Origin of the sequence: Halobacillus trueperi (assembly GCF_003386945.1) — a bacterium.
Lineage (GTDB): Bacteria > Bacillota > Bacilli > Bacillales > Halobacillaceae > Halobacillus > Halobacillus aidingensis.
The window spans coordinates 286777-344447 of the sequence record NZ_QUAE01000002.1; the positions used below are offsets into that span (position 1 = coordinate 286777).

The following is a 57671-nucleotide window of genomic DNA, read 5'->3' on the forward strand; positions in this document are numbered from 1 at the left end:
TGTGTACCCTGAGATATCCTGTCTTATTTTTGTCAGAGACCGTTGCCTTAGCTTTTTGAGGGTGACCTCTATTACTTACATCCCAATAAATGATATTGTCCTCAGAAAGGCCGACAGCGCTTCTGATCGCTTGTTTCAACTCGTTATAGTCCTGAGTACCTGATTGATAAGTGATCCCGTGTTCACCATTCGTTTCCATTTCTGTCGGAATAACCGGCCAATCCTTTGTGATGACACGTTCTACATTAGGGTCATCACTTTTTTCTATTTTCAGCCCTTTTTCGTCTTCGATCGGCTTCAGCTCTTCGAATTTTTCAATGGAAACCTGTTGTTTATCTGATTCTTCCTCTGTATCTTCACCACTTTTATCTTTTTCGTCCTTATCGTTTTTTTCAGTGTTCTCATCGGCTTCCGCCTGAGAATTCTCATTCTGACCTTGATCTTCCTTTGTGACCTCTTGACTTTCTGTATCTTGTGCTTGTCCTTTTTGATCCTCTCCACCGAAGACCAACAATCCAATGAGCAACACCATGAAAACACTGCCTGCCCCTACAAGCCAAGTCAACATCTTCGTACCACGACGCTTTTTCTCATAACGGCCTGAGCGAGAATACGGGGATTGTTTGTTTGACATGATTTTCTGCCTCCTTTTTACTCGCCGTTTATTATACATGAAGTTTTGACTGTTACCAATGCTTTCTTTTTCCTATCTCATTTCCCGGGCTATATTCCAAATCTCACTATAGCTCCCCTTTCTTGAATACTCAGTTTCGAGACACTAATTAGGCAAAGGGGCGGAGGGGAATGGGGAGACTCCTGCGGGAAAAGAGTGCTAGGTGAGACCCCGCAGGACGAAGTCCGAGGAGGCTCACCGCGCTCCCGCGGAAAGCGATCCATTCCCCGCAGCCCCCATCCACTCAACAAAAGTCTCGAAACTGAGTCTTCCACAATCCTGCTATACTCTTTAAGAAGATCCGTATGTAGGCATAAAAAAAGACAGGGCAGGACCCTGTCTTTTTTATTATTCGACTGTGATGATTTTTACGTCGATTTCTCCGCCTGGTGTCGCGACTTTGACCTTGTCACCAACAACATGTCCAATTAAGCTTTGAGCCATTGGAGAGTCATTGGAAATTTTGCCTTCAAATGGGTCGGCTTCAGCACTTCCGACAATCGTGTACGTCTCTTCGTCTCCATCCGGAAGCTCTTGGAACGTTACAGATTTACCCATCGTCACTGTGTCAGGGTTTTCATTATCATTTTCGATGATGACTGCATTTCGAATCATGTTTTCCACTTGTGTGATTCGTGCTTCTACAAATGCTTGTTCATCTTTAGCTGCATCGTACTCAGAATTCTCTGATAGATCTCCGAAACCGCGAGCGATTTTAATCCGTTCGACTACTTCTTTGCGTCGCTCTGTTTTTAAATGATGCAATTCTTCTTCTAACTTTTGTTTACCTTCTTCCGTCATATAATAACTTTTGTCTTCTGCCATGGTCCAAATACACTCCTTTAAATACAAGAAAAAATGATGTCCTTAATATAGGAAATGAGCAGTACGACTGTACGCTCATTAAAGAAGATTTACTATACTTTACCCGAGGACATTATGATTTAGAACTACTAGTGAAAACTATGCCAGATTTTTGGTAGTATTTCAACTATTTTCTTTCGTCACTGTTTGTCCTTTTTCGTAAAGAACCGTTTGAATCTTCGTTGCCATAAGATCAATAGCCACGTGGTTTTGCCCACCTTCTGGGATGATAATATCCGAGTATCGTTTGGTCGGTTCTACGAATTGCAAGTGCATGGGACGAACGACATTGATATATTGTTCAATCACAGAGTCGAGTGAACGGCCTCTCTCATTAATATCTCTCATTAATCTACGGATAATTCTTACATCTGCATCTGTATCTACAAAAACTTTAATATCCATGAGATCTCTGAGGCGTTCATCTTCCAGGACTAGAATCCCTTCAACGATAATCACTTCTTTCGGTTCGACATGAATGGTTTCATCTGAGCGGGTATGCATCTTATAATCATAGACCGGTTTTTCTACAGGCTTTTGATCAAGCAATTGTTCCAAGTGCTCAATGAGAAGATCATTATCAAAAGCTAGAGGGTGATCATAGTTTGTTTGTAACCTTTCCTCAAACGGAACATCACTTTGATCCTTATAATAATAATCTTGTTCTAGCATTAATAACGTCTTATCTGTAAAGCGCTGGATGATCGAACGAGTCACACTCGTTTTCCCTGATCCTGATCCTCCCGCTACTCCAATCACTACTGGTTTATCACTCATGCTCCTGGGTGCTCCTTTCATCCATTCCATTCTTATCTATAATAGCTCTTATGTTTCCTTCTTTTTCGTAATAGCAACCCCGTCCCCGATCGGGACAATGGTTGTATAGTAATCAGGATGTTGAACAAGCCATTCATTAAAACTCCTGATTTTATCAGCGATTTTCGCCATTCTTGGACTTGCTTCTGAATCGTCAGCAACAAAACCTTTAAATAGTACGTTATCAGAAATAATGACGCCTGTATCGGATACCATCGGGGAATACATATGGAAAAATTCTTCATACTTTCCTTTGGCTGCATCGATAAATAATAAATCAAACGGACCTTCTTTTTCAATGGTAGATGCTACCTCTAGGGCATCTCCGTGAATGACATGGATCTGTTCCTCGGCGTTCATATCCTTTATATTTTTCAAAGCATCCTTGTACCGCTGTTCATCACGTTCGACCGTTATGATTTGACTACCTGGACAAGCTTCCAGCATCCGAAGGGCTGAATAACCAATGGCTGTACCGATCTCCAGGATTCTTTTTGGTTGTTGGATCCTGAGAAGCTGCATGAGAAAATCTATACCCAACGGTTCCATGATTGGTACTCGTTGTTCTTCTGCTTCGGATTCCATTTTCTTAACAGCTGTGGAAGGCTTTGAAAGCAATGACTGTAAATATTCTTCTTGATTCATCCTGTTTCACCCTTCCCATCAATTTTACATCCGATTTACAACCCCATTATTTTAACATAAAAAAAAGAAGGAATGCGAGTATCTTTTTGCATTCCTTCTAAAAACATGTTAATTGATATACTCATTTTTCAGTTGGTTATGTTCTTCTAGTGAACTTGCGTAATGAATCTCCCCACTACTATCAGCTAGGAAATAGAAATACTCATGATCCTTCGGTTTAGCAGCTGCCTGTAAAGAGTTCTCATTAAAGTTTGAAATCGGTCCAACCGGGAGCCCGGTTATATAATAAGTATTGTATGGGGATTCAATTTCAAGGTCTTCATACAGAACTCGATCTTTATGCTTACCATGGGCGTAAAGCACGGTCGGATCTGTTTGAAGCTTCATATCTTTAACGAGACGGTTTTGAAATACGCCGGAAATCATTTGACGACTTTCTGATGTTCGAGCTTCGTTTTCCAGAAGGGATGCCATCGTGACGAGATCGTGAACATTTTCAATTCCTTCAAGGTTCCCCATTTGATTGACATAAGGAAGGACCACCGCCTGGGTTTTATCCAGCATTTTCTTCACAAGCTGATCGATAGTTGGATCCTCGACATAAACGTCATAGGTCGCAGCAAACAAATACCCTTCGAGGGGATGGCGGATTTCTTCTTTCAATATATCTTCTGTTAATAGTTGAGGATATTCAGACATCAGTTCTTTTACATAGGTTTCATCATCCACTTTTTCCATGAATTCTTCTTTAGTAAATGGTAAGTCTTCTGCGTACACCTCTGCAATCTGCTCCAGGTTACGTCCTTCAGGAACAGTCACTTTGTAAACAGGTTCTTTCACGAGCTTACCTGTTTTTAACGTTTCAATAATTTCATTTAAAGTCATGGAAGATGTAAATTGATAATTTCCTGCTTGGAATCCAGATTCGTTCTTAAATTTTGTATAAAAACGGAAGATCAAATCGTTTTTGATGATATCATTCTCTTCAAGAATGCTTGCTATTGAAGATGTAGAAGATCCCAAAGGTATATCCACATTGATCTGTTTATCATTCCCTGGCTCTACAGGCTCTAAAGCAGACTTCACGTAAAAATAACCAGTAAGTCCTCCGATCACAAGGGCAAGAACCAAAACTGTAAGAATGATTGAGACAATTTTTCTCACTTTACTTGCTTCCTCTATTCTCGTTTTCAATCTTTTTTTATATTGATTTTTAAAGTCAGAATTAGACAAACGGACTTCCCCCTTTCATCCGGTTCATTATACTATAAAATGAAAGAATCTTTCTACATATTCCCTTAATTTTCTACAAGGAGAAGAGACTCTTCGGTTTTATATAGCATGAAATAAGTGTGGCACCTCAGAGAATAATAAAAGCCTGCAGCTGATCGCTGCAGGCGGTAGGAATTACGTCAAATCTTCATCTGTCAACGTATTCAACATTTCTTCAACCATTTCCCATTCATCGTCGGATTCGATCTGGAAAAGAGCAAGGTCATCTTCTTCATTCCCTTTTTCTTCATAACGGAAGGCAAAGACTTCTACTTCCTCCCCATCCTTTTGTTCAGCAGGGACGACTGCGATGTAAGAATGTCCTGTTTGTTCAACATCAAAGGTGAACAAAACTTCAAATAAATGCTCTTCCCCATTTTCATCAGGAATGATGATGCGTTCTTCTTTTTCTAGTGCCATATCAAACGTCCTCCTTATTGTTTCGAATCCAAGTAACTTTGCAAAATCATGACAGCAGCCATTTTATCAATGACTTTTTTCCGTTTTTTCCTGCTGACATCTGCATCCAGCAGCACGCGTTCGGCTGCCATAGTGGTTAAGCGTTCATCCCAAAGATGTGTTTGGAGATGAAATTCTTCTTCTAGCCATGAGGCGAAAGTCTGGCTCGCTTCTCCTCGCGGGCCGACAGTACCATTCATATTCTTCGGAAAGCCTACGACCGCTTCCGTCACATCATGGTCACGTATGACTTCTCTTAGCGGATCTTTAGCCGTATTGTAGTCCTGCTCGTCCCAACGGAGTGTGGTGAGGCCCTGGGCCGTCCAGCCCAGAGCATCCGATATGGCGATGCCTATCGTTTTTTCGCCCACATCCAATCCTATTTTTTTCATTCAATGCCCTCTTTATTCTCTTTGATGTAAGATTTAACCAGCTCTTCAATCAACTCATCACGCTCAATTTTGCGGATCAAGTTTCTGGCATCCTGATGACGAGGAATGTATGCAGGGTCGCCTGAAAGCAAATATCCGACAATCTGGTTGATCGGATTGTACCCTTTCTCTTGTAATGCTCCGTAAACAGATAGAAGTACGGATTGGACATCTTGATCAAACGGTTCTTCAGAGAAGTTGAACCTCATCGTTTTATCCATTGAACTCATTACAGTCACCTCGCACTTTTGTAGTATTTACTCTATTATATACCTAATTCTTCTATAGGAAAAACTAGGCGTTTTGACTTGCATATTCCTTGGCATATTCAAGTGCTTCTGGAATTTTAGAAGCATCCTTACCACCCGCTTGTGCCATGTCTGGACGGCCACCGCCGCCACCACCGCACCGGGTCGCTGCTTCTTTGATTAATTGACCTGCATGATATCCTTTTTCTACTAAGTCCTTCGATACTCCTGCAATTAATTGAACTTTATCTCCATTCGGAGCTGCAAGAAGGATCATTCCGGAGTCAAGTTTCTGCTTCAGATCATCAACCATTTTCCTTAGAGCATTCATATCTTTCACATCTACTTGCTTGGCAAGAATCTTCACTCCATTGACTTCCTCCACTTCATCCAAAATATTGGAGGCTTCCATGTTTGATAATTTTGCACTTAGTGATTCATTTTCTTTTTGAAGATCTTTCATTTCTTTATGAAGGACTTCAATTCGCTCTGGAACCTGCTCAGGCTTGGTCTTCAACTGCTCCCCAGCTTTTTTCAGCAATGCTTCTTTGCCATTCATATACAAATAAGCATCCTTAGCTGTGACAGCCTCGATTCTTCTGGTGCCAGCACCAATTCCAGACTCTGAAATAATCTTGAATAAGCCGATTTCGGCTGTGTTCATGACATGACAACCTCCACAAAGCTCAAGACTGTAATCGCCGACCTGAACGACTCTAACCGTGTCGCCATATTTCTCACCGAATAAGGCCATCGCGCCCTTAGCTTTTGCTTCTTCAATAGAATTGAGCTCGATGGAGACCGGAATAGACTGCCATACTTTTTCATTCACGATGGACTCAATTTTCTCCATTTCTTCGTTCGTTACAGAACCGAAGTGGGAAAAGTCAAAGCGCAGGCGATCTGGAGCTACAAGAGAACCGGCTTGATTGACATGTTCGCCAAGGACATCTTTCAAAGCTTGATGCAGAAGGTGTGTCGCCGTATGGTTTTTAACAATAAAGGAACGTCCACTTTGATCGACTTCTGCCTTCACTGTGGCTCCTTTTTCTATAGAACCTTGTTTAACGATCGCTTCATGCATGTGCTGACCATTCGGCGCTTTTTGAACATTGGTGACTTCAACTACAGCAGATTCCGTTCTCAGGAAACCTCGATCGGCGATCTGACCACCACTCTCGGCGTAGAAAGGTGTTTGGGATAGGAACAGGTAAATGGTGTCGCCCTCTTCTGCATATCCACTGAACTCTTTTCCTTTAATCAGTTCTACAATTTCCGTTTCAACTTGAAGTGTGTCATAGCCAATGAATTCACTTTCTACGTGAACATCACCTAGTACTCCATCTTGGACTTGCATGGAATCGGTCTTTTGACGAGCACTCCGTGCGCGCTCCCGCTGCTTTTGCATTTCGTTTTGGAAACCTTCTTCATCAATGGTGAAGCCAGCTTCTGCTACGTACTCTTCTGTCAGTTCTTTCGGGAAGCCATACGTGTCATATAAACGGAAGACTTCCGTTCCAGGGAACACGTTGCTTCCTTTCTCGGTCTCCTGTTTGATGATGGTGGAAAGAATTTGTAACCCATCATTCAAGGTTTCGTGGAAACGTGCTTCTTCTGTTTGAATGACGTTTTGAATAAAGGATTCTTTCTCCTTCACTTCAGGATAGAAGTCGACCATGATTTTAGAGACTTCAGGAACTAGTTTATACATGAATGGTTTGTCAATACCGATCTGCTTTGCAAAACGTACAGCTCTTCGCAACAGACGACGCAGGACGTAACCACGTCCTTCATTCGAAGGCAGGGCTCCATCACTGACAGCGAATGTCACGGTTCTCATATGGTCTGCAATCACTTTGAAGGAAGCATCTGTATCGAAGCTGTCTCCATAGTTTTTATCACCCATTTTTTCTGTTGCTTCAATAATCGGAAGGAATAAATCTGTCTCAAAGTTCGTTTCTGTTTCTTGAATGACACAAACAATACGCTCAAGACCCATCCCTGTATCAATGTTTTTCTTAGGAAGTGGTGTATAAGTATCATCAGGGTTGTGGTTGAATTGGGAGAAAACAAGATTCCAGATTTCCAAATAGCGTTCATTTTCTCCGCCAGGGTAAAGTTCTGGATCACTCGAGTCACTTCCGTATTTTTCTCCACGGTCATAAAAGATTTCTGTATTCGGGCCACTAGGTCCTTCTCCAATATCCCAGAAATTCTCTTCGATGCGGATAATGCGCTCTTCATCTAGTCCGATTTTATCTTTCCAGATTTGGTAAGCTTCATCATCTTCCGGGTGTACAGTTACAGAAAGCCTTTCTTGGTCGAACCCAATCCATTGATCACTCGTAAGGAACTCCCAGGCCCATTCCATGGCTTCTTCCTTGAAGTAATCTCCAATAGAAAAATTACCCAGCATCTCAAAGAAGGTGTGGTGTCTGGCCGTGAATCCTACATTTTCGATATCGTTCGTACGAATCGATTTTTGAGCATTTACAATCCGCGGGTTTTCAGGAATGACGCGGCCATCGAAATATTTTTTCAATGTTGCCACACCACTATTGATCCATAGAAGTGTAGGATCTTCGTGAGGGACGAGTGACGCGCTAGGTTCTACGCTATGCCCTTTCTCTTTAAAGAAGTCAAGAAACATTTGACGGACTTCCGCTGATGTTAATGATTTCATTTTCAACAACCTCCTCAGTTTCATCGATAGTATAGAGACCGTTCCGGACGAAGAAGGTACAAAAAAACCCCGTCCCTGCCTTTAGATCGGCAGGGACGGGGTTTTGTTTCCGCGGTACCACCCTGGTTATAGACATACACGTCTATCAGCTTGAATGCCTGTAACGTGGCATGACCCCGGCGGGAATTAACCGCACTCCGGAATAGCTTTCAACAACCTCCATGCAATGCGTTTTTCAGCCTGGAACGCACCTCTCTGATCATGAATGAATCGCCTACTTTTTTCCTTCATCGTTTTCTTTCGTCCTTATAGTCTTTGCTAAGCGTAATTATAGATAACTGTCGTTCATCTGTCAATGTTCAACCTTCCTGTACGGATCTCCGAGGCCACTACTTTTAAGCATGTCAATACAGGAACGGCCAAAATCAGTCCAGGAATTCCAGCCACTTCTCCGCCGACCAGTAAGGCTAAGATGATGAACAAGGGGTGGATATGAATACTCTTCCCCATGATATACGGGGAAAGGAGATTTCCTTCGACCAGTTGAATGATCAGAATAACAGCTAATGTGAAAAGGAGTGTATTCACACTCACGGTAAGAGCCACAACGACCGCAGGACCCGCTCCAAGAAGAGGGCCGAAGTAGGGGATAATATTGGTCAACCCTGCAATTAACCCTAAGACTAAAGGGTAAGGAAGGTCAATCAACCAAAACCCTGCGGTAGCTAATACGCCTACAAATAAACTGATCAATAGCTGCCCTCGAATATAGCCTCCCAGAGAGTGATTCAACTCTCTGACCAACCTGTTGGATTCCTCATGCCATTGAGAAGGGAGCAGGTAAACTAGAGCTTTCCCTATGCTCTTATAGTCTTTAAGAAAATAAAACGTCATGACAGGCACAACAGCTAGAAGCACAATCATGTTAAATATCCCGCTAAGACCAGCTAGTAGAGCCAGTACTCTTCCACTCACCCATTCTTCAAAGCTTGCAAAACGCGCATCGACTTCATGGTGAAGACCGTCCGGCAATTTCTCTGTTTGGGCATAAAGCTGCTTTGTCCAATCCTGATAGGACTCAACCAAATAAGGCAAATGCTCGTTTAAAAGCTTCAATTGATCAAGCAATCGTGGAATTCCTTTATATAATCCAAAGGCCGTCAGCGAAAAGAACAGCACAAAAATTACAAGTATGCTAATCGTACGAGACAGGCCGAGATCCTCGATCACGTGCACGAGTGGATGCAGCAAAAAGGATAACACAAGAGCCAGTAAAAACGGCAACAGCACTTTCCCCATGACGATGAGTACACCGTCATAATAAGGGAACAACCAAGCTAGCAATAAGAGAGAAAGTAGGATGATAAAAAAGATGGTGAATCTCCGCAACCATTTAGAGGAGCGATCACTCATGAATCATCAAGATCCTTGCTGATAAAAAATATCATTCAAAGAACTTAAGCTGCCATCTTCCTCAATTTGGTTGATATTCATTTTTCCATCTTCAATCGTTAACTCAAGACAACAATTCCAACAATAGTATTGTTCGTTACCGATTTTCCCAAGGTTCTTATTATTGCAGTTCGGACATCTCATCGGACATACTCCTTTTTTACCAAATAGTATGTCCACGAAAATGAGATTCATACATTACTTGAGTTGTTCCATCACCCATTCAATCCCCTCATCCACCTCTTCCTCGGAAGGGCTGGTGTGTGGCGTGTGCTCAAGGATAAAATATTTGCCCCTGCCTTTTGCAAGCAGTTCTATGCAAGGAGTCATGTCAAAAGCTGTGTCCTGCTTTTCAAAGTCCGGGTGAATCGGTGTCCAAATATATCCTTTATTAGTGAACCGAACATTATGCATATGTACGACTTTGGTAAATGGAAGAAGTGGCTCTATATACTCTCTCCAATTGTTTCCCACCGCAATCCTATAATCACCGATATCAATACAAATACTCAGACCATATTTTTCCCAGAGATTCATAGGAAAATCATACAAGTATTGAATGCCTGCAGAAGATTTATTATGACCAAGCTTTGGTTCACATACGATTGGAACCCCATACGATTCCTGTAAGTGTTGTAAAAACTGCAAGCCTTCCTTTATCTTTTCAAGAGCAGACTCCGCCTCACCTTTGAAATAAGGAAAGTGAACAAGGATATAGGATGCCCCTGATCGTGCCGCTTCCTGCACTTCCTCTACAAACAATTTCCTGGCGAGGGAGGGATGCATTTTCACTTCTTCCAGAAGATCATACTTGCTGTTTTCTCTGAAGTGAGGAACATGAATACCAAAACTAACCTTGTTCTCTCTGGCTAAATTCAAAAAGGAGAGATAGGAATCCCTGTCCCCAAACTCTCCTATTTCCACATGAGGCAATCCTTTATCAAATAGCTCCGGAAGACGGTCACGATCAGACAAGATGGTACTTCCAGACATCCCAATAGAATGTGCCAAAACGTTCCCTCCTACATAAAATCATATGGTGACAACTGTTCTTCCTCTTCTTCTGTATCTACTTCAGGTACGGATTCTTCTTGCAGTTTCTCTTTTAACCTTGTATATCTTGTATTCGTATCTGTTGTACCCACACCGTCAAGGAAAGCTTCCCGGTCACCGCAAATAATGAGAGACTGTTTTGATCTTGTAATGGCCGTATAGATTAGATTCTTTCTTAACATTCGGCGATAGCTTCTTACGATTGGCAGAATAACTATGGAAAACTCACTGCCCTGGGATTTATGAATGGAGGTACAATAGGCATGCATGATGCTGTTCAAGTCTTTTTTCTGATAGACGACTTCTTTTCCTTCAAAATCGACTACCACCTGCTCAACGCCATCGACGTTTTCTTCCGCACGGAAAATCGCTACGATTTCGCCGATATCTCCATTATAAACACCATCTTCAGGCTGATTCACCAATTGGATGACCTTATCCCCTTTTCGATAAGTAACCTCAAAGTGCCTCAAATCGCGTTTTTGTTTACTTTTCGGATTAACCGTTTGCTGGATGCTTTCATTCAACTTATGGATTCCTACGTCTGTTCGATACATCGGAGCAAGTACTTGAATATCTTTCAAATCATTCCCCTTGTCCAACGCTTTTTGAACAATGTTTGTCACGAGATCACTTAACTGGTGTTCTCTTGCCGGGATGAAGTTGAAGTCATGGTCTTTTTCAAGGGAGGCTGTCGTACAAGCATCCTTCTTTATCTCATGGGCAAGCTGGATGATTTTCGAACCTTCCTTTTGACGATAGACTTCTGTTAACTTTACGGATGGAAGTGTGTTAGAAGCTAAGAGATCAGCAAGCACTTGACCGGGACCTACCGAAGGCAGTTGGTCTTCATCTCCAACAAGTAAGACTTGCATATCATCAGGGATGGCGCGGAACAATTGATTTGCAAGCCAAATATCGACCATCGAAAACTCATCGATGATCAACAGACTCCCTTCCAGCGGGTTGTTCTGATTGCGTTCAAAGGAGTCATGTCCATCCCACCCTAACAAACGGTGGATGGTGCTTGCAGGCAGTCCTGTCGATTCTGTCATCCTTTTTGCCGCTCTTCCTGTCGGTGCTGCAAGGACGAATGGAAAAGGTTTGTCACTATCATAATCTTCGGGATGGATAGAAAAATCGTTCAATTCTGCATACGTATGGATGATTCCTTTAATGACGGTCGTTTTACCCGTTCCCGGTCCACCGGTTAAAATCATCAATTTGGAATGAAGGGCTTTTTCAATGGCGTTGAACTGGTCTTCGCCATAACTCATCGCTTCCTCTTCTTCCAAGTCCCCGATGATTTTCATCAAATCTGCTTGTGTGTGCGCTACATCAACCTCTTTTTCTTGGATGCGGTCTACATGACTGCAAAAACCATTTTCAGCAAAGTATAGAGTCGGAAGGTAGATGCGTTCTTCTTCAATATACACAAATCGTTCTTCACCAAGATGGATCATTTGCTCAGATAGCTGTTCGAAAGTAATGACAGGCTCTGAGCCCTGATTTAACAGTTGTTCAACCTGGACGAGGCACTCTTCTGTCGGGAGATAGACATGTCCCGCACTCATGCTTTTTTGCATCATATACAAGCACGCCGCCCGAATCCTTGTTGGATGATCATGGGAAAGATTCTGCATCTTTGCCATTTCATCCGCTCGATGAAAACCGAAGCCATCCACATGGAAGACGAGCTGGTAAGGGTCTTCTTCAATGATCGCCATCGTTTGATCCTTAAAGGCTTCATAGATTTTTTGAGCAAGCTTCAAACCAAATCCATATTGAGACAAATGAATCATGACGTGTTCGAATCCTTGATGCTCTTTCAAGGCCTCATATAGTTGATCCGCTTTATCTTTAGGCAACTTTGGAACAGCATCTAACACATCACGATTTTCCAATATTCTTGATATCGCTTGTTCTCCTAACTCATTCACGATCCGTTCGGCTGTTTTTTTTCCAATGCCGTGGAAAAGATCACTGGACAAATAGAGGACGATTCCATCTTTCGTTTCCGGCAACACACGATTGTACATGTCTACTTCATATTGCAGCCCGAATTTTTTATGGTTTTTGAATTCTCCATAAAAGATATAGGTTTCGCCTTCCTCCAAAGGAGAAAAATGCCCTTTGATCACAAGGGACTTCTCTTCGAACGCTTCATTCGTTTCCTTCACATTAATGGAAGCAATCGAAAAGTGCTCGGATTCATTGTGAAAGATCATCCGGCTCAATTCCCCTTTGACATAAGGACGTTCTTCATTCGATTCTTGAAAGAGCGATTGTTGAGTCATAACCATCGAACTCCTCTACTCGTTTAACGCTTGTTCCACTTGCCCTTTGGCATGAGCTGCCAGCATATGCTCAGGATTGATTTCCAATGCTTTAGAAAAATGCTCCAGCGCTTTTCCGGCGTTCTCCTGATGAAGAGCAACGACACCAAGGTTGTAATGCGCATCACTGTGTTGTTCTTCTAATTGTAGCACATGGTTCATGACTTGTTCAGCTTGATCAATCTGTCCATTTTGAGCCAGGCATAGACCATATTGAAACTGCACATCAACGTCCTCCGGTGCCAGTTCTGATGCTCTCAGAAGATAAGGGAGAGCAAGCTTCACGTATTCTTGATGAATGAATGTCATTCCTAACATAAAGTGAACATCTGCTTCATCTAATCCTTGCTGAATCGCCTGGATAAACTGTTCCTGTGCTTTCGTATACTTTTCCTGTTCATAATACACATTTCCCAGGCCATAATAGGCGGTTGCTGCCGTATCATCCAATTCGATGGCACGATGAAAGAAGCGCTCGGCTCTTTCATGATCATTCATGTGTGTCAGCAAATTACCGAAATTGATGTACCCTACAGGCTCTTTTGGATTCTCGTCAATGGCCTCCGTAAATAGTTTTGCTGCTTCCTCATAATTATGGTTTTGCATCTGTTCGATTCCTTGCTTTAACTTATCCATTTCAAACCTCTCCTTTCAATATGTCTCCTATAATAACGACACTTTCGTATCACAAACCATTTTTTCTATGCAGCTCATGTGAAAGTTTGCAGAGCAAGGCTCACTAAACACACATGGTAAGTTGTTTCAATGCCCTGCTACTAAGGGGAATCGACACTCATAAAAAAGTCATGTCCAAAAAATACGGACATGACTTTTTCATTCTATCCTACATAAGTGATGGCTTCATCTTGTTTGAGAACAACATCGATTGTCGCCCCACCGAGGCAGACTTCTCCATCGTAAAAGACGACCGCCTGCCCTGGAGTGATCGCACGTTCTGGTTCGTCAAACATGACTTTCCACGTTCCTTCTTCCATCGGGTATACCGTCACTCCGCTATCTTCTTGGCGATAACGGAATTTAGCCGTGCATTTGAATGACTCGGTCGGTACGGACCCTTTTGTCCAGCTCGCTTCAGAAGCGATGAGACCGTCAGAGTACAGCGCATCATGATGGAACCCTTGTCCAACGTAGAGAATATTATCCGTCACATTCTTACCTACGACGAACCATGGGTCTCCAGCACCTCCTATACCTAGTCCTTGACGCTGACCTAATGTGTAGTACATCAATCCGTCATGCTTGCCTTTCACTTCACCATCAAGAGTTTCCATATTGCCTGGTTGTGCAGGTAAATATTCACTTAAGAATTCCTTGAAGTTACGCTCTCCGATAAAGCAGATTCCTGTAGAATCTTTCTTCTTCGCAGTGGCAAGACCATGCTCTTCCGCAATCCTACGCACTTCTTTTTTCTCAAGATGACCTAGCGGGAACATCACCTTAGAAAGCACTTCCTGTGATAGCTGGTTCAAGAAGTACGTTTGGTCTTTATTGTGATCGACTCCACGAAGCATTTCATATGTGCCGTCGTTTTCACGGACTTGCGCATAGTGGCCCGTCGCCAAATAGTCAGCTCCGAGAGACATCGCGTGGTCCATGAACGCCTTGAACTTGATCTCTTTGTTACACATGACATCAGGATTCGGTGTTCGGCCTTTTTTGTACTCATCAAGGAAATAAGTGAACACTTTATCCCAATATTGCTTCTCAAAATTCACTGCAAAATACGGAATATCCAACTGGTTGCAGACGAGGATAACATCTTCATAATCTTCCGTAGCTGTACAGACACCATTTTCATCGGTATCGTCCCAATTCTTCATAAAAATACCCACGACATCATAGCCTTGTTCTTTCAATAGGAGAGCTGCAACGGATGAATCCACCCCGCCACTCATTCCAACGACTACACGTGTATCTTTAGGATCTTTCATTTCTTTCACCTTCCTTTATCAAGCCAGCCGTTTAATAATTTGGCTGACTCTCCTTGCTGCTTCTGTTATATCTTCTTCATTATTTGCAAGTCCAAAACTGAACCGTATCGAATTGGTGGTTTTCGGGTGGTCGGATCCAAACATCGCGGAAAGAACATGAGATGGCTCTACAGACCCTGCCGTACAGGCACTCCCGCTTGAAGCAGCGATGCCTGATAAATCAAAATTCGTGAGCAGCGTTTCCACGTTCATCCCAGGAAAACTGATGTTTACGATTGATTCTATCGTTTTTTCATGGGACCCATTCACTTCACATGAAATGTTCTCTTCCTCCAGTGTTTGAAGAAAGAGCTGCTTATAATGAAGGTATTTTTCTTTATACGTCGAACGCTCAGCCTCCATAATCTCAACAGCTGTCTTCAGCCCTTGAACGGCCGGAATGTTTTCTGTCCCTGCTCGTCTTTTCCGTTCCTGTTCTCCACCATATTGAAGAGATTCAATTACCGTGCCTTCACGGATATACAAAAAGCCGATGCCTTTCGGGCCATTGATCTTATGACCGGAAACCGCCATCAAATCGACTCCAAGGTGTGAAACATCGATATCCATCAGACCGTATGCCTGAACGATATCAGAATGAAAATAAGCCTGATGATCCTTTAACACAGCGGCTATTTCTTCAATCGGCTGAATCGCTCCTGTTTCATTATTAACCATCATGATAGAGACAAGAATAGTATCCTCACGAAGAGCACCTTTTAAGTCATCCACTTTTACTGTTCCATCCTCATCTACAGGCAAATAGGTGACTTCAAAGTCTTGAGACTCCAAGTATTCGACTGCATGTAATGTAGCATGATGTTCGATCGAAGTGGTAATGATATGCTTGCCCTTGGAACGATTAGCTCTCACCGTACCAATAATCGCTAAATTGTCTGCTTCGGTTCCTCCGCTCGTAAAAACAATTTCTTTCTCATTCGCACCGAGACCATGAGCAATTCTTCTTCGCCCTTCATCCAAAATCCGCCGGGCTTTCCTTCCAAACTGATGAACACTTGACGGATTGCCAAATACATCTTTGTAAACAGGCATCATTTCTTCGATCACTTTGGGATGGACGGGTGAAGTCGCTGCATGGTCCAAATAAATTGACTTCATCTTTTTACCTCCAACCATTAAATATAAAACATATAGGCATCTTGAGTCTGGTCATCGACATGATCCTTTAAGTCTTCAAGCGTCGTGGTATCAAGGACATCTTTCACTGCATCTCTGACCCTCTTCCACAACGCCTGCTTCGCAGGCTCTTCATTTTCAATACCTTCAACAGGTGTGATCGGGCCTTCTAAAACACGGATCACATCTCCTGCTGTAATTTCGTGGGGAGCCTTCGTGAGCATATAGCCTCCATAGGCACCACGAACACTTTTTACGAGACTTGCGTTTCGCAATGGAGCAATCAGTTGCTCCAGGTAATGTTCGGATAGATTATTGTCTCTTGCAATCTGTTTCAAGGAAATTGGACCGTCTCCATATTTCCTTGCCAGTTCAATCATGATGGTTAGCCCGTACCGGCCTTTGGTAGATATCTTCATACATGTCACCCTTCATTATTAAAAACTGTAGCCATGTTTTTGCCTGTGGTAAGGTGTATCCTACAAATGTACCCAGAAACAGGGCGATGAATACCGTCCCTGCCCCAACAGGCCCACCAAGAGCAAAACCTGCCACGGCTACGATAATTTCAATTCCATTTCTTACTGTCGACACATTCCATCCAGTAGCCTTAGTAATCAATAACATCAGACTATCACGTGGCCCTGCCCCGATGTCAGGTGCAACATAAACACCAATCCCAAGAGCAATGACAAACGTTCCTGATATAAAAATCAATAATTGCATGATCAATGTTTCAGGTTCTGGCAAAAGCCAATTAAAGAAATCAATAAAAACACCGATGAGAATCATATTCAATATCGTTCCTACTTGCGGCCACATTTTTTGTAAAACTGAACTCGTCAGAACGATCAGCAATCCGGCAATAATCGACCAGGTTCCTACGGTAAGACCTAATTTAAGAAACAGCCCATAATGAAAAACATCCCATGGTCCAATTCCAAACTCTTTCACCTGCATTGTCATTGAAATGCCGAGGCCCAGGATGACTAAACCGATAAAGAAAAAGCTCCAGCGAATGAAGTTTTCGCGCTTTTTCTCCTTCACATAAGTCATGGTCATCTTCCTCTCTCTATTATACCAAACGCTATTATAGCATGAATGGCAAGTCCCTTGCATTTTCCTTGGAATCATTCTACGCTTACATTTATAACTGTCAAAAGGAGAATGTTCTATGAGTCAGCAACCCCTCGCTTTTCGATTGCGACCAGCCAATATAGATGAAATTATCGGACAGTCCCACCTCGTTGCCGAAGGAAAAACCATCAATCGTATGATTAAGGCTGAACGCCTGGCATCGATGATTTTATTCGGACCACCCGGGACGGGGAAAACTTCGATGGCGACAGCACTTGCCAAAAGCTTGAATATCCCTCATAAAACGTTGAACGCGGTAACAGATAAGAAGAAAGACATGGAAATTGCCGTTGAAGAAGCGAAGATGCACGGGCAACTCGTATTGATCCTTGATGAGGTCCACCGGCTGGATAAAGCAAAGCAGGATTTCCTTCTCCCACACCTGGAAAGCAACCGTTTAACCATGATCGGTTGTACGACAAGCAACCCATACCATTCCATAAATCCCGCGATTCGAAGCCGTTGTCATTTATTTGAGCTGTTCCGATTGGATAGTGATCACATCAAACAGGCGATTCACAGAGCGCTGGACGATCGCGAAAAGGGCCTTGGTCACATGAACATCCAAATCACTGACGATGCTCTTGACCACTTTGCTCAATCTTCCAATGGAGATCTGCGCTCAGCTTTGAACGGGTTGGAACTCGCCGCTTTCTCTACACCTGCTGAGGAAAATGGGCTTGTGAAGGTCACCTTAGATGTTGCCGAAGAATGTATGCAGAAGAAAAGCTTCACACATGATAAGGATGGAGATGCTCATTATGATGTCCTCTCAGCGTTTCAAAAATCGATTCGCGGCAGTGATGTTGACGCTTCCCTTCATTATTTAGGTCGTTTGATTGAGGCTGGGGACCTGGATAGTATCGCTAGAAGATTAGTAGTCATTGCATATGAAGACATTGGCCTCGCCAATCCCCAAGCAGGTCCTAGAGCCCTGTCTGCCGTGGAAGCAGCAGAGAGAATCGGATTTCCCGAGGCCCGCATCCCATTAGCGGTGGCTGTGACGGAACTAGCTCTCTCCCCGAAATCCAACAGTGCGTACAAAGCACTTGATGCGGCGCTTTCAGATATTAGGAATGGGAAAAGCGGAGAAGTTCCTCAACATTTAAAAGACTCTCATTACAAAGGAGCAGAAAAGCTAGGAAGAGGGATCGATTACAAGTATCCCCATAACTATGAGAATGCGTGGGTAGACCAGCAATACCTTCCTGACCTCATACAAACACGTCAATACTATGAACCGAAACGGACGGGTAAATTCGAACAAGCTCTTGAGCAGGTTTATAGCAAAATCAAAAAGCAAAAATCTACTTGAGTATATTTCCACTTCTTCTTGGCTACACTACTACTAAATCTGACAAACTATTATCTTTAAAGATAAAATTAGGAGTGGTGAATATGCCTAAAGTAAGACAAGATGCCTGGTCTCATGAAGATGATCTATTATTAGCTGAAACCGTTCTGAGACATATACGGGAAGGAAGCACACAATTGAAAGCTTTTGATGAAGTCGGTGATATTTTAAACCGTACTTCCGCTGCCTGCGGGTTTAGATGGAATGCAGAAGTCCGACAAAAGTATGAACAGGCCGTTGAGCTTGCGAAGAAACAACGTAAAGAGAAAAAGCGGAAAGAAGCGAAGCAGCAACCTGTCTATCAAAGACCTCAGGCTCCTGTTGTGTATCAAGCAGAAATAGAGGAAGAAGACTATTTACTTCCTGAGCCGGCTACCTCAGAAATCCATGAGGAGAAGCGGACTCATCAAGAACTTGGTTTAGAAGACATCATTGCTTATTTGACGGACCTTAAACAAGAGAGTACAAATTCCGGATCTCTTCAAAGCCGACTATCTGAACTAGAACGTCAAAACAAAGAGTTAGCAGAACAAAACCAGCAATTAAATGGACAGCTTGAAGCCATGACCGAAGATTACCAGGCTTTGATTCAAATTATGGACCGTGCTAGAAAAATGGTCATGTTTGATGATTCTGATCATGCTTACAAACCTCAATTCCGCATGGAGAAAAACGGAAATCTCGAAAACCTTGCACGCTAAATAGATAAAGGTCGCATGTGTCTGAGCAATGGAGCCGGACATCGCTCCATAAGTCAAATTTTACACAGTTGATTGTTTTATCATTGCATAGACCATTAAAAAAGCGTTTCCCTATCCGGGAAACGCTTTTTTGTTTAATCACATTAATTTTTAGTAAAGAGCAATTAAAAAGACCAATCCCAATTGTGCCGTCGTATCATGAGTTTTGAACCCGCTCTAGGCAGGTGGGTGCCCTGTTCCACATTTCTTGCGTCCTCCCATCAATGATGGTTATGAGGCATGCATTCCATGTGGAAACACCAGGCTCCCGTTTCAAAAATGTTCGGTCAAAACGTACATTCGAACAACGTACACATCAGGATTGGTCTCTTTAATTTTGTAATGTAATCTTAGCATATAACCAAAACAGAATCAACAATTAACCTACACATTTATTTATCTGAGTCAGACAGACTAGATGGCTTCAACTGCAGGTGAAGTTCATCAAGCTGTGCTTCACTGACAGGTCCCGGAGCGTTTGTCATTGGATCTTGGGCTGACGCCGTTTTCGGGAACAAGATGGTGTCACGCAAGTTGGTACGGCCGGCTAAAAGCATGACGAGCCTGTCCAGTCCAAAGGCAATCCCACCGTGTGGCGGTGTACCATATTCTAATGCTTCAAGAAGGAATCCAAATTGTTCATTCGCTTCTTCCTGGCTGAAACCAAGCACTTCGAACATCTCCTGCTGCATGTCTTTTTCAAAGATACGCAAGGAACCTCCACCAAGTTCATAACCATTAAGAACAATATCATAGGCTTCTGCACGGACGTGTTTTGGATTTTTCTTCAGTTCATCCATACGGCCGCCCGCAGGCATCGTAAACGGGTGGTGCGCCGCATGATAACGGCCTTCATCTTCATCATACTCAAATAGTGGCCAGTCCGTAACCCAAAGGAAGTTGAACTTGGTCTCATCAATTAAGTCTAAGCGACGCGCAAGCTTTTGACGTAATGCTCCTAGACTGTCATGAACAACGGAGGTCTGATCCGCTACAAAGAGAAGAAGGTCCCCATCTTTTGCAGCCATCTTTTCTTTGATTGATGCCACCTCTTCTTCAGAGAAGAATTTCGCAATCGGTCCATTGAACTCCCCGTCTTTCACTTTCAACCATGCCAATCCTTTGGCTCCATAAACTTTGACATCTTCTGTCATTTTATCAATATCTTTTCGGGAAAACTCATCGGCTTTCCCTTCCACGTTAATGGCGCTTACTTGGCCGCCGGAAGCAACGGCTCCGCTAAAGACTTTAAAACCGGAGTTCTTTACATCTTCAGAAAGATTCACTAATTCAAGGCCGAAGCGGGTATCAGGCTTATCAGAACCGTACCGTTCCATCGCCTCATCATAAGGCATACGAAGGAACGGTGTTTCGATTTCCTGGCCTTTCACTTCTTTCATAACCCGCTTCATCATACGCTCTGTCATGGCCATGATATCTTCTGTCGTCATGAATGAAGTCTCAATATCGACTTGTGTGAATTCAGGCTGACGGTCAGCGCGCAAGTCTTCATCACGGAAACAGCGGACAATCTGGTAATACTTCTCGAACCCTGACATCATCAGCAGCTGTTTGAAAAGCTGAGGTGATTGAGGCAATGCATAGAATTCACCTTCATGAACCCGGCTCGGAACAAGGTAGTCACGCGCTCCTTCTGGTGTGCTCTTCGTAAGCATCGGCGTTTCCATATCTAAAAATTCTTCCTCATTTAAGAAATTACGAATCGACTGGGTCGTTTGGTGACGCATTTTAAACGTCTCCTGCATTTCCTTTCTTCTCAAATCCAAGTAGCGGTATTTAAGACGAAGATCTTCGGATACCTCTGATTGATCTTCAATCATGAATGGTGGTGTCTTCGCTTTGTTAAGAATCGTCAATTCCTTTGCAGCTACTTCAATTTCCCCAGTGCCTAGGTTGCTATTGACGGTTTGAGCATCCCGTGCAACAACAGTCCCTTTAACTTCAAGGACATATTCGCTACGGACATTCTCAGCCTTCTCCAGAGCTTCACCGGAAGTCTCAGGATTGAAAACGACCTGTACTAAGCCTGAACGGTCTCTTAAATCGATGAAAATCAAACCACCTAGATCACGGCGTTTTTGTACCCATCCCTTAAGTGTGATCTCTTGTTCCAGATGTTCTCTGCGTAAAGATCCGCATTTTGTTCTTTCCATCTTATTTGCCTCCTGTCAGTTCTTTCTTCATATGTTCGATGATGCCATCAAGAGCCACCTCTTGTTGCTCGCCTGATGCCATGTTTTTAACATTAATGACCCCATTCTCAAGTTCCTGATCACCAAGGACAAGTACAAATTTACTGCCAAGACGATCAGCCGCTTTGAACTGGGCTTTCATCTTCTTCCCTAAGTAATCCTTGTCCACTTGAATGCCAGCAAGGCGTAATTCGTCCGTTAACTTTACAGCTGTACGATTTGCCTCATCGCCCAGTGAAACAAAGAATACATCTAATCCCTCATCCGTAGGGAGTTCAACATTTTCTGCTTCCAAAGCCATCAACAAGCGCTCAATACTCATGGCAAAACCGATTCCAGATGTTTCAGGACCACCCACTTCTTGAACTAAACCTGTATAACGACCACCGCCACTCAGTGTCGTAATGGCTCCGAAACCTTCCGCTTCACTCATAATTTCAAAAGCGGTGTGGTTGTAATAATCAAGCCCGCGAACGAGGTTTGGATCGACGACATAATCAATGCCCATCACATCCAAATACTGTTTCACTTGTTCAAAGTAATCTTTGGAATAATCATTCAAGTATTCAAGAATGGAAGGAGCTGTTTCCATTGCCGGATGTTCACGGTCTTTCTTACAGTCCAGAACTCTAAGTGGATTTTGATCAAGCCGCACTTGACAATCCGCGCAAAGTTCCTCGCGGTGTGGATCAAAGTGACGCACCAAAGCTGCTCGGTGTGCCTCCCTGCTTTCTTGGTCGCCAAGGCTGTTCACGACTAGTTTCAAGGATCGCAGACCTAGTTCTCTGTAAGAGTTCAGAGCTAGGGAAAGCACTTCTGCATCAATAGCAGGATCATCACTGCCTAGAGCTTCGATACCAAACTGTACAAACTGCCTCATTCTTCCTTGTTGAGGTCGCTCATAGCGGAACATAGGACCCATGTAGAAGTATTTGGTCGGCTGGTTCGGTAAACCATAAACTTTATTCTGTACATAAGAACGAACGACAGAAGCTGTTCCCTCAGGTCTCAAGGTGATGCTTCTTCCTCCTCGATCTTCAAACGTGTACATTTCTTTTTGGACGATGTCTGTACTATCCCCGACACCTCGTTGGAAAAGCTCGGTATGTTCAAAAATAGGCGTTCTGATTTCTTTATAATGATAGCGACGGCATAGGTCTGCTAATTGTTCTTCTACATACTGCCATTTTTCAGATGTACCAGGCAGAATATCCTGCGTACCACGAGGGGCATTCATACTCATTTCTAACTCCTCCTAACGAAATAAACCATTTTTTACCACAAAAAATCCCGTCCCTTTTCCGCGCTTGCGAAAAAGGGACGGGATTGCCCGCGTTGCCACCCTGACTTGAGGCTTAAGAGCCTCCACTCAAAACAGTTAACGCCTGTGTACGTCTACACCTACTCTCATTTCGATGTAGAACCTAAGAAACGTCTTTCATCAGAATATAACGATCGAATGCTTTCAGCCTAAGGCATTCGTTCTCTGTCCGCATGGAATCTGACTACTTTTTTCCTCAATGGTTTTGTTCGAATCATTTTAGAATTGATTATAATCATATAATCTCCGTCAACCTTATGTCAAGTTTATGGCCACAAATTAATAAGATCAATCTTTTTCCTATGGAGAAGGATATTTGCTGTATTTGTCGAATAGTGAAAGGAGACTGTTAAGGAGGTGGAATATTTTTTGAAAAAAGGCATAATTTTCTTCATTTTTATTCTAGGAGTTCTTACCTTTTATGAAACTCCCCCCGTGTATGCAGACAAAGCGGTGATCCAGGTCGATCACTTGAATGTAAGAACAGGACCTGGAACGAATTACGACCGTATTGGCAAGGTACATACAGGGGAAACGTACACAATTTTAGAAGAGAAAGACAATTGGCTCAAAATTAATCGAAGCGGGAAAGACGGCTGGGTCGCCAAATGGCTGACAAAAGTAAAAGCTGAGCAAGTCACAAGCGACCGCCATTATTCCAAGTATGATTATCTAAGGATTCGATCCGCTCCGAATCTGGATGGGAAAATCGAGGGCTACTTGATGAAGGGCGATGTCGTAGAGCCGACCAAGACAGATGGAAAGTGGGTCTATGTACAAAAAGGCAATACCAAAGGCTGGGTCCATGGGGACTATCTGACAAAAGAAAGTAGAGACACTCATGAGCCTCCCAAAGACGAGAAATCAGATGACGATCAATCCTCTATCGTCAAAGGGAAAGTGGAAGTTGGAACAGCCGTTCTAAATGTCAGAAGCGAAAACTCGACGCGAGGTCGCATCCTTACAAGAATACGTAAAGGTGAAACTTATGAATACATAGCGAAGAAAGACCGCTGGTATGAAATTAAATACAGCAGCGGAAAGACAGGTTGGGTAGCCGGTTGGCTTGTAAATGAAACAGACAATGATCAAACGAACACCCCTGCTTCGAAAAACACCTATGTATCTTTGAACTATAACGGCACGAACCTAAGATCAGGTCCATCTACCAATTACAAAATCGTTGGTCGTGGACATAAAGGCGACCAATTTGAAATCTTAAGCAAAGAAGGACAATGGTATAAGATCTCATATGACAGTAAAACAGCTTACGTGGCTGGATGGATTGTCGAAGAGGTGAATAAAGAAAGTGCTGCTACAACACCGGCAACTTCAAATTCCCTTAAAGGGAGAACCATAATGATCGATGCTGGTCACGGAGGACGAGATCCCGGGGCAGTTGGGAGAAGTGGAAGTTACGAAAAGACATTAACGTTGGATACGGCTTTTCTTCTTAAAAGTCAGTTGGAAAGCAAAGGAGCCAAAGTGCTGATGACCAGGACGAATGATCAGTATATCTCCCTTTCCATCCGTACGTTCCATTCAAACCGCTCCAATGCCGATGCTTTCATTAGTTTGCATTACAATGCGGCACCACTAAATGTCATTGCCAGAGGACTTAATAGTTACTATTACTCTTCTAAAGACAAAGCACTCGCAGCTTCTTTGCAGACATCCATGGTTGCTCATACAGGTCTGAGGGATCGGGGTACGAAAAAAGGCAACTTCCATGTCATCAGGGATAACAATAAGCCCTCTGTTCTATTAGAACTTGGCTTCCTATCTGATGCAAGAGAAGAACAAACGGTCAAAACGCGTTCTTATCAATTGAAAGCCAGTCAAGGAATCACCGAAGGTTTAGTCAATTATTTCAACTAGCATGTAAAGTTCATTATACATTTGACTATCCCACACTAAAAAAGCTGTACTCAATACGAGTACAGCTTTTCTTATCGTTCTTTACTATCGATGATTAATGTCACAGGACCTGAATTGGTCAATTGAACGTCCATCATTGCACCAAATTGTCCCGTTTCCACTTTAACACCTTCATGTTCCACCATCTTATTAAAAGATTCATACAACTCTTCAGCTTGGTCCGGCTTCCCTGCCTGCATGAAGTTGGGGCGGCGCCCTTTCCTGCAATCGCCGTATAAAGTGAATTGAGAAATAGAGAGCATCTGTCCGCCTAAATCAACCAGTGAATGATTCATTTTTCCATCTTTATCTTCAAAAATCCGCAAGTATGGAATCTTTTTAGCTAAATACCGTGCATCTTCTTCTGTGTCCTCATGAGTCACACCTAATAAAACGACAAGGCCATGATCTATGGTACCTACGGCTCGTTCCTCAACGGTGACAGAGGCGTTTACAGCTCTTTGAACAACTGCTTTCATCGTAGATTCCCCTTTTACTTCTATTGCATGACACGACGAACCGTGTACACTTCCTGAATTTGTTTGATACGCTCGACAATCTTCCGTAAATGGCTTGTATTCTGTATTAAAATGGTAATATGAATGGTCGCCATTTTATTGCGGTCTGACTTTCCTGAGACCGCGGTAATATTCGTTTTCGTTTCATTGACTGCTTGAAGGACTTCATTAAGCAGTCCACGTCGATCATACCCCCAAATCTCAAGATCCACATGATACTGTTTGGAATCCGTGACTGAAGTCTCCCATTTAACAGGTAATAGACGTGTCTGCGCTTCTTCTGTATGCACGTTAGGACAGTCGCTTCTGTGGACAGATACTCCTCGTCCTTTTGTAATGTAACCGACAATCTCATCGCCAGGTACTGGGTTACAGCATTTGGATAGACGGACAAGAAGATTGTCCACCCCTTCCACTCGTACCCCTGAATCCTTTTTACCGGTTTTTGCCGGTGTTTTGATTTCAGTTGTATTCACATCAGCAAGTGTCTGCTCCAGGTCCTGTTCCTGCTGCTTCTTCTTCCTAATTTTCTCAGTTAATCGAGTAGCAATTTGAGCGGCTGTAATTCCCTGATATCCAACAGCAGCAAACATGTCTTCCTCGTTTGCGAAATTGAACTTTTCAGACACACGATTCAAGTTATCTGTCGTGTACACATCTTTCGGTTGAATACCGAAATTGCGAATTTCGCGCTCGACAAGTTCTTTCCCTTTAGAAATATTCTCATCTTTTTGCTGTTTCTTGAAAAATTGTTTGATCTTATTTTTCGCCTGTGATGTCTGAGCAAGCTTTATCCAGTCTTTGGAAGGTCCGTACGCATGCTTAGACGTCATGATATCAACAATGTCCCCGGTTTTCAATTCATAATCCAGAGGTTCCATCTTGCCATTCACTTTTGCACCAATCGTTTGATTTCCAACTTCCGTATGAATTCGGTAGGCAAAATCTACGGGTACGGATCCAGATGGAAGTTCAATCACGTCTCCTTTTGGTGTGAAAACATAGACCATGTCTGAAAATAAATCCACTTTAAGGGATTCCATGAACTCTTCGGCATCATGTGTTTCACTTTGCCATTCTAGAATTTCACGGAACCATGTAAGCTTCTCTTCAAACGATTGTTCAGCTGTCGTCTGCTTTCCTTCTTTATAAGCCCAGTGAGCAGCGATTCCATATTCCGCAATTTCATGCATTTCGTGTGTACGGATCTGGACCTCAAGGGGATCTCCTTTTGGTCCGATTACGGTCGTATGCAGAGATTGATATAGATTAGGCTTCGGCATGGCTATATAATCTTTAAAGCGGCCCGGCATCGGTTTCCAACACGTGTGTATGATGCCGAGTACGGCATAACAATCTTTGATGCTGTTAACTGTAATTCTAACGGCTAACAAGTCATAAATTTCGTTGAACTGTTTATTCTGAAGAACCATCTTCCGGTAGATACTGTAAAGATGTTTCGGACGCCCAAATAAATCCGCATCAATATTGACTTCCTTTAATTGAGCTCGGATTTCATCAATAACTTCCTCGATATAATGCTCCCGTTCATTCCTTTTCTGCTTCATCAAATGAACAATCCTGTAGTATTGCTGGGGATTCAAATACCGAAGGGCCGTATCTTCAAGCTCCCATTTAATCGTAGAAATACCAAGTCGATGTGCCAGAGGTGCAAAAATCTCAAGCGTTTCATTTGAAATCCGGCGTTGCTTTTCAGCTGGAAGATGCTTCAAAGTACGCATATTGTGAAGCCTGTCCGCAAGCTTAATTAAAATGACGCGCATATCCTTCGCCATAGCGACAAACATTTTCCGGTGGTTTTCGGCCTGCTGAGCTTCTTTGGATTTATACTTGATTTTACCTAATTTCGTTACGCCATCAACCAGCATCGAAACTTCTTCATTGAAGGCTTCTTCAATTTCTTTTAGGGACACGTCTGTATCCTCTACGACATCATGAAGGAAACCGCCTGCGATCGTTTCCGGATCCATCTCTAAGTTCACAAGAATACCTGCTACTTGAATGGGATGGATGATATAAGGCTCTCCTGACTTTCGGAACTGGTTGCTATGCGCCTTTTCAGCAAATTCATAAGCACGACGAATAAACGCCAGATCTGACTCATTCAAATACTGACTCGCTTGTTCTATGACTTCTTCCGCAGTTAGAACTGTATCTTTCGCCATTCAATCACCCTAGTTTCTTTAGAACTTTCAAAGTATATTTGATTAACATTATCAAAAAAAGGACTCTTCTTGTAAAGGGAAAAGCCCAATCATCAATTGTAAAACAAAGAGCGCCCCTGAAAAGGGCACTCTTTCCATTAATATTGCATTAAAGTAAGGACGTCATGTCCATCCAATTTGCTGCGGCCATCTAAGTATGTGAGTTCAATCAAGAACGCACATCCAGCTACTTCTCCGCCCAACTGCTCGACAAGATCGATGGTAGCTTCGATTGTACCACCAGTAGCAAGAAGGTCATCGATAATCAACACTCGTTGACCAGGCTTAATCGCGTCTTTATGAATCGTCAATACGTCTTTTCCGTATTCCAGGCCATAATCCACTTTAATCGTCTCGCGTGGAAGCTTTCCTTCTTTACGAACAGGTGCAAAGCCGATTTCCAACGCATAAGAGACTGGGCATCCGACGATGAATCCGCGTGCCTCCGGTCCTACTACGATATCGATTTCTTTATCTTTTGCGTATTCTACAATTTCATCAACCGCTGCTTTGAATGCCGGCCCATTGTCCATCAATGGAGTGATGTCCTTAAATTGGACACCTTCTTTCGGCCAATCTTCAACGATCGCAATATGCTCTTTATAATCCATTCGTAACTTCCTCCTTGACTTGCTTAGAACGCTGGTTCATATATTGGTCAAACCAACTCTTCAATTCTTTATATGTGGAATAATACAAGGTACGTTCAATTTGCAGCTGTTCTTCCCGTTGAAGATAAAGCGAAGATTCCCGCAAATCTTTTTGAGAAGGTTCGGATTCCGCTGTAATAATCCCGTCTTTCATTCTAACAAAGTCGAGTTCAAAAAACACCTCAGAAATAAATTCCACCATGGACTTGTCCCATCCTTTACGATTGGCAAGTAAATCTGCTTCTTCGTGAAGGTTGAACCGACCACGCTTCAATAGCATACCATAAAACCATTTGAAGTGGTCCCTTGAAGGCCATGTTTTTAGAAAAGTACTCTCCTGTATATGATAACAGGCAAAAACTTTACGAGTTTCAAGTTTAGATAAAAGCTCGGTCATGTCCGACATGCGTTCAGGTAAATCAATGAGCAGAAGGCCATCAAATGATTCTCCATGATCCAATGTATCAGCCTGAATAACAGGAACATCAAAAGGCGCTTGTTCTGCTCCTTGGAAGCTGACCGCTGCGAACGTTTGGTTCGGTGGAATGATCAAATTTTTCTCTATATGCTTGGAACCTCTGTGATCAAATAACTGCCATTCTTTCACACTGAGATCTTTAATCATCACTTGTAGGTTTTTTCTGCCGTTCCATTCATTGATTCCAAGTTCTCCTACAACGTCCAGTGGAGCTTGGGGGGATATTTGTTGATAGAGATCTCCCAACCCAAATGCAATCCCGTCCACTCGAGACTGTTGACTCTGAAACTGAAATTTCAAATGATTTTTTTTACTGCCAATTAACCGTACTTCTTTCGGGGTATGCTTGAGATGAAACAAAGGCTTTGGATTTCCCATTCCAAAGGGACGGAGCTGGTTGACTTCTTCGATCTGCTTCAGCGATATATCTTCCAACTCAACTGTCGTTTCAATATCAAGGACTTGTTGATAATCGTCATCCGATAGCTTTTCCTCAGCTAAAGAAATTAAATCGCTTCGTAAATCATCGATTTGGTCCAGGGCAAGTGTCATACCCGCAGCTTGAGCATGCCCACCGAAGTGTATGAATCGATGGCGAATTTCCATACAGTTCGCGAATAAATCGAAAGCATCAATACTTCGTGCTGAACCTTTGGCTTCCCCTTTTTCTTCATCAATGGCCAAGACAATCGCCGGACGGTCAAATTGACGGACGAGTTTGGATGCGACGATTCCAAGCACGCCTGGGTTCCATCCCTCTTTAGCAACCACAATCACATTCTCAGCTTCTCCATTTTCAACGGAAACCATTTCTTCGGCTTCCTTTGCGATAGCAGCAACGATCTTCTGCCTTTCCTGGTTCAACTGGTTAATGAAGGCTGCAATCTGTTCAGCTTCTTCCAGATCCTCTGAAAGCAATAAGTCTACCGCAGGAGTTGCATCTTGCAGTCGCCCTACAGCATTGAGTCGAGGTCCAATTGTAAAACCGATCGTCTCTTCATTCATATCCCCCTCAATGCTGCACACTTTCCTCAACGCCTGGATTCCAGGGCGGTTCGAGTGGGAGATCGCCTGCAGACCAACCGAAGCAAGCACCCTGTTTTCACCTTTCAAAGGGACAAGGTCGGCAATGGTACCAATCACGACAAGGTCAAGAAACTCTTTTGGAAACCGGCCTAAGAGAGCATGAGCGAATTTGAAAGCCACACCGACACCAGCTAATTCTTGGAATGGATAATCACCTGAGGTCTTCGGGTGGATGATGGCATAGGCATCAGGAAGAACCTCCTGGACTTCGTGGTGGTCTGTAATAATCAAATCGATACCCAAATCTTTCGCGAATGTTGCTTCTTCCATAGCGGCAATACCTGTATCTACCGTTATGATCAGAGCATAACCGGAATCAAAGGCAAATTGGAAAGCTTCTTTATTAGGTCCGTATCCTTCCGTGAAGCGGTTTGGAATATAGAAGTCACAGTCCGCCCCTGCTTTTCTGAGCGCTTCCACCATCACGGACGTAGAAGTCACTCCGTCTGCATCATAATCACCAAACACAAGAATGGACTGATCGGATGCGATGGCTTCTTTCACACGAGCCACGGCACGATCCATTCCCTCCATGAGCATCGGATCATGAAGCTGATCAATCGAAGGCTTTAAAAACCGGTCAGCCGTTTCCGCATCATAAATCCCTCTCTTTTCCAAAAGCTGCTGGGTAAGCGGAGTAACCCCTGGAAGGCCAACGGAACTTTCTTCCGGATTTCTATATGTAAATTTCCATTTCATCTTACTTTGTATCATATGTTCACCCCTGACCCATCTATTATACAAGAGCGGACCAGGGGGAGCAAACGCAATTATGTGACTTTTGATGAAGAACTTTCCTCTTCAGATGCCGCTTCTTTTTCATCAGAAACGTTCCTATCTTTATCCGTATCGTGTTCAGGAGAGGCAGCAGCCGCTGACTTTAATCGGCTGTTTTCTCTTTTCAACTTGTAATAACGCAAAGCCCCGACGGATGCTGTGGCTAACCCACCTAATAAAACAGATATAAGAATGACAAGAATTAGTGGTGCTTCACCTGTGCCAAACAGGTAGTTGACCTGAACCGGATCTACATTAATGACGGCAAAAATAGCAATCACTAACGCAAAAATGAAAGCCAATATAAGATAGCTTTGTCCTTTCATCACTTAAACACTCCTTCATAGATAAAGGTTTTCTTTATATTCTTGATATACCCTGAAACAGTCTGTAATAACCAAAGAAAACCACCCTCGTGGAGGATGGTCTCTTGTATGTGGCCCTCTAGTTTTACACTTGAGGTCCGTCTGTTCTTTTCTTTTTCACATAGTTGATCGGGTTATCTTTAATGTTGCGCCCACGCCATATGAGCCATAGTTGAGAAGCAATGAACAGGGACGAATACGTTCCTGCTAATAGTCCAATCACTAGAGCGAATGAAAAGTTCGTGATGGATGACGCTCCGAAGAATAACAGCATGGCAGCCGCAAAAATTACAGTAATGACCGTGTTGAAACTACGGGCGAGCGTTTGCATCAAACTGTCATTTACAACTTTAGCAAGCTCTTTGAAAGATTTGACTTTCTTCTTCATCCTCAAGTTTTCTCGTATTCGGTCGAACGTGACAATTGTATCGTTCACCGAGTAACCAACAATAGTAAGAATAGCTGCGATGATCGTAATGTCAAACTCCAACCTTGTTAAACTGAAGAACGCAACGATAAAGAAGGCATCATGCAGCAAGGCGATAATGGCTGTCAAAGCAAAGAAAATTTCAAAACGAATCGTCACGTAGATGATGATTCCAATCGATGCATATAAAACAGCCAGGGCCGCATTTTTAGCAAGCTCTTGCCCAACGATCGGTGATACGGTACTGACGTTAGGCGTATTGCCGAATTCTTCTTCATAATAGCTTTGAATTTCACCTATTTTACCTTTACTCAGTTCATCATCGAAACGAGCGACGGCAATCTCACTGTTGTCCCCGGATATGATGACCTGTTTCGGATTGACATCAAATTCTTCCTGCATCGTTTGTTCCACTTGTTCTGATGTGATGTTCCCATCAGACAAAATCGACACTCTAGAACCACTTGTAAAGTCGATCCCTAAGTTCAAGCGGAAGAAAGCAAGGGCTAAAATTCCCGCCAAAACGAGGACGATGGAAATTGTGAAGAATCGTTTCCGAAGCCCTACAAAGTCGAATTTACGCTTCATAAAGGTGGCTTCTACTTCATCCCCTTCAGCAATATCATGTATATCCTCTGGTTTCACACCAAACCACTTTGGTTTCTTGTTCAAGAAGCGGCTCTTCACCCATAAACTCATGAATAAACGCGTACCATATACAGCTGTTATGAAACTGACGAGAATACTAACAATCAACATCGTTGCAAAACCTTTGACAGAACTCGTTCCGAATATGAAGAGGACGGTCGCAGCAATCAATGTTGTAATGTTCGCATCAAGAATGGTAGCTAAAGAGCGTTTGTTACCCGCCTTATAGGCTGACAGTAGTGATTTCCCTGATTTGAGCTCTTCCTTAATCCGTTCATAAGTAATGATATTGGCATCGACCGCCATACCAACACCGAGAATCAAGGCAGCAATACCTGGTAAGGTCAAGACTCCATTCATCCACTCAAATACAACGAGAATTAAGTAGATATACACACTCAGAGTGAGGGTGGCAATGATCCCTGGGAAGCGATAATATGCAATCATGAACAAGAAAATCGCCGCAATACCGATGAAGCCTGCCAGTATTGTTTTTTTCATGGCCTGTTCACCGAATTGAGCACCGACAGATGTCGAGTACGTTTCTTCAAGGTTTACCGGTAATGATCCGGCATTCAGGATGTCTGACAATTGTTTGGCGGATTCCTGTGTGAAATCTCCACTGATCATGACTGAATTACTTCTTACCGGCCCATCTGAAAAACCTGGTGCTGAAATGTAAGCTGGATCTTCTTTGCCCCACTCTTCTGCAAAGGAAGTCTCTTCATTATAATCCAGCCATATCACTAAAAGATTATCCGGGTAGGGCGTATTTGGATCGTTTGGAGTATTATAGATTTCCTCTGAAACATCATAAAATTTTGAAGCACTTTTAACCTTCAACGTAACGATTGGTTCGTTCGTATCCGGATGATAAGACTGTTGAGCACTTCCTTCAACCAAATCTGAACCATCCATATACAACTTTCCATCCGTGCCTCGGAAAGAAAGTTCAGCGGTTGTCGAAAGCAGCTCCCTGGCTGTTTGTTGATCTTCCACACCAGCGAGTTGTACTCGAATTCTTCCGCCATCTTCAATCGTGATGTTCGTTTCACTTATACCAAGTGTATCCACACGTTCCGTCAATGAACGTGCCGTAGCTTCGAGAACCTGTTCATTAACTTCCTGATCCTCATCTAATGGCTCGACATCATATAAGATTTCAAAGCCACCTTGCAAGTCCAAGCCTAACTTAATATCTTTTGTAACTCCTGTTATGGTCGTCCCTATCGTAGCAGCAAGTAATAAAACTACGATAAAAAAGGCGACGATCCGCCCTCGTTTCACCATACTGTCCTTTTCCTCCTTTATGTACGAACACATGCGATGATCCATCGCCTCTATGTATAAATGCTAATAGACAATATTTGATAATCCCCGTACCTATTCTACTACTTTTTCAAACTTTCGCAACAATAGGAAAAACTTTACGCTGATCACCGCACAGAGATTTTGCTTTATTTATTCATATTCCGAAGTTCCCTTCAGTGCTTCGATGGAAGCTAGCAGATCATCATTCTGATAGGCCTCTGTTGTCAGATAACTCGTATATGTATGGGTCTGTAAATGGAGGATATCCTGGACCACTTGGTACAGCCTCTTTTCAGGTTCGCCATTCCAAACTTTTTTTATCAAACAATCCCACACTTCTTCTTCGGTCGCACGTTTATAACCTAATAAGTGAAACTCCTCTGCTTTGCTTTGCAAAACTATTTTCATTTCATTTCTCCAGCTTGTGACCACTTTTTTCTGATCCATAAGGTTACTCCTCACTCTAAGGTTTTCGTAAACGGGTGTCATGCCTTGTCCATCCTTACGCATATAATTCATTGTAGCGGAATTTCATTTCTTTGAGAAGGCGGATCAATCATATGTCAAAACAAACTTTTTTACATGGTGCACTGATTTTGGTTGCTGCTGGACTAATCACCCGTTTACTCGGTTTCATTAACAGGATCGTCGTTGCCCGCGTAATGGGCCCAGAGGGTGTAGGACTCTATATGATGGCTTTACCTACTTTGATCTTAGCCATTACCATCACCCAGTTCGGTCTTCCCGTGGCCATTTCAAAGAGAGTGTCAGAAGCAGAAGCAACTAGGAACGAAAGTAAAATCAAGCGCATTCTATTAGTTTCTCTTGCGATTACAGGGTCATTAAGCATTTTGTTTACGATCGGACTCTTTCTGTTAGCCCCCGTTGTAGCTACTTATTTTCTTACTGATTCAAGAGCTCTCTATCCATTGCTAGCCGTCACTCCCATTATCCCTATCATCGCTATATCATCTGTCATTCGAGGATATTTCCAGGGAAGACAAAATATGAAACCGCAGGCGATCTCTCAAGTTATTGAACAAATTGTACGGATTGGTTCAGTGGTGGTTCTTACAAAAATGCTTTATCCCTACGGGGTTCAATATGCTGCCGCAGGAGCCATGGTTTCTGCTGTCATAGGTGAATTCGTTTCCTTAATGTACATGTTGAGACAATTCAATATCCACAAAAGCTTTAGGCTTCGGAAGTCCTGGAAAAAGCATATCCATGAGGGCAAGAAGACTCTAAACGAATTGATGACGATCGCTCTTCCAACGACAGGAAGCCGCTTTATCGGTTCCTTAACGTATTTCTTTGAGCCGATCCTCGTCGCACAAAGTTTGGCTATTGCTGGAATCACGGCTATAGAGTCTACCAAACAATATGGTGAGCTCACAGGCTATGTGCTGCCTTTGCTATTTTTACCGACTTTTTTGACTCACGCTCTTTCTATTGCTCTTGTACCGTCGATCAGTGAAGCTGCAGCCCAAGGAAAAAACGAGACGATTGCTTACCGAATCATGCAGTCGATCCGATTATCCATTGCCTCTGGAGGACTGATCACTATCGTGTTCATGATCTTCCCAGCTGTCATCCTTACGACGGTGTATGGGACGAGCCAGGCTTCTTTCATGCTTCAGTTCATGGCACCATTCTTTCTACTTCATTATATCCAGACGCCTCTCCAAGCAACCTTGCAAGCTTTGGACCTAGCCCGCCCGGCCATGTGGAACACGTTGATTGGAGCCATCATTAAGTTTATTGTCCTTGTCGGGTTAAGCTCTCGTCCTGAATTCGGCATTCATGGAGTTGCCCTTGCTATCGTAGTCGGTGTCGTAGTTGTTACACTGCTGCATTTAGGTGTACTTATGAAATATAAAGTCATTTCCTTCCCTTTACAGATGTTCTTCCGATTCGGCCTCGTCATCGGCATCATCGGTATGGTAGGATTTCAATGGAAACACAACTGGCTCCTAGAGAGCAAACCACTTTCGCAATTGTTGACGATGGGAATGGGACTTTCTGTTTTGTACATTGTGTTATTGTTCGTTTTTCGTTTAATCCGGATGGAAGAATTGAAAATGATCCCCTGGAACCGTCTGTTCCACAAAAAATAACCGCTTGAAGCGGTTATTTTTTTATCCTCTTTTTTATTTTCATAATCCCTTACCTCACTAAAGCTCCATTTAGTTGAAGACTCAGTTTCGAGATGTTTGTTGGAGTTTAGGGGCTCCGGGAAACAGTTCGCTTTCCATGGGGCGGGCGCTGAGCCTCCTCAGGCTACGCCTTCCGGGGTCTCACCTGTCCCACACGTCCCATAGGAGTCTCACCGTTTCCCTCCGCCTCTTGACCATAAGAGTATCTCGAAACCACTTCCAGAATAAGCGGCACTCCATCGTAATGGGAGTTGGTGTATTCAACTCTCAAACAAGCTAGAAAGCAGTGATTATGGAAGACGCTCCATTCGTGTACGTGGGTTCGTTTATCTCATCTCTCGAGTGGGGTGGTTGGGAAGCTGCGAGACTCCCGTGGGAGAAAGGAGATAGGCGAGATCCCGCAGGGCGGTAGCCCGAGGAAGCTCGGCGCTCCCCCACAGGAAAGCGAGTTGCTTCCCAGCCACCCCTGACGCTCAACATGGCAACGAATCCCGGAAACATCTCGAAACTGAGTCTTCCACAATCCTGCTAGTTAGTTGAATAACCCTATCCTCTTCATGAAAAGATGGTTTATTGGAATTCGTTGTTTTGGTCTATTTGGACTTCTCCTTGATCGTTGATGGTACACAAAGATATTTCCTCGAAAGAATGGAAGCCTTGCTTTCGGACTTCATTTACGAGCCATTGTTTATTTTTTCGAATCGTTTGAAGGCCACTATATTGTACTTCACCATCAGCAATTAAAACAACAGCATAATCAGAACTGCCGTCATCCTTCCTTTCAAATACCGAAAGCTTCCCTGACGGCTCCAGGATAGCGTAAGCGACATCTCCGACTTGTTGAATGCCATGTTCTCGCAATTGTAATAATAAATCGTTGAAATTATAACGCTGCCGCCTCATCTCTTTTTCATCTACTTTCCCATGTTTTATGATTATGGAGGGTTTTCCGTCGAACCAATTTCTAAACCGCTGATTTTTCAACGAAATCCATGCACTCCCGATTTGGATGGCAAGGAGGACAGCCATGGGGACGATGGCTTTCCAAATAGCCTCATCTGGATTTTCGATAAGAAAGACGGCAATTTCAGCGAGCATGATAAATACGACCAGATCCATCACACTAAGTTCACCAATTTCTCTTTTTCCCATGAAGCGGAAAACAAGAAGGATGATCAAATAGGTGACTAGTGTGCGAATGATAATGCTGAATACAAGCACTCCGAGCACAACCTTTCCTAAAGGTTTCCCTTTAGTTAACATCACCTATTTCTGCTGTTTTATTAGAGAAATGGAAGCAAATAGCGGAACCAAACGTAAATGGATGATACGATTAATGAAAGGATCAAAACCGGGAAGCCGTACAGTGAAAATTTAATAAAAGGAATGGGTTTATTATGGCTGGCTGCTAAGCCGGCGACTACCACATTGGCGGATGCTCCGACAAGGGTACCGTTTCCTCCAAGGCATGCCCCAAGAGCCAAAGACCACCAAACTGGATCGACGTTCATCATTCCATACCCTTGCAGCTCCTGCACGACAGGAATCATCGCAGCTACAAACGGAATATTATCGACCACACCTGAAAGAATCCCTGCACTCCATAGCATCACCATTGAAGTGACCGGCATATCTCCACCTGAGACCCACACCATTCCTCTTGCTAATTCATCGATCACTCCTACTGTTTCTAAACCTCCAACAAGCATAAACAATCCCATGAAGAAAAATAATGTCACCCATTCAACTTCCTGAAAAACATGTTCAACATCAAGCTCTTTTTCTGATAAAAACAGCAATAAAAGGGCTCCACTGACCGCAATGGTCGTTATATCCATGTGGATAAACGGATGCATCATAAAACCGATGATGGTAAGGAGCATGACTGAAATGGATTGAAAGAGTAAAGGAGACATTTTTAAATGTTCCTTTGCATCTACTCTCATTAAATCTTCAGCTAATGCGTGATCATACGTAAGTCCTTTTCGGAATAATAAGATGACGCTTATCGTCACCAGGACAAAAATAATCAATACCACTGGTCCTAGATGATAAAGGAATGATACAAAGCTGAAGTGGTCCACCGCTTGTCCGATCATAATGTTCGGAGGATCACCTATGAGCGTAGCGGTACCACCAATATTCGAGCTGAAAATCGTCATGATTAAATACGGAAACGCCGGAAGTTTCAGACGATCTACAAGGGTTAATAGCACAGGTACAAACAAGAGGACTGTCGTAACATTATCTAAAAAAGCAGACCCTACCGCTGTAAACAGCGCTGTTACAAGCAGAAGTGGAACAGGTCTCCCTTTGACAAGCTGCGCTAACCAAATCGCTAAAAAAGTGAAAATCCCTGTTTTTTTTGTGATAGACACCAACACCATCATAGAAAAAAGGAGGGCAACGGTTTCCCAGTCTATAAAACCAAAGGCTTGTTCCCACTCATAAATTTTTGTCATTAATAGAAGTACGCCACCTGCTACAGCTACCAGTGCACGGTTTAACTTCTCCGTCATAATCAGTACATAGCTAGCTACAAAAATAAGTATTGCGAGTACAGTTGACATAGATCTTCCCCTTTTTGGACGGACTTTACTAATACTTATTCAAGTCCATAGGAAAATATCTGCTTCTATCTATAGAGTTTTCATGCATATAGATAAAAGTGACAAGCATATCAAGGGGGGATGGGATGAAAAAGTTATTGTCAGGGGTCCTGGGGTATGGAGTCGGCTCTATTTTTATTTTGATGATTGTTTTTGCTGGCGTGTTGGCACTTTTACTAAGGTTTACTGGAGTGGAATATGAGACACTCAATCAATTGGCTTTAGTCGCCGGCATTAGCATCCTTGCCATTGGTGGCATGCTGGCTGCTTATAAGGGTGAACAGAAGGGATGGCTTTCTGGAGGGATGACCGGGCTGATCTTCGTCAGTGCGATGATTTTATTTCAGGTCATTTTTGAAAACTCATGGGTGTCCCTGCCTCAGTTGAGCTATTTCGGAGGATTGGTCCTCGCGGCCTGGCTCGGAGGAATGATAGGGGTCAACCTGCCACGTAAAACGGTGAAGAGATGACGGTACGTAAAATCCCGCTACAAGAATATGTAGCGGGATTGCATTTGATTAGCTCAATTTTTCACGTACGGACGAACGATCGAATTTCATTTGAGTACCATCTTGTACAGAAATCACAAGAGTACCTTCATCAATTGCATGAATCGTTCCGTGAAGTCCTCCGATTGTTATAACTCTATCGCCTTTTTGGAGGTCCGACTGCATTTGTTGTACTTGCTTCTGTTTCTTTTGCTGCGGTCGAATCAATAGGAAATAGAAAATGACAAACATTAGAATAATTGGCAGTAAACCTACTAATGTATCCATTTATTTTCCCCCTTTCTAAAAGTTCTTTGCGTTTGGTTTGTTGAAACCATACATTTCAAAGAATTCTTCTCTAAAGTCACCGAGTCGATCTTCTCTAATGGCTTCACGCACTTGCCTCATTAAGTTTAACAGAAAATAAAGATTATGATAAGTCGTAAGTCTGAAACCGAATGTTTCGTTAGCTTTGACTAAATGGCGGATATAAGCACGGCTGTAATTTCTACATGTGTGGCAATCACAATTCTCGTCAATCGGACGGAAATCACGCGCATATTTCGCATTTCTCACTACAAGTCTTCCCTCTGAAGTCATCAGAGTCCCGTTTCTTGCAATTCGTGTTGGGAGTACACAGTCAAACATATCAATGCCACGAATACTGCCGTCAATTAAAGAATCCGGTGAGCCGACGCCCATCAGATAACGAGGCTTTTGATCCGGCATCAGAGGCGTTGTGAATTCAAGAACACGATTCATGACGTCCTTCGGTTCACCAACAGAAAGGCCCCCGATTGCATAACCCGGAAAGTCCATAGATGTCAGGTCACGAGCACTCTGACGACGTAAATCTTCGTACTCTCCGCCCTGAATGATTCCGAATAAACCCTGGTCATGTGGACGTTGGTGTGCTTCCAAGCATCGTTCAGCCCAGCGGCTCGTACGCTCTACCGAGTCTTTCATGTACTTATGCTCGGCTGGATATGGTGGGCATTCATCAAAAGCCATCATAATATCTGGTCCAAGGGAGTTTTGGATGTGCATTGCTTTTTCTGGAGATAAGAAAAGCTTCTCCCCACTAATATGGTTCCGGAAATGGACACCCTCTTCTTCAATTTTTCTAAGGTCACTCAAACTGAAGACCTGGAAGCCTCCGGAATCCGTTAGAATGGACCCATTCCAGTTCATGAACTTGTGAAGACCGCCCGCTTCTTCAATGATGTCTTCTCCTGGACGGAGCCACAAGTGGTACGTATTCGAGAGAATGATTTGTGCGCCCATCCGCTCCAATTCTTCCGGACTCATTGTCTTAACGGTTGCTAGTGTACCGACAGGCATAAACATCGGTGTTTCGAAAGATCCGTGTGGCGTATGGACCTTACCTAAACGTGCGCCTGTCTGCTTACATGTTTTAATCAATTCATATGTGATTGCCATGATTTCTACCCTTTCTCACTCTTGATCCTTAAGATCATTTTATGAACATCGCATCTCCAAAACTAAAGAAACGATACCTTTCCTCTACCGCCTGTTTATAGGCTTCCAAAATAAAATCGCGTCCAGCAAATGCGCTTACCAGCATAATTAGTGTGGACTTCGGCAAATGGAAGTTTGTAATTAAACCATCGATGGCTTTCAGCTTCTGAGGAGGATAAATGAAGATATCCGTCCAACCGCTCGCCTCTTTGAATGTCCCGTGATCACGGATGATCGTCTCGAGGGTTCTAGTGGAGGTCGTCCCAACCGATATGATTCTACCTCCTCTTTCTTTGACAGCATTCAGCTGGTCCGCTGTTTCTTCACTCAACTGATAGAACTCTGCATGCATATCATGTTCCTCAACTTGGTCCACACTGACGGGACGGAAGGTACCAAGCCCTACATGAAGCGTCAAATAAGCGAGTTCGATCCCCTTGGACTGCAAATCCTTTAACAGTTCTTCTGTAAAGTGTAGTCCAGCGGTAGGAGCAGCTGCAGATCCTTCTTCTTTTGCATAAACGGTCTGATACCGGTCTCTATCTGACAGCTGCTCTTTGATATATGGAGGCAAAGGCATCTCTCCTAGAGATTCCAATACTTCGAGGAAAATGCCTTCGTAACTAAATGTAACCTTGCGCCCTCCATGCTCCTGCAATTCCGTACATTCGGCTACAAGCTTTCCTTCTCCGAAAACAATCTTCGTCCCGACTTTCACCTTTTTTGCAGGCTTAACAAGAACGTCCCATTCATCGTCTTCGGTCTGGTGAAGAAGCAGGACTTCCACTTTCCCACCGGTCCCCTCTTTAGCACCGTAAAGCCGAGCAGGTAAAACCTTCGTGTCATTCAATACAAGGCAGTCGCCTTTTTCTAAGTAATCGGTGATTTGAGAAAAATGCCGATGTTCGATGGTTTGTTCATTACGGTCACAAACCATGAGCCGGGAAGCTGTCCGATCTTCTAATGGAACTTGAGCAATCAGCTCCTCCGGTAAATCAAAATCGTATTGCTTAATATCCATGTGAATCCCCTATTCTTATGTTTAATCGGTCAAAATTTTCTTATGAAATAGAAAATCAACGAAAGGACAATGCTCACGATAATGGAGGTCATAATGGGAAAATAGAACGTGACGTTTCCTTTTTTAAAGCTGAGATCGCCTGGTAATTTTCCAAATATACTCCATAGTATACCGATCAATATGAACACAATCCCTATTACAATAAAGATTTTACCAAAGCCCGTCAAGAGCCAGGCACCTCCCTGTTGAAGTGAGCATAGGCTTTAGGTGTGACCACCCGGCCTCTTGGCGTCCGTTGGATATAACCGATTTGCAACAAGAAAGGCTCATAAACATCTTCGATGGTCTGAGACTCCTCTCCAATCGTTGCGGCTATCGTATCCAAGCCTACGGGTCCTCCCTGGAAGCTGTCCATGATCCCTTTCAGCAATTTGTGGTCGATAAAATCAAGACCTTCTGCATCTACTTGAAGCATTTCCAGCGCTTCCTGTGTAGTTTCCTTGCTAATGACGGTCTCCCCTTTTACCTGAGCAATATCGCGGACACGCTTCAACAAGCGGTTGGCAATCCTTGGTGTACCCCTAGAACGACGTGCGACTTCGACAGCTGCCGCACCATCGATTTCAACAGAAAAGATTTCTGCTGTCCGTTCTACAATCGAACAAAGCGCTTTTGTATCGTAATATTCCAGGCGGCTGTGCACCCCGAAGCGATCCCTGAGAGGTGCGGAAAGCAACCCGGCTCGAGTCGTGGCACCGACCAGCGTGAAAGGCGGAAGATCAAGTCTTACAGAGCGCGCGCTCGGCCCAGTACCTACTACAATATCAAGACAGAAATCCTCCATTGCAGGATAGAGGACTTCTTCTACGGAACGGGGGAGGCGATGGATTTCATCAATGAACAGGACATCCCCTGGTTCCAATGAAGACAGAATTGCTGCCAAATCCCCGGCTCTCTCAATCGCTGGACCAGCCGTCGTTCGAAACTGGACGCCCATCTCATTAGCAATGATCGAAGCAAGTGTTGTTTTACCTAAACCAGGAGGCCCATATAACAGCGCATGATCAAGCGGCTCGTTTCGCATTTTTGCCGCTTCAATGAAGATGCTTAGATTATTTTTCACTTGATCCTGGCCAATATACTGCTTCAGAGTTTCTGGTCGTAAACTAAGCTCAATCTCCTGATCGGTATCCTGTTGTTCTCCAGATATCATACGATCTTCCAACATTCATCCCTCCTCACCTTAAGATTTCATAAGTAGCTGCAGCCCTTGTCTAACATAATCATCCACGCTGCCATGTTTGGCTTTTTCAAGTTCTGTACGGACAAACTTCACTTCTTTTTCTGTATAACCTAAAGCTTTTAATGCTTCGATGGCGTCGTCCACTACAGCCCTTTTCTCTTTCGAGGTCAAATCTTCCTGATAGAAAAGGGTGTCCTCATTATCTTCATCAGGAAGCCAGACAATCAATTTCCCTTTCAAATCAAGGATCATCTGACGAGCCGTCTTCTTACCGACTCCTGGAAATTTCGTTAAGTATTTATCGTCTTCTTGCTCAATGGCCGATACGAATTCAGGTACGCTGACTGTTCCAAGTATCGCAAGAGCTCCTTTTGGTCCAATCCCGGAAACGTTTAGTAATTGAGCGAATAGTTGTTTGTCTTCTTTTTTCTTAAAACCGTAAAGCGATTGATTATCTTCTCTTATATAGTGGTACGTATGTACTTTCACTTCATTGTTCATCGCATCTTGAAAATGATATGGATTCGCGCATAGCACTTCGTATCCTATGCCGCCTGTTTCTATAGTGATCGACCCTTCATCGAGTGTCGTCAATTGCCCTTTCACGTAACTAATCATTGTAAAATTCCCTCTCTACCCTTTATTGCTATCCTTCCTATTGTAACATACAAGCACATGTTCGCCCATGCTTAAAAGCCGTAGCTCCCCTTAGAAAAGGCACAAAACAGCCACAACAATTTGCGGCTGTTTCACGTCTGTTATATTTCTTCTTGTTTGGAAAATTGACGGACGACTTGCTCAAAGTGACGATGATCCTTGATTTTGATGCCCTGTTTCAACTCATTCTCTCTTTTTGTCTCCAACGGCTTAATGGGTACAGGTTTAAAAGACTCTATGACCTTCCCTTGATCAGGAAGGCCTTGAAAGACAGCTAACTCCCCATCCTCTGTCAACCCAAAATACCCCGTCTGTTTTGTCAAAGGAGAAATATCTTCAACTTCCCTTTGAAAAACCACTCTGTCCAACTGCTGTTCTTCAACCGTACATCCTTCATAAGATGCCCAAAAGTCCATCATTGACCAAATGGTTTCTTCTTTCTTTGTCGTTTCAGTCACACCATCTATATAATGCTCCTTCAGAATAACCGTCAGTTTCAAAGGTTCAGGCTTCACCAATGTTTCCACTGATTCTGTTTGCTTCTCCTTACCCTGAATGACTCTTTGAGGCGTGTTATCTTGAAAGGTTTTCGGTGGAGTTTGGTCGATCAACGACCAACTCAATACGGCAACGCCTATGGTTAACCCAGCAATCAAGGCCCATCGTTTCATGACAGGATCCCCCCTAAATAAAAATAACTTCTGTTTCTAGTGTGTCCAGAAACAGAAGTTATTATCATAGCAACGGGAGATCACGATAATTTTTCTAGAATTGATTCATCAGCATCAAGGTTGTGATAGACTTCTTGCACATCATCGTTATCCTCGAGCATATCGATCAGCTTCAACATTTTTTCTACGCCTTCTTCACCAAGTTCCGTATAGGTTTCAGGGATCATCGTCACTTCGCTTGTGGTAAACGCATATCCACTAGACTCCAGGGCCTGTTTTACTTCAGAAAAAGATTCAGGATCTGTATAAATCTCAAATTGTTCTTCTGTTGTTTCCATTTCTTCTCCACCGGCTTCAATGACTTCAAGCATCAATTCTTCTTCATCGGCCTCTGTTGTTTCCCGGTCGATGACGAGATAACCTGAGCGGTTGAACATGAAAGAAACGCAACCATTTTCTCCTAAATTGCCATCATTTTTATTGAAAGCGTGTCTGACGTCTGCAGCTGTACGGTTTTTATTGTCCGTCAATACTTTAACCATAACCGCTACTCCGCCAGGACCGTATCCTTCATACGTATATTCTTCATAATTGACACCCTCAAGATCGCCGGTCGCTTTCTTAATGGCGCGATCGATGTTATCTTTCGGCATATTGTTTGATCTTGCTTTATCTACAGCTATACGCAGCGCAGGATTGGTTTCTTGATCCCCGCCTCCTTGTTTCGCCGCCATGAAAATCTCACGAGCAAGCTTCATGAAGAGTTTTCCGCGTTTCGCATCTTGAGCACCTTTTCGATGCTTGATATTACTCCATTTTGAATGGCCAGCCATTGGACATTCTCCTCTCCCAAACAAATCTTTATCAATCTTTGTATTTTTCGTAAGTATACTTACGCATATGACTCTATCCTTAAATATATCACAATCCCCATTCTTCTTAAAAGCGACACCTTCTCTAATCCACCGGCCCTGTTCAATCCCATTTTAAGTATTAGATAAGCTCCCCATTGTGCAAGACTCAGTGTCGAGAAGTTTGTTGGGTGGATGGGGCTGCGGCGAATGGCTCGCTTTCCGCGGGAGCGCGGTGAGCCTCCTCGGACTGCTGTACTGACCCCATATAATTGGACACTATGTAGTTAAGCTGTTGCTTGATATTTATTGCGGAACTGAACCGGGCTCATCCTTAATTTAGACTTGATCCTGCCATTGTTGTATTTTTCCATAAAAGTTGATAGCTCCTGCTTGAAGTGCTCTATACTTTCAAACTCTTTATGATAAAGGAACTCTGATTTCATAATTCCAAAGAAGTTTTCTATTACGGCGTTATCGTGGCAGTTGCCCTTGCGGGACATACTTTGCGTGATGCCTGCTTTTTGTAGACGTTTTCGGTATTGGATCATTTGGTAGTGCCATCCTTGATCGGAATGGATCAGTAATTCATCCGTATCTTTTAAGCGTTCGAGTCCTTTTTCTAACATCTCTCCAACAAGGTTATAGGTCGGGCGTGTTCCAAGCGTGTACGTAATTATTTCTCCATTGAAAAGGTCGAGAATCGGGGAGAGATAAAGCTTTTGGCCGAATAGCTTAAACTCTGTGATATCCGTGACCCATTTTTGATTCGGTTTCTCTGCTTTGAAATTTCGATTTAAGATGTTCTCAGCTACTTTTCCGACTCGGCCTTTATAAGATGAATATTTCTTCATGCGCACAAGGCAGCGAAGACCTAACTCTTTCATCAATCGATACACTTTTTTATGATTGACTGGTCTTCCGTGATTTTGAAGCTCATTCTGAATGCGACGATATCCATACGTACCGTCTTCTCGGTGAAATATGTCTTTAATCTTTTCTTTTAAATCCCGGTCTGGATCCGGCTTACTCATTTGATTAATTTGGTGATAATACGTACTGCGTGAAAGACCAGCCACGTCCACCAATTGCTTCACAGGAAACTCATGCCTTAGTCCGAAGATGATTTGCGCTTTTTGTCTTTTGTCTGCCGGTCCTCTTCTTCGACTAAGGCTTTCAACTTTTTTAAATACGCGTTCTCCATTCGTAGGTATTCTAATTCTTCCTCTACGGATTTAAACGTCTTCTTCGTTTTTTTATTGTTTGGCATTGGAACATTCCCCTTTCGTTTGGACTCAAGGGCTTCCACACCACTATTCTTCCATTTCACGATCCATCTTCGCACCATTGAATAATCAGGGATATGGAAGAGAGCTGAGGCTTCACGAATGGAATACCCTTCGTCTTCTATACATTTAATTACCTTCAGTTTAAATTCTGAGGAATAGTTTGTATAGGGATGCGTAAAAGCTTGACCTCCGTGATACTCATATAATTTAACCCAATAACGTAAAGCAGAGTTGTCTACGCCAATCTGTTTAGCAAGATGACGGTAGCTTATCGTTTCATCAATATATCGGCGGACGGCCTGGAATTTGTCTTCTTTCGTAAATTTATTCAAGGTGATTCCCCCTTCAATCAGAGTTAGAAGGTGTCCAACTCTTGGGGGTCACTTCACTGCGTCCTGTGGGGTCTCACCAAGCACTTTTTTCCCGCAGGAGTCTCCCCATTCCCCTCCGCCCTCTTTGCCATATAACGATCTCAAAACCACTTCCGGAATAAGCTGCTTTTATGCACATGGCAATTGAATGGGAATGAACTCCAAAGGACGCTATTCTGCATGCGAAAAGCTTGTTATAGAGCGCTTTATGCTTATAACATCAGGAAGTGGAAGGCACCCTCCCACAGTAAAGAGGTTCGTTTCTCACCTTCATGGAATGGGGTGGTTGGGAAGCTGCGAGACTCCCGTGGGAGAAAGGAGATAGGCGAGATCCCGCAGGACGTAGTCCGAGGAAGCTCGGCGCTCCCCCACAGGAAAGTGTTCGAATGCGGAATCGCCCTGGTAGACACGACTGGCATAAGTAGGACAGCAACGGAATGTGCTTTTCATTCCTTTGCTGTCCTACTTATGACGCGAGTGTCTGGGCGATGGAGCTAGACGAGTAGCTTCCCAACCACCCCTTACTCTCAAACAGGCAACGACCCCCGGAAACATCTCGAAATCGAGTCTTCCACAATCCTGCCATATACTTTACTAACTAATCATCCACTTCACTCTTTACAGACAAAGAAAGCTTATTGATTGAAGAAATTGCCCATGCGTTCTCTGATCTTCTTAGGAGCTTCGGATGTATCCTGGCGTGAATTGAAGTTTTTCATTTGGTCCCAGCTGCTATTGTTCGTGTAGACGATCAAGTCTTTATCTGTCACTTGCTTTACCTTGGCTTCTATTTTATCCGGTATCGTCTCATCTCTCATATCATACGGGTTAATCATGACAGCTACATACACTTTATCATCAGTCGAATAAGCTTGAGTCATGGTGATTTCCTTCAATTCATTCACTTTTTCCACGACAGCCATGGCATCTTCATTATTGAAATCATTATCGTGTGAGCGATTCGTTTCGCCAAACTTCGCATTTCTGAACTCTTCCTCTGCTGTTCGTTTAAAGTAACTGTCTTTTCCTGTAGGAATTTGCCCCCGGCGTTCTATCGCCCCATCTTGATCGTAACCAAGGGGTTGATAAGGGGATGATTCTTCTTCCTTCGGTTCAGCGGTTTCTTCCGACTGACACGCAAACATAAACAACGAGGTCAACATAAGAATACTAACAATTTTCCACATAAAAACATTCTCCTTTTACCCTTACTATGGGTCCAAGAAGAATGTTTTAGTCTGTCAATATTCGCCAAGTTTACTTCGGAGGTGCAGGAGGTAGCTGACGTTTGTGAGCGGAACGCTTATGCATCGCTTCAATGATGTTACGATCTTCTTCAGGAATCTCTTCACCCTTCAAGTGACGATCAATCATATCATAACTCGTGCCCATTTCGTTCTCATCTGTCTGCCCTTCCCACAATCCTGCACTTGGTTGTTTATGGATGACTTCATCAGGCACACCTAAATATTCAGCCATTTCTCGAACTTCACCTTTAGTCAGGTTTGCGAGTGGGACGAGATCAACGCCTCCATCTCCGAACTTCGTGAAGTAACCTGTATACCATTCTGCTGCATTATCTGTACCGACAACTAAGTATTTATGGTTGGTGGCTATTGTATACAGAGTACTCATTCGTAACCGGGCTCTTAAATTAGCATCGGCTAACTTTTCTTGTTCTTCATTCAAAGAGCCAGCATCGTTCAATTGCTGCTTGATCGTTGAAAACATGACGTTATGTGTTTCTGTCAAATCAACCGTCATAACAGGCAATTCGCATGCTTCCACAACACTTTTCGCATGGATTTGATCATCGGACTGACTTTTACAAGGCATAATGACTCCCAGGGATCTGTCAGGGAATGCTTTTTTAATTAGATTGGCAACGACAGCGGAATCGATTCCACCACTGACTCCCACGACCAACCCTTCCACTTTTGCTTCTTTTACTTGTTCCTGAAGCCACGACACGATTTTTTCAACTTTTTGTTTCACCGGATTGTTCATCCTTTCACACATATGATACCTAATCATAGCATATGCTCAGCATATCGGACAAACTTCTTCCGGTTCTCCCATGCCTTTTCTAATTTTCTCATGTGCCTGGTCACTGATGCTTCTTCCCTTAAACTTAACCGGTATCCATATAGCCACTCCCTCAAAAGGTCAGCGGGGACGAGGATGCCTTTCCACCAGATCTCTTTGTCAGTAACGTGAGGAAAATACGGCAGCAATGTAGATTTTCTAAGCTCCACATATGGTAAAAAACGCTGAGCTAGTTGAATGTGATCATATAAACGGGGTCCTGTATGCAAAAGGTCAAAATCAATCATTTTAATATTCTTATCAGCATCGACAATGAAATTATGATGAGCCACATCTCCATGGAGCCATTCATGACGGTCCCAGGCCCTCTCCTCAACTTCTCCCCAGGGATGATCCGTAAAATCCTCCAGGCGCTTGCTCATGCAAGCATGCAGTTCCTGAAACATTTCCCGCTTCCGTAACTCCGTGAATAAATCTTTCGTTTCTTCAAATTGTTCTAAACGCCTTTCCCATTTTACATATAAGGGATCCTTCGGAATCGACAAAACTCCAATTCCTTTGGTGGTTCGGTGAAAATGATGGAGGATCCGGACCGCTTGTTTTCGATCCTTATGCCGGCTGAAGTCTGCATGCCTTCCTTCCACGCGTTCAAATAATGCCCAGTCACAACCAAGTTTGCTGATGGTAAATACTCGATCATAGAAAGGATACGGCCTTGCAGCTATTTTATAGGCATAATTCCAGTGATCGAAAAACTCTACTTGTTTTTCAATCACATGAAATCTGCGATATCCCTTCAAAATAAAAGGCAGCCCTTCATACTTTACTTTATATACCTTCGGTTTGATGGTCTGTTCATATTCAATCGGAAGCTTTTCCTCCGTTTGCATCCATTGAAAAAGGCGATCCGTGTATGAATCGCCCATTCGATGTTCAGCTTTCATCTACATCATCTTCCCTCCAAGGCTGCTGATATCCTTGGCCCATCTGCTGGGGATCCCACTGTCCCATTTGTTGTGGGTTCGGTTGACCCCAACCTTGCTGTGGCTGACCCCAACCCATGTGGGGAGGCTGCTGTTGTCCATAACCCATCGGATGCTGCATGCCCCCATATGGTGCTTGCTCCCATGGCTGCTGAGCACCATAAGTAGGCTGACCCCATGGTCCCATCATCGGTCCATATGGTTGCGGTCCCTGTCCTCCTCCGCATCCACAGTCCCCACCTGCTTGCACGCCTTGGACCATATCATCGCTTGATTCATCCCCCATCATGGGCTGCTGCATCGGCATCGGCTGTGGGTGCATAGGCATGTGCATCGGCATCATAACAGGATAAGGTGGGCAGCAATAAAAGTCTGTATGAACCAACTGTGGTTGCATTGGTTGCTGCATCGCCTGCGGTTGCATTGGTTGCTGCATTGGCTGCTGCATTGGCTGCATGGGTTGATAATAAGGCTGCTCGGGCATAGAAGCTTGTTCCGGAGATTTCATCCCCTTCACTTCTTCCATCTTTTCACCTTTTATTTCTTCTTTCAGAGCCTCTTTAGGCGATTCTTCTTTAGGCTGTGGCATCGGCATTTGGGGAAGGTGGAAAGTTGTATAATAATTTTGCATCTGCTGATCAATACTCGGCATGGTAATCGGCATATTCATATTGATAGGCTGCATCGGCTTCATCGGTTTTTCCATAACACCTTTAGCTACTGGCTTCTTCTCATCTTCTTTAATCTTCGGAATCGGCTTTGGTGTTGTATCTTTATATGGTGGTTGAGAAGGCATTTCCTTCTTTGGTGCTGGTGCTTGTTGTTTAGGGGCCTCTTTCTTAGGAGCCTCTTTTTTCACTTGCTTTGTACCTTGAGGGACTTTGATTTTCATACCCGGCATAATCATATCAGGATTGGAAAGCTGGGTATTCATGGATTTCAACTGTTCAAAGTCGACCCCATATTTCTTGGCAATGTTCCAGAGTGTATCTCCTTTTTGTACAATGTGAATTCTCACATCTGCAACTCCCTTCCTGTAATTCTGTAAAAACAATAAGGCAATAATAGCTTCATAACACTCTATGCAACACAAGCCAAAACATTGATGAAAAAGCCTATAATAATTTGATAAAAAATATAAACAAACCCCAGAATCCCTATTAACAAAGGGATTCTGGGGTTATGAGGGTTAAGCTTATTTCACAGGACTCGGGACATCAACCTGGTAACTCGGATACGTTCCGAGCACCTTCAGCTGACAGCCCAACGCTTCAAGTTCTGCCTGCACGCCAGGAAAAAGCACGTGATCGTATGGTTGATCGACATCTATCAAGAAAAAGTAGTTACCAAGACCGGTCTTCAGCGGCCTTGATTCAATTTTCGATAAGTTCATTTTTCTCCATGCAAAGGCTGCGAGCACTTGATGCAAGGCTCCGACATAATCCTTTGGCAATGTAACCATAACCGTCGTTTTGTGCTTCGTTACAGGATGATCTTTCACTTTCAAAGTGGTCGGGACCTTCTGGACGACCGCAAACCGCGTATGGTTATTATCATAATCATGGATATCCGTATCCATAAATCTTAACCCGTTTTGCTCTGCCGCTAAATGGTTGGCAATCGCAGCGACACCTGGACCTTCACTTGCTACAACTTCAGCCGCTTTCCCTGTCGAAGCTGTGTATTCAACTTCAGCATTTGGATACTGGGTGTGCAAATACTGGTGACACTGAGCAATGGCATGGCTGTGAGAATAAACTTTTTTAATTTCCCCTTCATGATCCGGATGGACGAGGAGGTGTTGTTTGATTGGAACCGTAAGCTCTGCAATAATCGATTGGTTAACGTGATGGACGAGATAATCGACCGTCAAGTGCACAGAACCTTCGATCGCATTTTCAATCGGGACAACGGCCGTACTGGTTTCCCCTGCCTCCACGGCATCCAGACAGGCAGGAATATTCTCGTATCCGACGAACTCTCCACCTTCAAACAAAGCATCCACTGCCATTTTTGTAAACGTACCCTTTGGTCCTAAATATCCAATCCGTTGTTCCGTCATGATTTCCCCTCCAATTAAGCTCCCGTACTTAAGATCTCTACACGATCTACAAAATCTAACTTGTGCAGTTGCTGCAACAATTTTTCTATGCTGTCTTCCATTCCGGAAGTATTCAAAGAGAGCGTCACATTCGCTTTACCCTGAAGAGGAATTGTCTGATGAATGGTCAAAACATTACAACCCGATTGAGCAACCGTCAATAACAAATTCGACAACGTTCCTTTTCGGTCTTCAAGGTGGAAGAACAATGTAATCATTTGCTCTTTGACCATCGCCTGAAAAGGAAAAACAGCATCTCTATATTTATAAAAAGCACTGCGGGATAAGCCCACTTGCTGGACAGCCTCAAAAATGGACTCCACTTTCCCCCGCTCCAATAATTCTTTCGCCTCGATGGTCTTCATCATAGCTTCAGGAAGAATGTCGCTACGGACTAAATAAAATTTTTCATTATAATCCGCCATGAAAAATCCTCCCCTTTAATCGACAAACTCAAATTCATAATCCATCAATCTAACCGTGTCGCCATCTTTCGCTCCGCGTTTTCTGAGCGCTTCATCCACACCCATACTCCGCATCTGACGGGCGAAACGGTTGATGGATTGGTCATGGGAGAAGTCTGTTCTTTTGAACAGTGATTCAATCTTCTCCCCATATAAGACGTAGGCACCGTCGTCATCACGAGTAATCTTAAATGGCGCTTCTTCTTTTTCAAATTTGTAAATGACTCGCTCATCCACTTCTTCTACCTGTTCTTCCTGCTTCGGAATTTGATCCAATTTGTCTGCTACGGCATACAACAATTCATCCAGCCCGTCCCGTGTTACTGTAGAGATTGAATAGATTGGAATGTCATCATTGCCAAGCTGCTCCTTGAACCGTTCTAAATTTTCTTTTGAATCAGGAATATCCATTTTATTCGCTACAATGATTTGAGGACGACTTTCTAACCGTTGATCATACGATGATAATTCATTATTAATCGTTATATAATCCTCATATGGATCGCGGCCTTCCATTCCAGACATATCAATGACATGAAGCAGCAAACGCGTCCGCTCGACATGTCGTAAGAATTGATGTCCGAGACCGACTCCTTCATGTGCTCCTTCGATAAGCCCGGGAAGGTCGGCCATTACGAAACTACGATGGTCCTGACTTTCTACCACTCCAAGGTTTGGAGAAAGAGTGGTGAAGTGATAATCCGCGATTTTCGGTTTTGCAGCGGTTACGACCGATAAGAATGTCGATTTACCGACACTTGGAAAACCGACTAATCCGACATCTGCCAACAGTTTTAACTCAACCACAACGTCAAGTTCTTCCCCTGGTTCCCCATTTTCAGCAATTTCAGGAGCGGGATTTCTAGCCGTAGCGAAACGAGCATTTCCACGTCCTCCACGACCACCTTTAGCAATGACTGCTCTTTGTTTATGGTCCGTCAAATCAGCGATAACTTTATCTGTTCCCGCTTCTTTCACTGTCGTCCCAGGAGGAACACTGATAACCAGTGGATCAGCGTTTTTTCCATGCTGCTTCTGGTTCATTCCATTTTCACCTTTAGCCGCTTTAAAGTGGTGTTGATACCTGAAGTCCATCAATGTGTTGAGACCTTCATCGACTTCGAAAATGACATCTCCGCCATTTCCACCGTCACCACCAGCAGGTCCACCTCTTGGTACAAATTTTTCACGACGGTAAGCCACAAGACCATTCCCACCGTCTCCACCTTTTACAAATACTTTCACCTGATCGACAAACATGTCTATTCACCTCTTCATTCTATTGTCATTTCAATAGAAAGTTCTTTACTGTCAAAAATCGTTGAAATAAATCCTTCTTCACTGAGCCTCTCCTTCAAACGTTCCGGCTCATGAAATAGACCTTCCCATTCCCAGCTCAACCCAAGCGTATCCTGACCACCTACATAGATGGTACATGTACCTTCATAAAGTTCTTCATTTCCAATATGTCCATCCATGATTTCAATCATCCGTTTCCCATAAGCCAACAATGTATGATCATGACGGGATAAATCAACTTCTCCCCTTATGAAATACCGCAGTCGGTAGGTCTTATGTACCCAATTAAAAGATAGCAGCCACAAAGGAAATTGTAGAGCATCACTGTTCAATAATTTCCTTTCTTCTTCTGCCTCTTCTTTTATTTCTTCCATTTGTAACAGCAAGCGATCTTGCTTTCCAAGGGTAGCGTATCCTTGAAGCAATTGAATTTGATTCATCCAGTCATGACGCTTATGCCTGAGCAGCGCAATGATTTCTTTTTCTTCCATCCTTTCAGCTCCCTCGTTCAACCCATAATAATAAAAAGTATAGCAAAAATTCAAGGAAACAAAAAACCTAAACGTATAAGGATCAATTTGCATGTTCCGTTACTTTCGGGTAGGTGAATGGGAAAGACGTGAATCCCTTGATTATGCATGAGTTAGATGGGATCTATGGAACCTCTTACCTCACAACAACTAGTGAAATATTTCTTTTACAAACTTGCTACATAGAAATAATGAAGTTGAGGATATAAAAAAGCCGCGCTTATGCGAAAAGCAAAGCGCGGCTTTTTTGCTGATGGACTATTCGCTTACGCTTCCTGTGCTACAGGATAAACGCTGACTTTTTTACGGTTACGTCCGTAACGTTCGAATTTAACAACACCGTCCACTTTCGCGAACAATGTGTCGTCTCCACCACGGCCAACGTTCGCACCAGGGTACACCTTTGTACCGCGTTGACGGTAAAGGATGGAACCAGCAGTTGCTTGTTGTCCGTCTGCACGTTTAGCTCCAAGACGTTTGGACTCAGAGTCACGACCGTTTTTTGTACTACCTACACCCTTCTTCTGGGCGAAAAACTGCAAATCAAGACGTAGCATGAGTCTTCACCTCCTTATCGTTGGGATATTTTCATATATTGATCGTATTCTTGTTCAATCGTTTCCAAGGACACCTGCATGCCTTCCAATAAGGTTTGAGCTTTTGCATGAATGAATTCATCCAAATTTTCAGGAAGAGTGATTTTCAAATAACCACCTTCACCACCTTGTTCGACATCAGGTTCGAATCCACAAAGACTGATAACAGCATTGACAGCACCGAACGAAACAGCCGATACGGCTGCGCAGACGAGGTCATGACCATAAGGGCCACTCTCCGCATGTCCGGATATTTCAAAACCTGTAATTTCTCCTTGTGAGCGAAACATCGATACTTGTATCATCCGATACGAACCTTACGCGTTGATTTCTTCAACGACAAGTTTCGTGTATGGCTGACGATGACCTTGTTTGCGCTTGTAGTTCTTTTTAGGCTTGTATTTGAAGACAGTCAATTTCTTCTGAAGGCCTTGTTTTTCAACTTTAGCTGTTACAGAAGCACCATCAACGAATGGAGCACCAACTTTCGTGTTATCTCCACCTACGAAAAGAACTTTGTCAAAAGTGATAGACTCACCAGCTTCTACGTCCATTTTTTCAACATAGATCTCCTGGCCTTTTTCTACTTTTACCTGCTTACCACCAGTTTCAATAATTGCGTACATACTTGCACCTCCTCAATATACTCAGACTCGCCATTCAGGTACCGGAAATCGGTTTTAAAACCTGTTCTGCGCGGTTGTAGCAACGGAGTGCTACTAGAATAACAAAACAATGTTACCACAGATCAAAACAAGTTGTCAACATGATATCCGCGACGCTGAACAGCTTCCCGGATCATGTCTAAAGACCCTTCAAGCTCTATTTGATAGCCAGAGATGTCAGCATCCTGCCTAACAAACAGCTCCTGTGGAATTTTACTAGAAATCGGCTCAGAAAGCAATCGTTTTTTGCAATCCATAAACGCCGGGTGCACAGCAATAATCAGGGCCTCCGCTTCTCTCCTTTGAAGAAGCTCTCTCTCTAAACGATAAACAGCCGTCTCATCCGTAAAATTCACTTCCTTAGGGTTGGTTAATAAAGAAGGGAGGCTGGCACTTTCCCTTTTCCTCGTCAGTTCTAAAAGCCCTAACCTAGTCATGCCGAACACGTTTGTCTTCGTAGGATCCTCTTTCACCAGCTTCCTCATTTCTGAGACGAGCTGCTTCTCTTTGTTCTCATTTTTCATTGAAATGAAATCAATTAGAATAATGCCAGATAAATTTCTTAAACGAATCTGCTTTTGAATTTCTTTTGCAGCTAGCATATTGACATCAAGGGCCTGGGAGTTTGAAAATGACCGCTCTTTGACTTTATGACTGTTAACATCGATCACTGTCATCGCTTCCGTTTCTTCAATGACTAAGCTCACACCATTATTCATCTCAACAAGAGGCTGGATGATTTGCTCCTGAAGACGGGAAAAGGAAACAGGCAGTTTTCCTTCCACATCCCTTTCCCAACGGATGCGTTTTCCTAAAGAAGGAAACTTTTCTTTTAAACGCTTAGACGTGTTCGCATCATCGATGAGCACTTCTTGAATTGTAGTCGCTGGAAATTTGCGAATGAATGTATCTGGAATGCTCGGTTCACTCCATAAGCAGCAAGGTTGATTGATTTCTTTCTGTTCCATCGTTTTCCACTCATCCCGAAGCCCTCTCAACTCTTCTCTAACGGTGTCGGGAGCGACGTCTCCAGCTGCCGTCCGTATGATACAGCCTTCAGAACTTTCGAATTCCTGCTCCAACCACGATTCCAGCTCAGCTTTTTTCTCGACCTCCAGCTTTCGCGAAAAAGATAGTTTCCCTTGAGCAAAAGGCTGATAGACAGTAAACAACCCAGGTAAAGTCACGTTAGCGGTCAATGGAGCACCTTTATTTCCCACAGGTTCCTTAATCGCTTGTACAATAACCCTCTGCCCTATATTCAATGCTGTAGTCAATTTCCCTTCACACCAGGGAACCATTTCCTTTCGTAGAAAACCTGAGCGCTCCTGTCCGATGTCAATAAAGGCTGCGTCCAAACCTTGATCCACCCGCTCTACTTTCCCTAAAAAAATAGAGCCCGTAAGCTTTTCAGCACCGGGCCGGTCGATAACATATTCATGGATTTCCCCATTTTCAATGACCACTCCCGATTTTTCAGCTGCCTTTGTATGTAATACTATTTTTCTCATGTCATCCCTCATTATATAGCGGTTTCAGCAATGTCCCGTACTCTTAAATGAGGCTTCTTTTGTTCAAAAAAAGCCCGGAGACACTCTTGTTCATCTACTATATAGAAAGGATTCGTATGTTTCAATACATACTTGTGGCGCCGATTGGAATGGATGTTCTTCAGCACATCACGGACAAGCGTTTCCTTATGAACGTTTACATACTTGGTTTTCAATGTTTCCCTGTCTTGATACGTGCAATAAAGAAGATAGCGCATCATTGTGTAAGACTTCCGTTTCCATTCGAGGATGTTTTCAATGATTAAAAAGGCGGTCAAAAGGATGGCAGCTAACGTCCAGCGCCCTCCCGTGAACATCCAGCATCCAGCGATTGCCATGAATAGGAGCGATAGACTAAGAGCTACAGCCAAACTCATCCTGAATGCAAAGAAACGATTCAATAAATAAAAGAGCAATTTACCCCCATCTAACGGCCAAACCGGGAGCATATTAAAAAGAAAAATAACCCCATTATAAAAGAAGGCGGCATCTAATAAAGGGTGAACGCCTATTATGGATTGAATAGTCATGAGTAGGACAAAGATCCACAGATGCTGAAAAGGACCAGCCATGACCACCATCATCTGCTCTCGGAAGGGCCTTGTGTTGTGTTCTTCGCTCACGACAGCCCCGCCGAACAGCCAGATTTCCATTTTTTCCACACGCCATTCAAACCGTTTGGCCATAAGGAAATGGCCCAGTTCATGAACAAACACAATAGAAAACAATACGATAAATTCATAGATCGCCCCAGTTAACAGTGCAGAAAGAGCGAGCAAAAAGAAGAGGGGATGAATATGGATATAGTCGTGAAATTTAAGGACCTTCATTCACTTTAATCACCTGTACTGGGTCTAGAAATGTATTGTCTTTTTCAATGGCGAAGAAAAATTCCGCTGCCTGCCCCTCTTCTGCTTTCACGGATCCCAAATCCTTTTGCGATTGGACATGTTCATATAAATGGACATCGATGGATGATAAATATCCGTACGTGGTTTTCGTTCCATCTTCATGCTGTAAGACAACAGTCTTCCCTGACTCCGAGTCATTGCCTGCAAAAATGACAGTTCCTTCCCGGACTGCTTTTACTTGAGAGCCATTTTCCGTCGTTAAAATAATTCCCTTGCCATCATTTTGAAATGAAGTTGTCACGGTTCCATTCACAGGCATCGCGAGAGCTTCCTGCCCCGTTTCATCTTCGGGCTGGATCACCTGCAGGGGATCTCCAAAACGGTCGCTGTACCACGCGGTTACTGTGGCAAAAGGGAATTCTTCCTGCATTTGGCTGACCGCCCAATCGCCGGGTACTTTAACAATAGCCAGGTCTGTATTTTTTCCTAATGCTACAACGGCAAACAATAAAACAGCGAACAAC

The 57671-nt window shown here is 43.3% G+C and carries 57 protein-coding genes, 1 other RNA gene and 2 other annotated features (2 of these 60 only partly in view); of the genes, 5 read left to right on the forward strand and 53 right to left on the reverse strand.

Annotated features, from left to right (window positions below):
• The 18 genes from DYE48_RS04090 to DYE48_RS04175 form a co-directional block, all read right to left on the reverse strand.
• Positions 1-634, reverse strand: the 5' portion of a protein-coding gene (locus DYE48_RS04090; RefSeq protein WP_167449440.1) for a YrrS family protein. It extends 68 nt beyond the left edge of the window; only the first 634 of its 702 coding nucleotides appear in the window; the start codon lies at positions 632-634; its stop codon lies beyond the left edge, outside the window.
• Between the two features lie 387 nt (positions 635-1021).
• On the reverse strand, positions 1022-1498 hold the full coding sequence (gene greA / locus DYE48_RS04100; RefSeq protein ID WP_089652610.1) for a transcription elongation factor GreA: 477 nt from the start codon (positions 1496-1498) through the stop codon (positions 1022-1024).
• A 162-nt stretch (positions 1499-1660) separates the two neighbouring features.
• The gene (udk, locus tag DYE48_RS04105) at positions 1661-2314 is read right to left on the reverse strand and encodes a uridine kinase (RefSeq protein ID WP_115822519.1); all 654 of its coding nucleotides are present in this window, start codon (positions 2312-2314) and stop codon (positions 1661-1663) included.
• Positions 2315-2362: 48 nt separating this feature from the next.
• The gene (locus tag DYE48_RS04110; RefSeq protein ID WP_115822520.1) at positions 2363-2998 is read right to left on the reverse strand and encodes an O-methyltransferase; all 636 of its coding nucleotides are present in this window, start codon (positions 2996-2998) and stop codon (positions 2363-2365) included.
• A 108-nt stretch (positions 2999-3106) separates the two neighbouring features.
• Positions 3107-4231 (reverse strand): endolytic transglycosylase MltG, encoded by a 1125-nt coding sequence (mltG, locus tag DYE48_RS04115; protein ID WP_115822521.1) that lies wholly within the window; start codon positions 4229-4231, stop codon positions 3107-3109.
• A 174-nt stretch (positions 4232-4405) separates the two neighbouring features.
• Positions 4406-4690 carry a DUF1292 domain-containing protein gene (locus DYE48_RS04120; protein WP_089652614.1) on the reverse strand — a complete coding sequence of 95 codons (285 nt, stop codon included), beginning with the start codon at positions 4688-4690 and terminating at the stop codon, positions 4406-4408.
• Between the two features lie 14 nt (positions 4691-4704).
• Positions 4705-5121 (reverse strand): Holliday junction resolvase RuvX, encoded by a 417-nt coding sequence (gene ruvX, locus DYE48_RS04125; protein ID WP_115822522.1) that lies wholly within the window; start codon positions 5119-5121, stop codon positions 4705-4707.
• Complete coding sequence (locus DYE48_RS04130; protein ID WP_115822523.1) at positions 5118-5390, reverse strand: IreB family regulatory phosphoprotein; 273 nt, start codon at positions 5388-5390, stop codon at positions 5118-5120. The genes ruvX and DYE48_RS04130 overlap by 4 nt, the downstream gene beginning before the upstream one ends.
• Before the next feature lie 64 nt (positions 5391-5454).
• Positions 5455-8091 (reverse strand): alanine--tRNA ligase, encoded by a 2637-nt coding sequence (gene alaS, locus DYE48_RS04135; protein ID WP_115822524.1) that lies wholly within the window; start codon positions 8089-8091, stop codon positions 5455-5457.
• A gap of 345 nt (positions 8092-8436) precedes the next feature.
• On the reverse strand, positions 8437-9504 hold the full coding sequence (locus tag DYE48_RS04140) for an AI-2E family transporter (RefSeq protein WP_115822525.1): 1068 nt from the start codon (positions 9502-9504) through the stop codon (positions 8437-8439).
• A gap of 6 nt (positions 9505-9510) precedes the next feature.
• Complete coding sequence (locus DYE48_RS21095) at positions 9511-9687, reverse strand: hypothetical protein (RefSeq protein WP_089652618.1); 177 nt, start codon at positions 9685-9687, stop codon at positions 9511-9513.
• Between the two features lie 54 nt (positions 9688-9741).
• Positions 9742-10554, reverse strand: coding sequence for a TIM barrel protein (locus DYE48_RS04145; protein WP_115822526.1), 813 nt, complete (start codon positions 10552-10554; stop codon positions 9742-9744).
• A gap of 11 nt (positions 10555-10565) precedes the next feature.
• A complete protein-coding gene (gene recD2 / locus DYE48_RS04150; protein ID WP_115822527.1) occupies positions 10566-12893 on the reverse strand; it encodes an SF1B family DNA helicase RecD2 in 2328 nt (775 codons plus the stop codon).
• Between the two features lie 15 nt (positions 12894-12908).
• Positions 12909-13568, reverse strand: a complete 660-nt coding sequence (locus DYE48_RS04155; RefSeq protein WP_115822528.1) for a tetratricopeptide repeat protein — start codon at positions 13566-13568, stop codon at positions 12909-12911.
• Positions 13569-13771: 203 nt separating this feature from the next.
• Complete coding sequence (gene mnmA / locus DYE48_RS04160; protein ID WP_115822529.1) at positions 13772-14884, reverse strand: tRNA 2-thiouridine(34) synthase MnmA; 1113 nt, start codon at positions 14882-14884, stop codon at positions 13772-13774.
• Between the two features lie 18 nt (positions 14885-14902).
• The gene (locus DYE48_RS04165) at positions 14903-16042 is read right to left on the reverse strand and encodes a cysteine desulfurase family protein (RefSeq protein WP_115822530.1); all 1140 of its coding nucleotides are present in this window, start codon (positions 16040-16042) and stop codon (positions 14903-14905) included.
• Positions 16043-16059: 17 nt separating this feature from the next.
• Entirely contained in the window at positions 16060-16479 is a 420-nt protein-coding gene (gene cymR, locus DYE48_RS04170; protein WP_089652624.1) for a cysteine metabolism transcriptional regulator CymR, read from the reverse strand.
• Positions 16433-17116 (reverse strand): YczE/YyaS/YitT family protein, encoded by a 684-nt coding sequence (locus DYE48_RS04175; RefSeq protein WP_115822531.1) that lies wholly within the window; start codon positions 17114-17116, stop codon positions 16433-16435. The genes cymR and DYE48_RS04175 overlap by 47 nt, the downstream gene beginning before the upstream one ends.
• Positions 17117-17234: 118 nt before the next feature.
• Here DYE48_RS04175 and DYE48_RS04180 point away from each other — a divergent pair, with 118 nt between their 5' ends.
• Positions 17235-18512 (forward strand): replication-associated recombination protein A, encoded by a 1278-nt coding sequence (locus DYE48_RS04180; protein ID WP_115822532.1) that lies wholly within the window; start codon positions 17235-17237, stop codon positions 18510-18512.
• Between the two features lie 83 nt (positions 18513-18595).
• Positions 18596-19252: an RsfA family transcriptional regulator gene (locus tag DYE48_RS04185; RefSeq protein ID WP_115822533.1), complete on the forward strand. Its 657-nt coding sequence runs from the start codon at positions 18596-18598 to the stop codon at positions 19250-19252.
• Positions 19253-19424: 172 nt separating this feature from the next.
• Here the strand turns inward: DYE48_RS04185 and ssrS are convergent.
• The 3 genes from ssrS to hisS all read right to left on the reverse strand — a co-directional run bounded on the left by ssrS (position 19425) and on the right by hisS (position 22747).
• Positions 19425-19617, reverse strand: a non-coding RNA gene (gene ssrS / locus DYE48_RS04190) — 6S RNA.
• Positions 19618-19683: 66 nt separating this feature from the next.
• Positions 19684-21465, reverse strand: coding sequence for an aspartate--tRNA ligase (aspS, locus tag DYE48_RS04195; protein WP_115822534.1), 1782 nt, complete (start codon positions 21463-21465; stop codon positions 19684-19686).
• Position 21466: 1 nt separating this feature from the next.
• Positions 21467-22747, reverse strand: a complete 1281-nt coding sequence (hisS, locus tag DYE48_RS04200; RefSeq protein ID WP_115822535.1) for a histidine--tRNA ligase — start codon at positions 22745-22747, stop codon at positions 21467-21469.
• 70 nt (positions 22748-22817) lie between these two features.
• Positions 22818-23034 (reverse strand) — a binding site (T-box leader).
• A 160-nt stretch (positions 23035-23194) separates the two neighbouring features.
• Between hisS and DYE48_RS04205 the strand changes: the two genes are divergently transcribed.
• Complete coding sequence (locus tag DYE48_RS04205) at positions 23195-24703, forward strand: N-acetylmuramoyl-L-alanine amidase family protein (protein WP_167449441.1); 1509 nt, start codon at positions 23195-23197, stop codon at positions 24701-24703.
• Between the two features lie 71 nt (positions 24704-24774).
• Here the strand turns inward: DYE48_RS04205 and dtd are convergent, their stop codons facing one another.
• From dtd to DYE48_RS04240, 7 genes are all read right to left on the reverse strand, one after another.
• Positions 24775-25221 (reverse strand): D-aminoacyl-tRNA deacylase, encoded by a 447-nt coding sequence (gene dtd, locus DYE48_RS04210; protein WP_115822537.1) that lies wholly within the window; start codon positions 25219-25221, stop codon positions 24775-24777.
• Positions 25222-25241: 20 nt separating this feature from the next.
• Positions 25242-27446 carry a RelA/SpoT family protein gene (locus tag DYE48_RS04215; protein WP_115822538.1) on the reverse strand — a complete coding sequence of 735 codons (2205 nt, stop codon included), beginning with the start codon at positions 27444-27446 and terminating at the stop codon, positions 25242-25244.
• Positions 27447-27583: 137 nt separating this feature from the next.
• Positions 27584-28096 (reverse strand): adenine phosphoribosyltransferase, encoded by a 513-nt coding sequence (locus DYE48_RS04220; RefSeq protein ID WP_035509302.1) that lies wholly within the window; start codon positions 28094-28096, stop codon positions 27584-27586.
• On the reverse strand, positions 28086-30413 hold the full coding sequence (recJ, locus tag DYE48_RS04225) for a single-stranded-DNA-specific exonuclease RecJ (protein WP_115822539.1): 2328 nt from the start codon (positions 30411-30413) through the stop codon (positions 28086-28088). Before recJ ends, DYE48_RS04220 begins: the two co-directional genes overlap by 11 nt.
• A 56-nt stretch (positions 30414-30469) precedes the next feature.
• A complete protein-coding gene (locus DYE48_RS04230) occupies positions 30470-30802 on the reverse strand; it encodes a LapA family protein (protein ID WP_115822540.1) in 333 nt (110 codons plus the stop codon).
• A gap of 124 nt (positions 30803-30926) precedes the next feature.
• Positions 30927-33206, reverse strand: coding sequence for a protein translocase subunit SecDF (gene secDF, locus DYE48_RS04235; RefSeq protein WP_115822541.1), 2280 nt, complete (start codon positions 33204-33206; stop codon positions 30927-30929).
• Positions 33207-33377: 171 nt separating this feature from the next.
• Positions 33378-33674, reverse strand: coding sequence for a post-transcriptional regulator (locus DYE48_RS04240; protein ID WP_115822542.1), 297 nt, complete (start codon positions 33672-33674; stop codon positions 33378-33380).
• A 113-nt stretch (positions 33675-33787) separates the two neighbouring features.
• Between DYE48_RS04240 and spoVB the strand changes: the two genes are divergently transcribed.
• On the forward strand, positions 33788-35344 hold the full coding sequence (gene spoVB / locus DYE48_RS04245; protein WP_115822543.1) for a stage V sporulation protein B: 1557 nt from the start codon (positions 33788-33790) through the stop codon (positions 35342-35344).
• Positions 35345-35953: 609 nt separating this feature from the next.
• On the opposite strand, the gene DYE48_RS04250 is transcribed toward spoVB, so the two are convergent.
• A complete protein-coding gene (locus DYE48_RS04250; protein WP_115822544.1) occupies positions 35954-36646 on the reverse strand; it encodes a DUF421 domain-containing protein in 693 nt (230 codons plus the stop codon).
• A 20-nt stretch (positions 36647-36666) separates the two neighbouring features.
• Positions 36667-37953, reverse strand: a complete 1287-nt coding sequence (locus tag DYE48_RS04255; protein ID WP_115822545.1) for an ArsB/NhaD family transporter — start codon at positions 37951-37953, stop codon at positions 36667-36669.
• A gap of 125 nt (positions 37954-38078) precedes the next feature.
• Here DYE48_RS04255 and DYE48_RS04260 point away from each other — a divergent pair, with 125 nt between their 5' ends.
• Complete coding sequence (locus tag DYE48_RS04260; protein ID WP_115822546.1) at positions 38079-38462, forward strand: TIGR04086 family membrane protein; 384 nt, start codon at positions 38079-38081, stop codon at positions 38460-38462.
• A 48-nt stretch (positions 38463-38510) separates the two neighbouring features.
• Here the strand turns inward: DYE48_RS04260 and yajC are convergent, their stop codons facing one another.
• From yajC to DYE48_RS04380, 23 genes are all read right to left on the reverse strand, one after another.
• Entirely contained in the window at positions 38511-38768 is a 258-nt protein-coding gene (yajC, locus tag DYE48_RS04265; RefSeq protein WP_115822547.1) for a preprotein translocase subunit YajC, read from the reverse strand.
• Positions 38769-38783: 15 nt separating this feature from the next.
• Entirely contained in the window at positions 38784-39923 is a 1140-nt protein-coding gene (tgt, locus tag DYE48_RS04270) for a tRNA guanosine(34) transglycosylase Tgt (protein WP_115822548.1), read from the reverse strand.
• A gap of 31 nt (positions 39924-39954) precedes the next feature.
• Positions 39955-40980 carry a tRNA preQ1(34) S-adenosylmethionine ribosyltransferase-isomerase QueA gene (queA, locus tag DYE48_RS04275; protein WP_115822549.1) on the reverse strand — a complete coding sequence of 342 codons (1026 nt, stop codon included), beginning with the start codon at positions 40978-40980 and terminating at the stop codon, positions 39955-39957.
• Positions 40981-41009: 29 nt separating this feature from the next.
• Positions 41010-41207, reverse strand: coding sequence for a DUF2905 domain-containing protein (locus tag DYE48_RS04280; protein WP_089652644.1), 198 nt, complete (start codon positions 41205-41207; stop codon positions 41010-41012).
• Positions 41204-42205 carry a Holliday junction branch migration DNA helicase RuvB gene (gene ruvB / locus DYE48_RS04285; protein WP_115822635.1) on the reverse strand — a complete coding sequence of 334 codons (1002 nt, stop codon included), beginning with the start codon at positions 42203-42205 and terminating at the stop codon, positions 41204-41206. Before ruvB ends, DYE48_RS04280 begins: the two co-directional genes overlap by 4 nt.
• An 18-nt stretch (positions 42206-42223) precedes the next feature.
• Positions 42224-42841 carry a Holliday junction branch migration protein RuvA gene (gene ruvA / locus DYE48_RS04290; protein ID WP_115822550.1) on the reverse strand — a complete coding sequence of 206 codons (618 nt, stop codon included), beginning with the start codon at positions 42839-42841 and terminating at the stop codon, positions 42224-42226.
• Between the two features lie 140 nt (positions 42842-42981).
• Positions 42982-43551, reverse strand: a complete 570-nt coding sequence (locus tag DYE48_RS04295) for a BofC C-terminal domain-containing protein (protein WP_115822551.1) — start codon at positions 43549-43551, stop codon at positions 42982-42984.
• 80 nt (positions 43552-43631) lie between these two features.
• Positions 43632-44384 (reverse strand): YebC/PmpR family DNA-binding transcriptional regulator, encoded by a 753-nt coding sequence (locus tag DYE48_RS04300; protein WP_115822552.1) that lies wholly within the window; start codon positions 44382-44384, stop codon positions 43632-43634.
• A gap of 305 nt (positions 44385-44689) precedes the next feature.
• Positions 44690-46023, reverse strand: a protein-coding gene (locus DYE48_RS04305; protein WP_115822553.1) for an IS3 family transposase whose coding sequence is annotated in 2 segments (ribosomal slippage) — positions 44690-45576 and positions 45576-46023 — 1335 coding nt in all. Because the reading frame shifts where the segments join, the coding sequence is not laid out codon by codon here.
• A 674-nt stretch (positions 46024-46697) separates the two neighbouring features.
• On the reverse strand, positions 46698-47249 hold the full coding sequence (locus DYE48_RS04315; protein WP_115822555.1) for a YhcN/YlaJ family sporulation lipoprotein: 552 nt from the start codon (positions 47247-47249) through the stop codon (positions 46698-46700).
• 70 nt (positions 47250-47319) lie between these two features.
• Complete coding sequence (gene nadE, locus DYE48_RS04320; RefSeq protein WP_115822556.1) at positions 47320-48057, reverse strand: NAD(+) synthase; 738 nt, start codon at positions 48055-48057, stop codon at positions 47320-47322.
• A 35-nt stretch (positions 48058-48092) separates the two neighbouring features.
• Entirely contained in the window at positions 48093-49052 is a 960-nt protein-coding gene (locus DYE48_RS04325; RefSeq protein ID WP_115822557.1) for an aminoglycoside phosphotransferase family protein, read from the reverse strand.
• Positions 49042-50109 (reverse strand): SafA/ExsA family spore coat assembly protein, encoded by a 1068-nt coding sequence (safA, locus tag DYE48_RS21530; protein ID WP_115822558.1) that lies wholly within the window; start codon positions 50107-50109, stop codon positions 49042-49044. Before safA ends, DYE48_RS04325 begins: the two co-directional genes overlap by 11 nt.
• Before the next feature lie 177 nt (positions 50110-50286).
• Positions 50287-51153 (reverse strand): prephenate dehydratase, encoded by an 867-nt coding sequence (gene pheA / locus DYE48_RS04335; protein ID WP_115822559.1) that lies wholly within the window; start codon positions 51151-51153, stop codon positions 50287-50289.
• A 14-nt stretch (positions 51154-51167) separates the two neighbouring features.
• On the reverse strand, positions 51168-51617 hold the full coding sequence (locus DYE48_RS04340) for an ACT domain-containing protein (RefSeq protein WP_115822560.1): 450 nt from the start codon (positions 51615-51617) through the stop codon (positions 51168-51170).
• A 15-nt stretch (positions 51618-51632) separates the two neighbouring features.
• Positions 51633-52916: a GTPase ObgE gene (gene obgE / locus DYE48_RS04345; protein WP_115822561.1), complete on the reverse strand. Its 1284-nt coding sequence runs from the start codon at positions 52914-52916 to the stop codon at positions 51633-51635.
• A gap of 14 nt (positions 52917-52930) precedes the next feature.
• On the reverse strand, positions 52931-53446 hold the full coding sequence (locus tag DYE48_RS04350; protein WP_115822562.1) for a Spo0B domain-containing protein: 516 nt from the start codon (positions 53444-53446) through the stop codon (positions 52931-52933).
• 305 nt (positions 53447-53751) lie between these two features.
• Positions 53752-54042: a 50S ribosomal protein L27 gene (rpmA, locus tag DYE48_RS04355; RefSeq protein ID WP_035509352.1), complete on the reverse strand. Its 291-nt coding sequence runs from the start codon at positions 54040-54042 to the stop codon at positions 53752-53754.
• Positions 54043-54056: 14 nt separating this feature from the next.
• Positions 54057-54386: a ribosomal-processing cysteine protease Prp gene (locus DYE48_RS04360; protein ID WP_089652656.1), complete on the reverse strand. Its 330-nt coding sequence runs from the start codon at positions 54384-54386 to the stop codon at positions 54057-54059.
• Positions 54387-54398: 12 nt separating this feature from the next.
• Positions 54399-54707 (reverse strand): 50S ribosomal protein L21, encoded by a 309-nt coding sequence (gene rplU / locus DYE48_RS04365; protein ID WP_089652657.1) that lies wholly within the window; start codon positions 54705-54707, stop codon positions 54399-54401.
• A 13-nt stretch (positions 54708-54720) separates the two neighbouring features.
• Positions 54721-54793: a sequence feature (ribosomal protein L21 leader region), on the reverse strand.
• Between the two features lie 36 nt (positions 54794-54829).
• On the reverse strand, positions 54830-56257 hold the full coding sequence (locus DYE48_RS04370) for a ribonuclease E/G (protein WP_167449442.1): 1428 nt from the start codon (positions 56255-56257) through the stop codon (positions 54830-54832).
• An 11-nt stretch (positions 56258-56268) separates the two neighbouring features.
• Positions 56269-57126 (reverse strand): site-2 protease family protein, encoded by an 858-nt coding sequence (locus DYE48_RS04375; protein ID WP_115822564.1) that lies wholly within the window; start codon positions 57124-57126, stop codon positions 56269-56271.
• Positions 57113-57671, reverse strand: the 3' portion of a protein-coding gene (locus tag DYE48_RS04380; protein WP_089652660.1) for a M23 family metallopeptidase. The gene runs 209 nt beyond the window's last position; the window shows 559 of its 768 coding nt (coding positions 210-768); its start codon lies beyond the right edge, outside the window — the gene reads right to left on this strand; it ends in the stop codon at positions 57113-57115. Before DYE48_RS04380 ends, DYE48_RS04375 begins: the two co-directional genes overlap by 14 nt.

Coding starts and splice junctions, on each gene's coding strand:
- DYE48_RS04140 (WP_115822525.1), bottom strand. CDS start 9,504: ATGAGTGATCGCTCCTCTAAATGGTTGCGGAGATTCACCATCTTTTTT.
- aspS (WP_115822534.1), bottom strand. CDS start 21,465: ATGGAAAGAACAAAATGCGGATCTTTACGCAGAGAACATCTGGAACAA.
- DYE48_RS04325 (WP_115822557.1), bottom strand. CDS start 49,052: ATGAAAGCTGAACATCGAATGGGCGATTCATACACGGATCGCCTTTTT.
- recJ (WP_115822539.1), bottom strand. CDS start 30,413: ATGATACAAAGTAAGATGAAATGGAAATTTACATATAGAAATCCGGAA.
- ruvA (WP_115822550.1), bottom strand. CDS start 42,841: ATGATTAGTTACGTGAAAGGGCAATTGACGACACTCGATGAAGGGTCG.
- ruvX (WP_115822522.1), bottom strand. CDS start 5,121: ATGAAAAAAATAGGATTGGATGTGGGCGAAAAAACGATAGGCATCGCC.
- DYE48_RS04300 (WP_115822552.1), bottom strand. CDS start 44,384: ATGGCTGGCCATTCAAAATGGAGTAATATCAAGCATCGAAAAGGTGCT.
- dtd (WP_115822537.1), bottom strand. CDS start 25,221: ATGAAAGCAGTTGTTCAAAGAGCTGTAAACGCCTCTGTCACCGTTGAG.
- cymR (WP_089652624.1), bottom strand. CDS start 16,479: ATGAAGATATCTACCAAAGGCCGGTACGGGCTAACCATCATGATTGAA.
- obgE (WP_115822561.1), bottom strand. CDS start 52,916: ATGTTTGTCGATCAGGTGAAAGTATTTGTAAAAGGTGGAGACGGTGGG.
- DYE48_RS04315 (WP_115822555.1), bottom strand. CDS start 47,249: ATGTGGAAAATTGTTAGTATTCTTATGTTGACCTCGTTGTTTATGTTT.
- yajC (WP_115822547.1), bottom strand. CDS start 38,768: ATGGATACATTAGTAGGTTTACTGCCAATTATTCTAATGTTTGTCATT.
- DYE48_RS04130 (WP_115822523.1), bottom strand. CDS start 5,390: ATGAGTTCAATGGATAAAACGATGAGGTTCAACTTCTCTGAAGAACCG.
- DYE48_RS04375 (WP_115822564.1), bottom strand. CDS start 57,126: ATGAAGGTCCTTAAATTTCACGACTATATCCATATTCATCCCCTCTTC.
- queA (WP_115822549.1), bottom strand. CDS start 40,980: ATGGATATTAAGCAATACGATTTTGATTTACCGGAGGAGCTGATTGCT.
- DYE48_RS04260 (WP_115822546.1), top strand. CDS start 38,079: ATGAAAAAGTTATTGTCAGGGGTCCTGGGGTATGGAGTCGGCTCTATT.
- hisS (WP_115822535.1), bottom strand. CDS start 22,747: ATGAGTATGAATGCCCCTCGTGGTACGCAGGATATTCTGCCTGGTACA.
- DYE48_RS04185 (WP_115822533.1), top strand. CDS start 18,596: ATGCCTAAAGTAAGACAAGATGCCTGGTCTCATGAAGATGATCTATTA.
- udk (WP_115822519.1), bottom strand. CDS start 2,314: ATGAGTGATAAACCAGTAGTGATTGGAGTAGCGGGAGGATCAGGATCA.
- DYE48_RS04175 (WP_115822531.1), bottom strand. CDS start 17,116: ATGACTTATGTGAAGGAGAAAAAGCGCGAAAACTTCATTCGCTGGAGC.
- DYE48_RS04350 (WP_115822562.1), bottom strand. CDS start 53,446: ATGGAAGAAAAAGAAATCATTGCGCTGCTCAGGCATAAGCGTCATGAC.
- DYE48_RS04295 (WP_115822551.1), bottom strand. CDS start 43,551: ATGAAACGATGGGCCTTGATTGCTGGGTTAACCATAGGCGTTGCCGTA.
- DYE48_RS04110 (WP_115822520.1), bottom strand. CDS start 2,998: ATGAATCAAGAAGAATATTTACAGTCATTGCTTTCAAAGCCTTCCACA.
- DYE48_RS04370 (WP_167449442.1), bottom strand. CDS start 56,257: ATGAGAAAAATAGTATTACATACAAAGGCAGCTGAAAAATCGGGAGTG.
- DYE48_RS04230 (WP_115822540.1), bottom strand. CDS start 30,802: ATGAAAGGACAAAGCTATCTTATATTGGCTTTCATTTTTGCGTTAGTG.
- rpmA (WP_035509352.1), bottom strand. CDS start 54,042: ATGCTACGTCTTGATTTGCAGTTTTTCGCCCAGAAGAAGGGTGTAGGT.
- greA (WP_089652610.1), bottom strand. CDS start 1,498: ATGGCAGAAGACAAAAGTTATTATATGACGGAAGAAGGTAAACAAAAG.
- DYE48_RS21095 (WP_089652618.1), bottom strand. CDS start 9,687: ATGAGATGTCCGAACTGCAATAATAAGAACCTTGGGAAAATCGGTAAC.
- DYE48_RS04120 (WP_089652614.1), bottom strand. CDS start 4,690: ATGGCACTAGAAAAAGAAGAACGCATCATCATTCCTGATGAAAATGGG.
- DYE48_RS04220 (WP_035509302.1), bottom strand. CDS start 28,096: ATGGATTATAAAGAGCATATTGCGATCGTTGAAGATTGGCCGAAAGAA.
- rplU (WP_089652657.1), bottom strand. CDS start 54,707: ATGTACGCAATTATTGAAACTGGTGGTAAGCAGGTAAAAGTAGAAAAA.
- DYE48_RS04340 (WP_115822560.1), bottom strand. CDS start 51,617: ATGGCGGATTATAATGAAAAATTTTATTTAGTCCGTAGCGACATTCTT.
- alaS (WP_115822524.1), bottom strand. CDS start 8,091: ATGAAATCATTAACATCAGCGGAAGTCCGTCAAATGTTTCTTGACTTC.
- DYE48_RS04360 (WP_089652656.1), bottom strand. CDS start 54,386: ATGATACAAGTATCGATGTTTCGCTCACAAGGAGAAATTACAGGTTTT.
- DYE48_RS04155 (WP_115822528.1), bottom strand. CDS start 13,568: ATGGATAAGTTAAAGCAAGGAATCGAACAGATGCAAAACCATAATTAT.
- mnmA (WP_115822529.1), bottom strand. CDS start 14,884: ATGAAAGATCCTAAAGATACACGTGTAGTCGTTGGAATGAGTGGCGGG.
- DYE48_RS04180 (WP_115822532.1), top strand. CDS start 17,235: ATGAGTCAGCAACCCCTCGCTTTTCGATTGCGACCAGCCAATATAGAT.
- spoVB (WP_115822543.1), top strand. CDS start 33,788: ATGTCAAAACAAACTTTTTTACATGGTGCACTGATTTTGGTTGCTGCT.
- DYE48_RS04215 (WP_115822538.1), bottom strand. CDS start 27,446: ATGGCGAAAGATACAGTTCTAACTGCGGAAGAAGTCATAGAACAAGCG.
- recD2 (WP_115822527.1), bottom strand. CDS start 12,893: ATGACTCAACAATCGCTCTTTCAAGAATCGAATGAAGAACGTCCTTAT.
- DYE48_RS04250 (WP_115822544.1), bottom strand. CDS start 36,646: ATGTTAACTAAAGGGAAACCTTTAGGAAAGGTTGTGCTCGGAGTGCTT.
- DYE48_RS04165 (WP_115822530.1), bottom strand. CDS start 16,042: ATGAAGTCAATTTATTTGGACCATGCAGCGACTTCACCCGTCCATCCC.
- pheA (WP_115822559.1), bottom strand. CDS start 51,153: ATGACGGAACAACGGATTGGATATTTAGGACCAAAGGGTACGTTTACA.
- secDF (WP_115822541.1), bottom strand. CDS start 33,206: ATGGTGAAACGAGGGCGGATCGTCGCCTTTTTTATCGTAGTTTTATTA.
- DYE48_RS04255 (WP_115822545.1), bottom strand. CDS start 37,953: ATGTCAACTGTACTCGCAATACTTATTTTTGTAGCTAGCTATGTACTG.
- DYE48_RS04240 (WP_115822542.1), bottom strand. CDS start 33,674: ATGGATCAGAAAAAAGTGGTCACAAGCTGGAGAAATGAAATGAAAATA.